The 44765-nt window shown below is 70.4% G+C and carries 41 protein-coding genes; 20 read left to right on the top strand and 21 right to left on the bottom strand.

Translation table 11 applies throughout. The features are described from left to right. Positions 1-14 precede the first annotated feature (14 nt). From ABFC67_RS02900 to ABFC67_RS02885, 4 genes are all read left to right on the top strand, one after another. Entirely contained in the window at positions 15-167 is a 153-nt protein-coding gene (locus ABFC67_RS02900) for an IS3 family transposase (RefSeq protein WP_346736540.1), read from the top strand. A gap of 849 nt (positions 168-1016) precedes the next feature. Next, positions 1017-1445: a hypothetical protein gene (locus ABFC67_RS02895; protein ID WP_346736538.1), complete on the top strand. Its 429-nt coding sequence runs from the start codon at positions 1017-1019 to the stop codon at positions 1443-1445. A gap of 232 nt (positions 1446-1677) precedes the next feature. Further along, positions 1678-3087, top strand: coding sequence for a type I glutamate--ammonia ligase (glnA, locus tag ABFC67_RS02890; RefSeq protein ID WP_346736537.1), 1410 nt, complete (start codon positions 1678-1680; stop codon positions 3085-3087). 446 nt (positions 3088-3533) lie between these two features. After that, complete coding sequence (locus ABFC67_RS02885; RefSeq protein WP_346736536.1) at positions 3534-4451, top strand: aspartyl/asparaginyl beta-hydroxylase domain-containing protein; 918 nt, start codon at positions 3534-3536, stop codon at positions 4449-4451. A 10-nt stretch (positions 4452-4461) separates the two neighbouring features. Here ABFC67_RS02885 and ABFC67_RS02880 read toward each other — a convergent pair whose 3' ends face one another. The 3 genes from ABFC67_RS02880 to ABFC67_RS02870 all read right to left on the bottom strand — a co-directional run bounded on the left by ABFC67_RS02880 (position 4462) and on the right by ABFC67_RS02870 (position 7012). After that, positions 4462-5184 carry a 2OG-Fe dioxygenase family protein gene (locus tag ABFC67_RS02880; protein WP_346736535.1) on the bottom strand — a complete coding sequence of 241 codons (723 nt, stop codon included), beginning with the start codon at positions 5182-5184 and terminating at the stop codon, positions 4462-4464. Between the two features lie 162 nt (positions 5185-5346). Beyond that, positions 5347-5781, bottom strand: coding sequence for a hypothetical protein (locus ABFC67_RS02875; RefSeq protein WP_346736534.1), 435 nt, complete (start codon positions 5779-5781; stop codon positions 5347-5349). Between the two features lie 271 nt (positions 5782-6052). Then, positions 6053-7012, bottom strand: coding sequence for a hypothetical protein (locus ABFC67_RS02870; RefSeq protein WP_346736533.1), 960 nt, complete (start codon positions 7010-7012; stop codon positions 6053-6055). Positions 7013-7600: 588 nt separating this feature from the next. Between ABFC67_RS02870 and ABFC67_RS02865 the strand changes: the two genes are divergently transcribed. The 3 genes from ABFC67_RS02865 to ABFC67_RS02855 are packed head-to-tail and all read left to right on the top strand — an operon-like array spanning position 7601 to position 10493. Further along, positions 7601-8623 (top strand): ATP-binding protein, encoded by a 1023-nt coding sequence (locus ABFC67_RS02865; RefSeq protein WP_346736532.1) that lies wholly within the window; start codon positions 7601-7603, stop codon positions 8621-8623. Next, entirely contained in the window at positions 8620-10026 is a 1407-nt protein-coding gene (gene ntrC / locus ABFC67_RS02860) for a nitrogen regulation protein NR(I) (protein WP_346736531.1), read from the top strand. The genes ABFC67_RS02865 and ntrC overlap by 4 nt, the downstream gene beginning before the upstream one ends. 8 nt (positions 10027-10034) lie before the next feature. Continuing rightward, complete coding sequence (locus ABFC67_RS02855; protein WP_346736530.1) at positions 10035-10493, top strand: GNAT family N-acetyltransferase; 459 nt, start codon at positions 10035-10037, stop codon at positions 10491-10493. 127 nt (positions 10494-10620) lie between these two features. Here ABFC67_RS02855 and ABFC67_RS02850 read toward each other — a convergent pair whose 3' ends face one another. Then, entirely contained in the window at positions 10621-11760 is a 1140-nt protein-coding gene (locus tag ABFC67_RS02850; protein WP_346736529.1) for a hypothetical protein, read from the bottom strand. Positions 11761-11987: 227 nt separating this feature from the next. Between ABFC67_RS02850 and ABFC67_RS02845 the strand changes: the two genes are divergently transcribed. Beyond that, entirely contained in the window at positions 11988-13274 is a 1287-nt protein-coding gene (locus tag ABFC67_RS02845) for an acetyl-CoA C-acetyltransferase (RefSeq protein WP_346736528.1), read from the top strand. Between the two features lie 122 nt (positions 13275-13396). Beyond that, on the top strand, positions 13397-13915 hold the full coding sequence (locus ABFC67_RS02840; RefSeq protein WP_346736527.1) for an energy transducer TonB: 519 nt from the start codon (positions 13397-13399) through the stop codon (positions 13913-13915). 200 nt (positions 13916-14115) lie between these two features. Here ABFC67_RS02840 and ABFC67_RS02835 read toward each other — a convergent pair whose 3' ends face one another. From ABFC67_RS02835 to ABFC67_RS02815, 5 genes are all read right to left on the bottom strand, one after another. Next, positions 14116-14688: a YkvA family protein gene (locus ABFC67_RS02835; protein WP_346736525.1), complete on the bottom strand. Its 573-nt coding sequence runs from the start codon at positions 14686-14688 to the stop codon at positions 14116-14118. A gap of 238 nt (positions 14689-14926) precedes the next feature. After that, complete coding sequence (locus ABFC67_RS02830; protein WP_346736524.1) at positions 14927-16759, bottom strand: phospholipase D family protein; 1833 nt, start codon at positions 16757-16759, stop codon at positions 14927-14929. Positions 16760-16781: 22 nt separating this feature from the next. Continuing rightward, complete coding sequence (locus ABFC67_RS02825) at positions 16782-17426, bottom strand: YceI family protein (protein ID WP_346736523.1); 645 nt, start codon at positions 17424-17426, stop codon at positions 16782-16784. Further along, positions 17423-17893, bottom strand: coding sequence for a histidine phosphatase family protein (locus ABFC67_RS02820; RefSeq protein WP_346736522.1), 471 nt, complete (start codon positions 17891-17893; stop codon positions 17423-17425). Before ABFC67_RS02820 ends, ABFC67_RS02825 begins: the two co-directional genes overlap by 4 nt. A gap of 106 nt (positions 17894-17999) precedes the next feature. Then, the gene (locus ABFC67_RS02815) at positions 18000-19094 is read right to left on the bottom strand and encodes a PA0069 family radical SAM protein (RefSeq protein ID WP_346736521.1); all 1095 of its coding nucleotides are present in this window, start codon (positions 19092-19094) and stop codon (positions 18000-18002) included. A 161-nt stretch (positions 19095-19255) separates the two neighbouring features. Here ABFC67_RS02815 and ABFC67_RS02810 point away from each other — a divergent pair, with 161 nt between their 5' ends. After that, positions 19256-19507: a hypothetical protein gene (locus tag ABFC67_RS02810; protein WP_346736520.1), complete on the top strand. Its 252-nt coding sequence runs from the start codon at positions 19256-19258 to the stop codon at positions 19505-19507. A 70-nt stretch (positions 19508-19577) separates the two neighbouring features. Further along, entirely contained in the window at positions 19578-19826 is a 249-nt protein-coding gene (locus tag ABFC67_RS02805; protein ID WP_346736519.1) for a GlsB/YeaQ/YmgE family stress response membrane protein, read from the top strand. Between the two features lie 58 nt (positions 19827-19884). Here ABFC67_RS02805 and ABFC67_RS02800 read toward each other — a convergent pair whose 3' ends face one another. After that, complete coding sequence (locus ABFC67_RS02800; protein WP_346736518.1) at positions 19885-21543, bottom strand: MFS transporter; 1659 nt, start codon at positions 21541-21543, stop codon at positions 19885-19887. Between the two features lie 100 nt (positions 21544-21643). Continuing rightward, positions 21644-23071 carry a hypothetical protein gene (locus ABFC67_RS02795; protein WP_346736517.1) on the bottom strand — a complete coding sequence of 476 codons (1428 nt, stop codon included), beginning with the start codon at positions 23069-23071 and terminating at the stop codon, positions 21644-21646. A gap of 177 nt (positions 23072-23248) precedes the next feature. Here ABFC67_RS02795 and acs point away from each other — a divergent pair, with 177 nt between their 5' ends. Then, positions 23249-25189 (top strand): acetate--CoA ligase, encoded by a 1941-nt coding sequence (gene acs, locus ABFC67_RS02790; RefSeq protein ID WP_346736516.1) that lies wholly within the window; start codon positions 23249-23251, stop codon positions 25187-25189. A gap of 87 nt (positions 25190-25276) precedes the next feature. Beyond that, positions 25277-25948 carry a response regulator transcription factor gene (locus ABFC67_RS02785; RefSeq protein WP_346736539.1) on the top strand — a complete coding sequence of 224 codons (672 nt, stop codon included), beginning with the start codon at positions 25277-25279 and terminating at the stop codon, positions 25946-25948. 10 nt (positions 25949-25958) lie between these two features. On the opposite strand, the gene ABFC67_RS02780 is transcribed toward ABFC67_RS02785, so the two are convergent. Beyond that, the gene (locus ABFC67_RS02780) at positions 25959-29477 is read right to left on the bottom strand and encodes a PAS domain-containing hybrid sensor histidine kinase/response regulator (protein WP_346736515.1); all 3519 of its coding nucleotides are present in this window, start codon (positions 29475-29477) and stop codon (positions 25959-25961) included. Between the two features lie 116 nt (positions 29478-29593). On the opposite strand from ABFC67_RS02780, the gene ABFC67_RS02775 reads away from it, so the two are divergent. From ABFC67_RS02775 to ABFC67_RS02755, 5 genes are all read left to right on the top strand, one after another. Next, positions 29594-30247 (top strand): 4'-phosphopantetheinyl transferase superfamily protein, encoded by a 654-nt coding sequence (locus ABFC67_RS02775; RefSeq protein ID WP_346736514.1) that lies wholly within the window; start codon positions 29594-29596, stop codon positions 30245-30247. A gap of 87 nt (positions 30248-30334) precedes the next feature. Beyond that, a complete protein-coding gene (locus ABFC67_RS02770) occupies positions 30335-30871 on the top strand; it encodes an RNA polymerase sigma factor (RefSeq protein WP_346736513.1) in 537 nt (178 codons plus the stop codon). 8 nt (positions 30872-30879) lie between these two features. Next, positions 30880-31308, top strand: a complete 429-nt coding sequence (locus ABFC67_RS02765; RefSeq protein WP_346736512.1) for a hypothetical protein — start codon at positions 30880-30882, stop codon at positions 31306-31308. 33 nt (positions 31309-31341) lie between these two features. After that, entirely contained in the window at positions 31342-32268 is a 927-nt protein-coding gene (locus ABFC67_RS02760; protein WP_346736511.1) for a hypothetical protein, read from the top strand. 217 nt (positions 32269-32485) lie between these two features. Beyond that, entirely contained in the window at positions 32486-33229 is a 744-nt protein-coding gene (locus ABFC67_RS02755; RefSeq protein ID WP_346736510.1) for a pyridoxine 5'-phosphate synthase, read from the top strand. A gap of 111 nt (positions 33230-33340) precedes the next feature. Here ABFC67_RS02755 and ABFC67_RS02750 read toward each other — a convergent pair whose 3' ends face one another. The 9 genes from ABFC67_RS02750 to dnaA all read right to left on the bottom strand — a co-directional run bounded on the left by ABFC67_RS02750 (position 33341) and on the right by dnaA (position 43871). After that, on the bottom strand, positions 33341-33763 hold the full coding sequence (locus tag ABFC67_RS02750; protein WP_346736509.1) for a biopolymer transporter ExbD: 423 nt from the start codon (positions 33761-33763) through the stop codon (positions 33341-33343). A gap of 11 nt (positions 33764-33774) precedes the next feature. Then, positions 33775-34179, bottom strand: coding sequence for a biopolymer transporter ExbD (locus ABFC67_RS02745; RefSeq protein WP_346736508.1), 405 nt, complete (start codon positions 34177-34179; stop codon positions 33775-33777). Between the two features lie 11 nt (positions 34180-34190). After that, positions 34191-34973 carry a MotA/TolQ/ExbB proton channel family protein gene (locus tag ABFC67_RS02740; RefSeq protein WP_346736507.1) on the bottom strand — a complete coding sequence of 261 codons (783 nt, stop codon included), beginning with the start codon at positions 34971-34973 and terminating at the stop codon, positions 34191-34193. 127 nt (positions 34974-35100) lie between these two features. Continuing rightward, a complete protein-coding gene (locus ABFC67_RS02735; protein WP_346736506.1) occupies positions 35101-35754 on the bottom strand; it encodes an energy transducer TonB in 654 nt (217 codons plus the stop codon). A gap of 180 nt (positions 35755-35934) precedes the next feature. After that, positions 35935-37227 carry a tetratricopeptide repeat protein gene (locus ABFC67_RS02730; protein ID WP_346736505.1) on the bottom strand — a complete coding sequence of 431 codons (1293 nt, stop codon included), beginning with the start codon at positions 37225-37227 and terminating at the stop codon, positions 35935-35937. Between the two features lie 316 nt (positions 37228-37543). After that, positions 37544-39955 carry a DNA topoisomerase (ATP-hydrolyzing) subunit B gene (gene gyrB / locus ABFC67_RS02725; protein WP_346736504.1) on the bottom strand — a complete coding sequence of 804 codons (2412 nt, stop codon included), beginning with the start codon at positions 39953-39955 and terminating at the stop codon, positions 37544-37546. Positions 39956-40085: 130 nt separating this feature from the next. Next, on the bottom strand, positions 40086-41162 hold the full coding sequence (recF, locus tag ABFC67_RS02720) for a DNA replication/repair protein RecF (RefSeq protein ID WP_346736503.1): 1077 nt from the start codon (positions 41160-41162) through the stop codon (positions 40086-40088). Between the two features lie 79 nt (positions 41163-41241). Beyond that, positions 41242-42342, bottom strand: coding sequence for a DNA polymerase III subunit beta (dnaN, locus tag ABFC67_RS02715; protein WP_346736502.1), 1101 nt, complete (start codon positions 42340-42342; stop codon positions 41242-41244). Positions 42343-42545: 203 nt separating this feature from the next. Continuing rightward, positions 42546-43871, bottom strand: a complete 1326-nt coding sequence (gene dnaA / locus ABFC67_RS02710) for a chromosomal replication initiator protein DnaA (RefSeq protein ID WP_346736501.1) — start codon at positions 43869-43871, stop codon at positions 42546-42548. A 177-nt stretch (positions 43872-44048) separates the two neighbouring features. On the opposite strand from dnaA, the gene rpmH reads away from it, so the two are divergent. Continuing rightward, positions 44049-44183: a 50S ribosomal protein L34 gene (rpmH, locus tag ABFC67_RS02705; protein ID WP_346736500.1), complete on the top strand. Its 135-nt coding sequence runs from the start codon at positions 44049-44051 to the stop codon at positions 44181-44183. 7 nt (positions 44184-44190) lie between these two features. Beyond that, entirely contained in the window at positions 44191-44571 is a 381-nt protein-coding gene (gene rnpA, locus ABFC67_RS02700) for a ribonuclease P protein component (RefSeq protein WP_346736499.1), read from the top strand. The last annotated feature ends 194 nt before the right edge of the window (positions 44572-44765 follow it).

The following is a 44765-nucleotide window of genomic DNA, read 5'->3' as shown; positions in this document are numbered from 1 at the left end:
CGTGGCACAAGTCGATGAAGTCGGACATGTATCACCGCCAGCACTTCATCGACGACCGGACGCTACGCTCGGCGCTTCGCAGCTACGTCGATTTCTACAACCAGCACCGCTTACACTCGGCCCTGGGATATCGTTCGCCGATCGAGTTCGAGGCCCAAGGTGTCTGACCACCGGCGTCCACTTTTTCGTAGGAACTCTCCCCCTGCAAGTGACCGTGTGATGCGCGGGCGGCGGAGCGGATCGGTTGCAGTCGTGTATGCGGCCTTGGAGTGAGCCATGCAGGCTCGCGGCTTGCGCCGCTCGAAAGCCCTGCTCACCCACCGGGGCGAAACCGCACGTTCAATCGGCGAGGATGGGCCAGAAGCGTAATCGGCTTGCTCGCTCCGGCGACCGACACGTTTGCCATCGACGTTCGCGCGGTGCAACGCGGAAAAGGTCTCGGGGCGTCGGCGCAAGCGCGACGTTCGACCCCTGAAGCACGGAGGACGGCACGATGAGCGACGCACAGGCGGCACCCGAAACGAAAGGCGTGGCGGTGAAGTTGCGTGCAACGGTCGACCTTGGCCCTGAGATCGAGGGCATGGCAGGGCGCCAGCTTCGAATGCGTATGGTGACCATCGAGCCAGGAGGCGTCTTCGGGCCGATCCACGACCACAAGGGCAGGCCGGGCATCGTCTACATACTGCAAGGTGCGATCACCGACCATCGGAATGGAGTCGCTACGGACTACGGGCCGGGGTGGGCTGGCCCGAGGACAGGAACACCACGCACTGGCTTGAGAACAGGGGCGCGACTCCGGCGGTGGAGATCTCGGTCGATATCGTCAGGAACGAGTAGAGAGACAGGGCCAGGTTCAGGTCTGCGCCAACCGCCACGACAGCCTGCCGTTTCACCGCAGAGTGGCGAAATCGAACCCGGCAACGCCCGTCCCGGCGCAGGCATGCCCGGGCATGCGGACTTGGCCGCACGCCGCGCCGGGTCGTAGTCTGGGCGCTCGGGGCACGCGAGGCGCCTGCATGCTGATCACTGGCCGCTGCCACTGCGGCAACATCGCGTTCACGCTCGACTGGACGCCGGAGCCGGCGGAGATTGCCTCGCGCGCCTGCACCTGCTCGTTCTGCACGCGGCACGGCGGGGTGTGGACGTCGTGCCCGGCCGGTTCGCTCGAGGTGCGCGTGCGCGATGCCGCGCACGTGTCGAAGTACGCGTTCGGCACGCGGACCGCCGAGTTCCATGTGTGCGCCGTTTGCGGGGTGGTGCCGGTGGCCACCAGCCGCATCGACGGCCGCCTGTACGCGGTGGTCAACGTGAACACCTTCGAGGGCGTGGCGCCCGCGCTGCTTTCCCGTTCGCCGGTCAGCCACGAGGGCGAGGCGTCGGACGACCGCCTGGCCCGGCGCAAGCGCAACTGGATCGCCCGCGTCGCCTATACCGGAGGCGGCTGACGCCATCGACGGCGGTCGGCGCATGGCGAACCCTGTCGTGGCGGTTGTGTTCATGGCTCCGCAATGACGCACCATTTTGGTGCTTCATGCGCCCCGAACCTGCGTCATCATGGTGCGCTCGCACGGACGCCCCTGCCACACTGCCGTGCAACCGATTGATCGGCAACGCAACCCATGGCTGGCGCGCCCCTTGCTATGGAAGGCGCATCCATCCACCGCACCGAGGTAGCCCATGTCCGCCGATTCCGTGCTCAAGCTGATCAAGGACGAGGGGGTCGAGTTCGTCGACCTGCGCTTCGCCGACATGCAGGGCAAGCAGCATCACGTCACCTTCCCCGCGCACGCCATCGACGCCGACACCTTCGAGGACGGCAAGATGTTCGACGGCTCCTCGATCGCCGGCTGGAAGGGCATCAACGAGTCGGACATGGTGCTGATGCCGGACCCGGCGACGGCGACCATGGATCCGTTCTCCGCGCACAAGCAGTTGATCCTTTCCTGCGACGTGCTGGAGCCGTCGACCATGCAGGCGTACGCGCGCGATCCGCGCTCGATCGCCAAGCGCGCCGAGGCCTACCTCAAGTCCACCGGCATCGCCGACACCGCGTTCTTCGGCCCGGAGCCGGAGTTCTTCATCTTCGACGCGGTGCGCTACCGCAACGAGATGGGCCACGTGTCCTACGAGATCGAGTCGGCGGAAGCGGCGTGGGCGACCGGCCGCCGCCACGAGGACGGCAACCACGGCCACGTGCCGGGCGTGAAGGGCGGCTACTTCCCGGTCAGCCCGGTCGACTCGCTGGGCGACCTGCGCGCCGACATGTGCAAGCTGCTGGAAGCGGCCGGCATCCCGGTCGAGGTACACCACCATGAGGTCGGCAACGCCGGCCAGTGCGAGATCGGCACGCGCTTCAACACGCTGGTGAAGAAGGCCGACGAGCTGCTGACCACCAAGTACATCATCAAGAACACCGCCCACCAGAACGGCAAGACGGTGACGTTCATGCCGAAGCCGATCGTCGGCGACAACGGCTCGGGCATGCACGTGCACCAGTCGCTGGCCAAGGGCGGCGTGAACCTGTTCGCCGGCGAGCTGTACGGCGGCCTCAGCCAGCTCGCGCTGTGGTACATCGGCGGCATCTTCAAGCACGCGCGCGCGATCAACGCGTTCGCCAACTCCACCACCAACAGCTACAAGCGCCTGGTGCCGGGCTTCGAGGCGCCGGTGATGCTGGCCTATTCCGCGCGCAACCGCTCGGCGAGCTGCCGCATCCCGTTCGTGTCCAGCCCGAAGGGCCGCCGCATCGAGATCCGCTTCCCGGATCCGGTCAACTCCGGCTACCTCACCTTCACCGCGCTGCTGATGGCCGGCCTGGACGGCATCCTCAACAAGATCGACCCGGGCGCGCCCTCCGACAAGGACCTGTACGACCTGCCGCCGGAGGAAGAGAAGAACATCCCGACCGTGTGCTCCAGCCTCGACCAGGCGCTGGAAGCGCTGGACAAGGACCGCGGCTTCCTCAAGGCCGGCGGCGTGTTCTCCGACGACTTCATCGACGGCTACATCGCGCTGAAGATGCAGGAAGTCACCCGGTTCCGCGCCTCCACGCACCCGCTCGAGTACCAGATGTACTACTCGATCTGACGGCGCGCGCCGCCGCAAGGCGCCTGCTTCGTGGCGACGCTCGGGTCGCCCGCACACAGGCTCCTGCATGGGCGTCGCGGACGGTGATGCCACGGCGCTCGTCTCCCTCTCCCGCCGCCGGCGGGAGAGGGTCGGGGTGAGGGTGGCGGCGCCGCAAGGCGCCTGCTTCGTGGCGACGCTCGGGTCACCCGCACGCAGGCTCCTGCATGGGCGTCGCGGACGGTGATGCCATGGCGCTTGTCTCCCTCTCCCGCCGCCGGCGGGAGAGGGTCGGGGTGAGGGTGGCGGCGCCGCAAGGCGCCTGCCTCGCCGCGACGCCCGGGTCGCCTGCACGCAGGCTCCCACGAAAGCGCCCCCGCTCCGGCGCGGGGTGAACGGCGGGGGGCTTGGCCGCATAATGCGCGTTACGCCGCGCCGTCGCGCGCGCTGCTCGCACCCCGTCTGCCATGCACATCGACCTGCTCGGACCGAAGTTCCTGGTCCTGTACGCCTTCCTCGCCGCCGTGCTGGTCGTGCACCTGCGCGGCAAGGTGCGCCTGCCGTTCCTGCGCCAACTGGTGAACCACTCGGCGTTCCTCGCGCCGTACAACGTGTTCGCCTTCCTGTTCTCGAAAATGCCGGCGCGGCCGTACCTGGACCGCGGCGCCTTTCCCGAGCTGGACGTGCTGAAGGCGAACTGGCAGGCCATCCGCGACGAGGCGTTGCGCCTTTCCGACGAGGGTTACATCCGCGCCGCGGCGAAGAACAACGACGCCAGCTTCAACTCGTTCTTCAAGGAAGGCTGGAAGCGTTTCTACCTCAAGTGGTACGACGAGCCGCTGCCGTCGGCGCGCGCGCTGTGCCCGAAGACGGTCGAGCTGGTGCGCGGCATTCCCTCGGTGAAGGCGGCGATGTTCACCCTGCTGCCGCCGGGCGCCAAGCTCAATGCGCACCGCGATCCGTTCGCCGGCGCGGTGCGCTATCACCTCGGCCTGGTCACGCCCAACTCCGACGCCTGCCGCATCATCGTCGACGGCGAGCCGTATGCCTGGCGCGACGGCGAGGACGTGCTGTTCGACGAAACCTACGTGCACTGGGCCGAGAACCGTACCGGGCAAACGCGCGTGATCCTGTTCTGCGACGTCGAGCGCCCGCTGCGCACCGCGCCGATGCGCGCGCTGAACCGCTGGATCGGCGGCCTGCTCGGCCGCGCCACCGCGACGCAGAACCTCGACAGCGACCGCGTCGGCGTGGTCAACCGCGTGTACGGCTTCGCCCACACGGCCGGCGAATACCGCAAGCGCCTGAAGCGCGCCAACCGCCCGCTCTACCACGCGCTGCGCGTGGCGCTGGTGGTCGGCGTCGTCTGGTTCTTCGTGCGCTGACGCGCGCCGCTCAGGCGCGGCGGAACGTCACCACCAGCACGTCGCGGCAGGCCGGTTGCGCGGCATCCAGCGGCTGCACCGCGGTGACGCCGTGGAACACGCGGCGGTCGTCCACCAGCGCGGCGTCGAACGGATCGGCCAGGGTGAAGCTGCCCAGCGCCGCGCCGCCCGGCGCGTGGATCGTCGTGGTGCCGCTGGCGATGTTGCGGCGGCGCACCAGCAGCACCAGCACGTAGTCGACGCCGTCGCGGTGCACGCCTTCCGGCGTCGGCAAACCGGGTTCGCCGGCGCGCGCCTCGATGCGGAACTGGTGCACTTCGATATGCCAGCGCCGCACCTCGGGCGCGAGCCCGCCGAACAGGGCGCGGCAGTACGCAAGCACCGCGCGCAGCGTCGCGCCCGCGCCGATCGCGTCCTCGATTGGCGCGAACCAGCGCTCGACGCCGCCGTTCAGCGGGTTGTACTCGCGGCTCTGGTAGTGCGGCTGGTGCGGCTGCCGCGCAATCGCGCCGCCCGCGTCCGCCGCGAACACCGCGTGGCGGCGGCGCCGGTAGCGGCCGTGGTCGGCCATGTAGGTGTCGGGCTCCAGCGCGTCCCAGCTCGCCGCGAACGCGTCGCCGTCGGCGAGAGCGCCGTGCGCCTCCAGCCGCGCGCGCATGCGCGCGGCGGGAACGAAGGCGAAACCGTCGGCGAGAAGCGTTGCATGCAATCCGTCGTGCCGCGTCGTGTCCATGGAGCCACCCCTCGAGCGATGCGTCCGCAGATGAGGGCGGCTGTGCGTTTTCGCAATCGCGGCCCGGGCAGCGGCTAGCTGCCGCGCCTGGAGTCGACCGGCGGCACGGTCGGCGCCGCCGGTCGAGGTGGATGCATTACGATTCGAAGTCGCGGCCGCAGCTCAGGGCCGGCACTCTTCCGCGGACCGCACGCAGCGGTTGCCGTACACGCACCACGTACGGCCGCCGGCGCACTGGTCGGAATTGGCCGCGCTGGTCCGGCACAGACCGCTGACCGGTTCGCAGGTGTAGCCCGCCGCCGCGCAGTCGTTGCGCGCGCCGGCGCTGTTGGCGCTCACCGTCGGCGTCTCGCAATAGGCGTGCACCTGGCTGCCGCCCTTGCGCGTCCACGCCTCCAGCTGCGCATGCAGGCTGGCGTTCTCCTCGCGCAACTGCTGGTTCTTCGCCCGCTCCTGCTCCCACTGCGCCCGGTAGTCGATCTGCACGGTATCGGCGACCTTGGGCACCACCATCGGCCTCACGGTACCGACGTTCTGCGCCGACAGCGGCGCGGCAAGCAACAGCGACAGCAGGAAACCGCCGGCTACGTACCTCATCGCAACGCTCTCCCCAAAGACCGCCCCGTGGCGGTTTCAGTGCCGAGCATAACGGCAGAGGTGTCGGTCAGTCCTCGAGCAGAGAAGTCACTGAAGCCAATCCCGCGATACTCGCAGCCTGAGCACCGACAACGAAGCCCGGGCATCAGGTAGTTACTCAACTTTTACAGCAGTTATCCAACGATGGCCGAGCGAGGCAACGCGGCGACCGCAATTCAAACGCGCAATTCAAACGCGTGTAAGTGAACCTGATACCGTTTTCCAACAAGGGTCATGATCCTTCACTATCAATAACACTCGCATAAGCCAGTAGCGCTGTCATCAATATCCAAAAAACTGAAACGAGCCACCACGAAAAATATGCGACTGGAGCCAATCCCGCCAGCGCACCGCAGAAGCTCCAGTAAAGTCTTTCACTTTTAGTCGTGGGCTGGCCTGCGGCGCGTTCGACGCGCGCATTGCTTGCACCACTTACGGTGTCTGCTCCTTCGGGAACACTCGCCGACGAAGAAGATGTTCCGCCATTCAGGAACCGCTGAACATAGATGTTTAGGTCGAATGCATGAGCCGAGACAATCTCGGAGGCAGGAACAATGATGTCGAAGTCTTCCCGCCTAAAGTTCTGTTGGGAACCGCCGGCATGTAACCAACTGTAGTCAGTCGTGTCTACGAACTCCTGATCATTATCTCTATAACCGGAAAGCAGTGGCTCGATCCTGACCCAGTCCTTCTTACCCCGCGAAGCATTAGCCTCAAGCGAAAATCCTACATAAACCTTTCTTGATGCCAACGTTAGCATGACAGGCAAATTTCGAGCGCTTGTGATCAGGAGAAACTCTTCGAGTTCACCGAGGCAACTCAACCTCAAGTAAAGTTGAACGCGAAGAAACGACGAGAATCGGATAGGGACATTCAGCAGAGTGAAACTAATAGCCGCGATCGGAACGGACCAGACAGCCGTCACTCCAAGAACGCTCAGTTTGTTTTCTGTAGCGAATGCGGATAGCACTCCGGAAATCTTCGCATTAAATTGCACCCCAAGCGCTCCGGACCTCTCGACAATTTCTCGGAGGATGTCGGCCTCGACCGCGAGAACGATAGAGGCCACAACCACACTGAAGTAGAGTGCGTGGCCATCCCAGCTTAGCGCGTGAGGCCTGGTGATCGACCAACGGCGCAGGAGCAAATATCCGCTCGAAAGAAAAATCAGCGCAAAGACTGCTGGGCCCATCCCTGTTGCTCCCCCTGGAGACAAAATTGGGCCCGATGGGGCCCAATCGCTGCGTTACTTTACTTTTTCCTTCCGATGTTCCTTGAGCACTGTCAATGCCTGGACTTGGCGCTTATAGCCGTCAGAATCATGGAGCTTACTGCGTTCAACGACCATCGCCCCGTTGCTCGCCATCTTGAAACCCGAAAACATGGCGCGCCCACTGGCAGCTGTGGTTTTGACCGTCCCCTTTGTAGCCATCGGTTGTTCCTCATGTCCGCCCGTGGATGAAATCCTACACTCCTAATGGGCCGTTCGTGTAAGGGGGGGGGGGTCGCTAGTGGCGATTTCGACCGCTACGCCGCGCTGCAGTTTTGGGGACGTCGCCAATTAATCCTCTCCACCCTGTGGCTCCGCCCCGCCGTGCTCCGCGCCACAGTGTGCGCTGTCGGTTCCCGCCAAATGCACGCCGCGATCTTGCAGGGCGTGTACACCCGGGCCGCAAACCCTGCCCAGGCGAGCACACGATTGCCACAGCGAACTTGAGCACGATCACGGCGAAACACATGCCGGAGCGGTCAGCCGCCATGAATGCACTATCATGGTGCAATGCACCCCCATGGCCCCATCGACGCCGCGCCCCTGCTCGACCAGCTCGCCACCGGCGTCGCCTGGCTGGATGAGGGGCTGGTCCTGCGGCGGGTGAATCCGGGGCTGGGCGAGCTGGTGGGAGTGGGCGCGGCGCGGCTGGTGGGGAAGCCGCTCGGCGTGCTGGCGCCGGCGGAGCCGGTACTGGTCGAACTGGCGCGGCGGGCGCTGGACGAGCGCCGCCTGCTGCGCGTGCGCGGCCTGGCGGTGTGCGCGGCGCCGGGCGCGGAGGTGCGCCTCGACCTCTGCTTCAACCCGCTGCCGCAGGGCCTGCTGCTGGAAGCGCAGCCGGCCGCGCCGGCGCAGGCCGAGGCGCCGCGGCTGTCGGAGTCGCTGCGCGGCTTCGCGCATGAGGTGCGCAATCCGCTGGCCGGCGTATCGGGCGCGGCGCAACTGCTGCTGCGCAAGCTGGACGAGCCGGCGCAGCGCGCGCTGGCCGAGCTGATCCTCACCGAAGCCGGCCGCCTCGCCGCGCTGACCGAACGCCTGCTGGGCGCGCGCGGCACGCTGGTGCCGGCCAGCGTCAACCTGCACGGCCTGCTCGACCGCCTCGCCGCGCTGCTCGGCGCCGAGCGCGCCGATCTCGCGGTGGTGCGCGACTACGATCCCAGCCTGCCGGCGGTGCGCGGCGACGCCGACCGCCTGCTGCAACTGCTGCTGAACCTCGGCCGCAACGCAGTCGAGGCCGGCGCGTCGCGCATCGTGCTGCGCACGCGCGCCGAGGCCGGCGTGCGCGGCGGCGGCGCACGGCGCTGGCTGCGCGTCGAAGTCGAGGACGACGGCCGCGGCGTGCCGGCGGCGCTGGAGGCGACGCTGTTCCTGCCGCTGGTGTCGGGCCGCGCCGAAGGCAGCGGGCTCGGGCTGGCGCTGGCGCGCGAGATCGCGCGCGAGCACGGCGGCGAGCTGGAACACCTGCGCCGCAACGGGCTGACCTGCTTCGTGCTGCGCCTGCCGAGCGAAACCGCCGACGAGACGCCGCGATGAACGCGCCGCACGCTCCCGAAATCTTCCTGCTCGACGACGACCGCGGCGTGCGCTTCGTGCTGGCCACCGCGCTGCGCGAGGCCGGCTACGCGGTGCGCGAATTCACCGCGGTCGATGACGTCGCGCGCGCGCTGGCGCGCGGGACGCCGGCGTTGCTGCTGACCGACGTGCGCCTGCCCGACGGCGACGGCCTCGCCCTGCTGGCGCGCGTCAAGCGCGAGCATCCGGCGCTGCCGGTGATCGTGATGAGCGCCTACACCGACGTCGGCAGTACCGCCGCGGCCTACCGCGCCGGCGCGTTCGACTACCTCGCCAAACCGTTCGACCTCGACCAGGCGCTGGCCGCGGTGCGCCGCGCGCTGGACAGCGCGCCGGCCGCGCCCGTCGCCGCGCGCAGCGCCGAGCCGCCGTCCGCGCTGCTCGGCGAAAGCGCGCCGATGCGCGAGGTGTTCCGCCTGATCGGCCGCGTCGCCGCCAGCGATCTCTCCGTGCTGGTCGTCGGCGAGACCGGCACCGGCAAGGAGCTGGCCGCGCGCGCGCTGCACCGCGAGAGCGCGCGCCGCGAGCGACCGTTCGTGGCGCTGAACACCGCGGCGATTCCGGCCGAGCTGCTCGAATCCGAGCTGTTCGGCCACGAGGCCGGCGCCTTCACCGGCGCCGCGCGCCGCCACCACGGCCGCTTCGAGCAGGCCGAGGGCGGCACGCTGTTCCTCGACGAGATCGGCGACATGCCGCAGGCGCTGCAGACGCGCCTGCTGCGCGTGCTCGCCGGCGGCGAGTTCTACCGCGTCGGCGGCCGCGAACTGCTGCATGCCGACGTGCGCGTGATCGCGGCGACGCACCAGGACCTCGACGCCAAGGTGGCGCGCGGCGAATTCCGCGCCGACCTGCTGCACCGCCTCGACGTGGTGCGCATCCGCCTGCCGGCGCTGCGCGAACGCTGCGAGGACATTCCGCTGCTGGCGAAGCATTTCCTCGCCGCCGCCGCGCGCGAGCTGAAGCTGCCGGAGAAGCACTTCGCGCCGGCCGCGCTGAAGGCGCTGGCCGCGCTGGAGCTGCCCGGCAACGTGCGCCAGCTGGAGAACCTGTGCCGGCGCATGGCGGTGATCGCGCCCGGCAGCACCGTGCTGGCCGAGGACATCCTGCACGACGGCGCGCAGGCCGCGGCGCCGGGCGCGGAATGGAGCGACGCGCTGCGCGCCTGGGCCGACGCCGAACTCGCGCACGGCGCGCGCGACCTGCATGCGCGCGCGCGCGAGGTCTTCGACCGCGTGCTGCTGGACGCCGCGCTGGCTGCGCACGGCGGCCACCGCCAGCACGCCGCGGCCGCGCTCGGGCTCGGCCGCAACACGCTCACCCGCAAGCTCGGCGCCTCGCGGCGCCGCGCGCCGCGCAAACCATGAGGACGACGATGAGCGAGATCCTGATCCGCGACGCCAGCCGCGCCGACATTCCCCGCCTGGTCGAGTGGAACGCCGCGATGGCGCTGGAGACCGAGGCGAAGACGCTGGACCGCGCGGTGCTGACGCGCGGCGTGACGCGCGTGTTCGACGAACCGGCGCGCGGCTTCTACCTGATCGCCGAGCGCGGCGGCGAAGCGGCCGGCTGCCTGCTGGTCACGCACGAATGGAGCGACTGGCGCGACGGCGATTTCTGGTGGATCCAGAGCGTGTACGTCGCCGCGCACGCGCGCCGCGGCGGCGCGTTCCGCGCGCTGTACGCCGAGGTCGAGCGCCGCGCGCGCGCGCGCGGCGACGTCTGCGGGCTGCGCCTGTACGTCGAAACCGAGAACGCGCGCGCGCAGGCGACGTACGCGGGCCTCGGCATGCAGCGTTGCCACTACTACATGTACGAGGCGCTGCTGCGCTGAACGCGCCGCGCGCGCACGTGACGTAGGCTGGGCGTAGGGTGGGCTTTAGCCCACCATCGGATTGTCGTCGCGATTACCCATGGTGGGCTAAAGCCCACCCTACGCCCACCACCCGCGCGCGGTGGCGCTAGTGCGTGGCGGCGGTCGCCGGCACGGCCAGCGCGCGCGCGTCAGCGTCGAGCACGATGCGCCCCAGCCGCTGCAGGTGCGGCGCGGCGCGGTAGCGCAGCGCCAGCGTTTCGCACAGCGCGCCCAACGCGGCGCGCGTCAGCGGATAGCCATGCGCGAGCAGGTGCGCGCCGTCGGGCGCGGCCTGCGCCACGCTGACCGCGACCACGCCGAGGCCGGGCGCCTCGTGCGCGTGCAGCGTCGGCGTGCCCAGCTCCGGACGCGCGGCGGCGAGCGGTTCGATCGCGTAGCCGTCGCGCGGCACCTCGCCGCCGATCCGCAGCGGCAGGCGATGCGCGGCCAGCAGCGCGGCCGACTGGCGCAGCTCGAACAGGGTGCCGGCCCAGGCGTGCGCGCGTTCGTCCGCATCCACGCCCTGCCCGGCCGCGGCGTACCAGCGTTCGAAGCTCGGCAGCTCCGCCGCGATCGCGCCGTCGGCATAGGCGTAGGTGATGCCGCGCGCGGACATCGCCGCGTGCCGCTGCGACGGGCTGAGCAGGGCGATCTCGATCAGCTCCCACAGCGCCGCCAGCGAGGCGTGCTCGTACTGCACGCAGGTCACCGCGAGCAGGTCGTGGCGGGTCAGGTAGCGCGCGTGCTCGAGGCGCACGCCGAGCAGGCGCATCACCAGATCGGAGGTGCGCTCGCCGGCCTGGCCCTGGCCGATCAGCTCGGTTTCCATCGCCTCGCCGAGCCGTTGCGCCAGCTCGGGCGACGCCTGCAGCGACCACGGCAGGTAGCGCATCGGCGCTTCCGCATAGGCGGGATCGGGCGTCAGCGCGGCGGTCGGCATGCGGCCGTCGTGCGCGCCGAAGGTGAGCACGTGCGCCTCGTCGGCGCGCGGCGCGCGCGCGGCCAGCGCGTCGAGCGAGGCCCACACCGGGAAGCCGGGGCGCAGCAGCTCGACCGCGTCGAACATCGCGCCGCCCAGCACCAGCCGCGCCTGCGCGATCTCGGGCAGCACCGCGCGCAGGTCCTCGGCGATGTGCGCGGCCAGCGCGTCGGCCTGGTCGCGGTCGAAGGTCAGGCGCGGCGGCGCCTCGCCGGGCATGAACTCGAGGGCGAGCACGGCGGGACAGGCGACGGTTTCGGTGGACATGCGCGACTCCGGCAGACGCGGGATTCTGGATGCTTCATCGAAGCGGGCGCGCGGCGTCGGCCGCGAATCGCCCGTACCTGTGGGAGGGCCTCAGCCCCGAATCGCTGTCCCGAAACCGCAGCCGAAACCGCTCCCGGAAGCAGGAAATTTTAGCAGACCGCGCATGCACGGACTTCCGCGCCGCCGCCGCGCGCGCTAGCCTTGCCTCATTTGCGAGGACCGCGACCATGCAGCAGACCCTGAAGCGCGTCGGTGTGGTGGGCGGCGTGCGCATCCCGTTCTGCCGCAACAACACCGCCTACGCCGACGTCGGCAACTTCGGCATGTCGGTGAAGGTGCTCGGCACGCTGGTCGAGCGCTACGGCCTGCACCGCGTCGAGCTGGGCGAAGTGGCGTTCGGCGCGGTGATCAAGCACAGCTTCGATTGGAACCTGGCGCGCGAGGCGCTGCTGTCTTCCGGCCTGGCGCCGACCACGCCGGGCATCACCACCGCGCGCGCCTGCGGCACCTCGCTGGACAACGCGATCATCATCGCCAACAAGATCGCCACCGGGCAGATCGAGGCCGGCATCGCCGGCGGCAGCGACACCACCAGCGACGTGCCGATCGTCTACGGGCGCCGGCTGCAGCAGCGCGTGCTGGCGGTGAACCGCGCCAAGACCTGGCAGGACAAGCTGAAGGCCGCGCTGTCGGGCTTCTCGTTCGGCGAGCTGAAGCCGAGCTTCCCCGGCGTGGCCGAGCCGCGCACGCACAAGTCGATGGGCGACCACTGCGAGCTGATGGCGCGCGAGTGGAACATCGCGCGCGAGGCGCAGGACGCATTCGCGCTGGGCAGCCACCAGAAGCTCGCGGCGGCCTACGCGGCCGGCTTCTTCGACGGCCTGCTGGTGCCGTTCCGCGGACTGGAGCGCGACGGCTTCCTGCGCGCGGACACCTCGATGGAAAAGCTGGCCGCGCTGAAGCCGGCGTTCGACAAGACCTCCGGCCGCGGCACGCTGACCGCCGGCAACTCGACCGGCCTGTCCGACGGCGCCGCCGCGGTGCTGCTGGCCAGCGAGGACTGGGCGGCGGCGCGCGGGCTGAAGGTGCAGGCCTACCTGAGCCACGCCAAGGTCGCCGCGGTCGACTTCGTGCACGGCGAGGGCCTGCTGATGGCGCCGACCATCGCCGTCTCGCGCATGCTCGACGAGGCCGGGCTGGCCCTGCAGGACTTCGACTTCTACGAAATCCACGAGGCCTTCGCCGCGCAGGTGCTGTGCACGCTGCGCGCGTGGGAATCGGCCGACTACTGCCGCAACCGCCTCGGCAAGGACAAACCGCTGGGCGCGATCGATCCGGCCCGGCTCAACGTCAACGGCTCCTCGCTGGCGGTCGGCCATCCGTTCGCCGCCACCGGCGCGCGCCTGGTGGCGTCGCTGGCGAAGACGCTCGAGCAGAAAGGCTCCGGCCGCGGCCTGATCTCGATCTGCACCGCCGGCGGCATGGGCGTGACGGCGATCCTCGAGCGGCCGTAGGGCGCCGCCCCGCGGGGCGGTTCGCGCGCGCGATTCCGCCACGCGCCGCACACACTCGCCGGCCGTTCAGCGCGACCCTGGCATGCTGCGGGCGAACCCGTCGCCCACACTTCCGGCGCCCCGTGTCGCATACCCGCCTGATCTGGCTGCTGACCCTGCTGCTGCTCGCCGGCAGCACGCTCGGCGTGGCTTGGCTGAGCGGCGCGCCGTTCGCGTTCGGCGGGACGCCGGCTTTCACCCTGCCGCCACCGCCGCCGCACGCCGCACGCCCCGCGCCGGTGCGCCCGACGCATCGCGCCGCGCGCCCGCACGCACCGCACGTGGCGCCCGCGGCGCCCGCGGCGCCCGCGGCCAGTGCGGTCGAAGCGCCGGGCATCGTGACGACGAGCGCGCCGCACTATCCGATCGCGGCGCTGCGCGGACATCACGAGGGTGTGACCGTGGTGCATGTCCAGGTAGACGCGGACGGCCAGGTCGAGGCGGCCACGCTGGCGCAGTCGAGCGGCTGGCCCGAGCTGGACCAGGCCGCGGTGGAATCGGTGCGCCAGTGGCGCTTCCGCGCCGCGCGGCGTGACGGACAGGCGATCGACGGTGCGCTCGACGTGCCGGTACGCTTCCGCATCGACGCCGGCGGCGGTTGACGGACGCACGAATTGCTCTGGTGGCAGCCTGCGTGCAGGCGACCCCCCGACGCCCCCGGAACACGCGTGGCGGAAGCGCCGCTGCGCGGCGATTCCGCCCTACGGATGCCGGCAGGCGACCCGCGGGGCGCTCGCCGGGCACGTGGAAGGCGCGCCCGCGTGTCCGGGGCGGGACTCTTTCGGACTTTGCCCGACAAACCTCAGGACACGCGGAACAGCACCGGCTGCCAGGCGCCGCCGGCATAGGCGTCGCGGCGACGGCGGCGCATGCGCTCGATCGACTCGATGCGGCGCGCCTCGGCCCAGTCGACGCGCTTCAGCATCAGCCTGGCCGGCTCCTCGCCGTGGCGCGCTGCCTCGCCGGCGCGCCAGTCGCGGAAGTCCTCGTAGGCTTCCAGCTCGTGGCGCAGCTCGCGCACGCACAGCTCGATCATGATCGCGTCGTCGAGGAAACCGAGCACCGGCACGGCGTCGGGGATGACGTCGTTCGGGTTGGCGAAGTAGGTCAGCGCGGCGAGCACGTGCGCGCGGTCCTCGTCGGGCAGGCCGAAGCCGACGTCCTCGACCATCGCGATCATGGTCTCGAGACGGCCGAGGCGCGAGGCGACGAAGTCCGGCACGGCGACGCCGCCCGTCTGCGCGAGCAGTCCGCGCGCGGACTCGATCACCTGCGCGTCGGTCAGATTGCGGGCGCGATCCCGCGCCTGGCGCATGCCGGTGACGAAATGCGCCAGGTCGGCGTCGCTCAGGGTGATGCTGATATCCATGCTCATGGCAGGGCTCCGGCGAAAGGCGATGAGCCTAGGCCAGGGCCGGAGAAGCGTCAACGGCGGATCGTCACCTGCGGCGCGGGTCGGCAGACGGGCGCCCGCAGCGCGTTTCCGCGCACGCCGAAGGGTCGAGTCCCCGCGCAGCGGGGCGGGGATTGCCGCCGCCTGCAGTGCCCGCCCGATGCGCACCCTGCGGCGCCCGCCTTGCGCCCCGGCTTCCATCGGGCGATCCGGGCCTTCCTCAGAGGATGCCCGTGAGTCCGGCGCCGAACGCGGTGAAGATGCGCGTGTAGATGCTCTTCAGCGGCAGGTCGACCTCGGGGAAGTCGCCGACCGGCACATAGCACTGCTGGAACTTCGGGTCGAACGGCGACAGCGGCTGGCAGCCGGGCCTCAGCTCGTAGCTGGTGGCGTAGCGGAACGGCCACAGGTCGAACAGCGGCAGCGCCGCGGACAGGTCGCCGATCGCGTTGCTGATCCTGGACAGCACCGGGATGTGCGGCCGCTTCGCCACCACCCAGGCGTTCTGCGGCGCGGTGTCGCGCAGGATCGAGTCGCGCAGCGCGTCGGCGAACGCGGCGTCGTAGACGATCACGCCGGACTCGGTGTTGTAGCGGTCCGAGCGCGGGTCGAAGTTGTGCGAGCCGACCAGCGCCAGCTTGCCGTCGACCACGATCGACTTGGCGTGCAGGCCGAGGCGCAGGCCGCCGGTCTTCAACGGCACGCGGCCGGTGCGGCTGCCGCGGCTGCCGGTGCCGGTGCCCTGCTCGGCGCCCTCGCCGGTCAGCTCCTCGTAGTGCGCGACCAGCAGCGGTGCCTCGGCGGGATGCGGCTTGAACTCGTGGATCTCGAAGCCGTAATGCTTGAGGTAGCGCTTCTTGTGCTTGTGGTAGAGCGCGTACACCGGGAACGCGTCGGTGGCGGCCAGCGAGTTGGTGGAGACGATCACGCGCAAGCCGGCGCGGTCGCGGCGCAGCTCGCGGAACAGCCGGCGCGCACGGCCGCTGATCACCAGGTACGGCGTCTGCATCACCACCTCGCGCTCGGCCGCGGCGACCAGCTTGACGATGTGCCGGGTCAGCTCGCGCTCGTCGGCCGCGTCCGGATCGAGCGGCTTGTCCGGCAGGTCGGAGAAGTAGTCGACACGGCCGATTTTGAACACGTGCGCCAGCAGGTGCTGCTGCAGGTACTGCGGATCGTCCGCGGCGGCGGCGAGGCGCGCCACGCGCGCGGCGTTGGCGTAGCCCGGCGGGCTCCACGCCGCCGCGCCCGGGCCGTCGGCGAGGATGCGCGCGTTGACGTCGCGCAGGTGGGTCAGCGGCACCGCGCGCGGGTGGTTCCAGAACGTCTCGAAGCTGGTGCCCATCGCGCGCGCGGCCGGGCCCATCACCAGCACGTCGCGGTCGCGGTAGTCGTAGCGCTCGTTCCAGTCGTAGTAGTCGTTCTGGTAGTTGCGCCCGCCGGTGATGCCGGCCGCGTCGTCGACCAGCAGCAGCTTGTTGTGCATGCGCTGGTTGAACGAGGAGAAGCAGCAGACGACGCCGGCGGCGAACTCGACCGGGCCGGTGCCGGCCTCGTCGAAGGTCGGGTTGTACAGGCGGATCTCCAGGTTGGCGTGGGTACGCGCCAGCCGCGCCAGCCAGGCCGGGTCGGAGAACGAGAACAACTGGTCGGCGAGGATGCGCACGCGCACGCCACGCCGCGCCGCGCGCACCAGCTCCTCCAGCACCAGCCGGCCGGCGTCGTCGTCGACCCAGATGTAGGTCTGGATGTCGATCGAGCGGCGCGCCGCGCGGATCAGGTTGATGCGCGCGGCCAGCGCGTCCTCGCCGACGTCCAGCATCGCCACGTAGTGCTCGGGATGCTGCGGCGTCGACTGCGCCAGCGCCTGCGCGGCGAGGTCGAGCAATGGCGAAGGCTCGGCGCAGGCGTCGGCGCGCGTGCAGGTCACCGTGCGGTCCGCCGCCAGCGCCAGCACGGCGTCGGCGCGGCGGATCTGCCCGCGCGACAGCGTGCAGCCGGTCAGGGCCAGCAGGGCCAGCGCGAGCAGCGGCAGGAAATGGCGGCGAGGCATGCGCCGATGATAGCCGGCGCGCTCAGCCGGACGACGTGGCCTCGGCGGGCTGGGCCGCGGTTCCGGCCGCGGCAGGCGCGGCGCCGGCGGCGGGCGCGGCACCGTCCACAGGACGGATCACGATGGCGAGGTCGAGCCTGACCGTATCGGACAGCGTCGCGCGATGGGCGCGCATGCCGAAATCGGAGCGGCTGACCGCGCCGTGGATCTGCAGGGGGCAGTCCGCGTCGGCCAGCGGCACGCAGTCCCGCGGCGCCAACTGCAGGCTGACCGGGCCGCTGAAGCCGTGCAGGGTCAGCCGCCCGGTCACGGCGCCGCCCCGCTGCAGCGCGTCCAGCGGAAACGGCTCGGAACGGAAGTGGATGCGCGGATAGCGCTCCACGTCGAAGAATTCCGCCGAGCGCGCCCAGGCGTCGTAGCGCGGGTTGTGCATGTGCAGGCTGGCCGCGTCGATCCAGGCCTCGACCTGCGCGGTGCCGGTGGCCGGATCGGTTTCGAGCGTGCCGGACACGCCGTCGAACCATCCGTCCACGCCGAACACCAGCAGTGCGCGCAGGGAGAAGGCGGCGCGCGAGTGCGCGGCGTCGACCACGTAATCGGCCGCGACGGAGACGGGCGCGGCGGCCGCCAGCAGCAGGAGCAGCAGCAGGCGCGCGCGCGCGCTCACGGCGACCAGAACGCGTGCAGCCGGCCCGCGCCCGGCTCGAGCGCGCCGTCCAGCCGGATCCAGGCGATCGCCGCCGGCGGCATGCCGCGATAGTCCACCGAGCGGCCGCTGACCAGCAGCGCGACCAGCCGCTCGAGGCCCGGGTTGTGCCCGACCAGCATGGCCTGGGCGGCATCCGGCAGGGCGTCGAGCAGCACCAGCAGCTCGCCGGGGGTGGCGTCGTAGATCGCCGGCTCGTAGTGCGGGCGCAGCGGGCCGAGCGTGGCCAGCACGCGCTCGACGGTCATCTGCGCGCGCCGCGCCGGCGAGCACAGCACGTGTGCCGGGTGCGCGCCGCGGGCGAGCAGCCAGCGGCCGGCGGCGGTCGCCTCGCTCTCGCCGCGCACGCTGAGCGGCCGCTCGCGGTCGCTGCCGTCGGCGGCGGCCTGCATCGCTTCGGCGTGTCGCACCAGGATCACTTCGCGCATCGTCCACCTCCGGCGCGCCATGATGCCGGATCGCGGCCGCGGCGACAGCGGCGGCCGTCACCCCGCGGGCTCCTGCGTGGAGGACGGCGCAGCGCGCGCGGGCGTTTCAGTCGAACAGGGCGAGCTGGGGATCGGGCGCCTGGCCGGGCGGGCGGAAGCGCGAGGCGTCCAGCGCCAGGTCGCGCGTGCGCGCGTAGCCGAGGCGCCGGCAGGCCACCTCGAAGCGGCGGCGGATCAGCGCGGCCAGCGGTCCCTGCCCGCGCATGCGCGCGGCGAAATCGGGGTCGTAGTCGCGCCCGCCGTGCAGTTGCCGCACCAGGCTCATCACGTGCTCGGCGCGCTGCGGCACGTTGAGTTCCAGCCATTCGCGGAACAGCCCTTTCAGCTCGTGCGGCAGGCGCAGCACGGTGTAGCCGGCGACCTTGGCGCCGGCCGCGGCGGCGTCTTCCAGCACGTGCTCGAGGTCGCGGTCGTTCAGCGCCGGGATGATCGGCGCGACCAGCACGCCGCAGGGCACGCCCGTGTCGGCCAGCGCGCGGATCGCTTCGATGCGCCGATGCGGCGCGCTGGCGCGCGGCTCGAGGCGGCTGGCGAGGCGGTTGTCGAGGCTGCCGACCGAGACGAACACCTGCACCAGGCGCTCGCGCGCCATCGGCGCCAGCAGGTCGAGGTCGCGCTCGACCAGCGCGTTCTTGGTCACGATCGTGCACGGATGCCGGCACTCGGCCAGCACCTCCAGCACCTGGCGGGTGAGCCGCCAGCGCTTCTCGATCGGCTGGTAGGGATCGGTGTTGGCGCCGAGGTTGATCGGCGTGCAGCGATAGCCGGGGCGCGCCAGCTCGCGGCGCAACTGCGCGGCGGCGTTGCCCTTGGCGAACAGGCGCGTCTCGAAGTCCAGCCCCGGCGACAGGTTGAGGTAGCTGTGCGAGGGCCGCGCGAAGCAGTAGGCGCAGCCGTGCTCGCAGCCGCGATACGGATTGATCGACTGCTCGAACGGCACGTCCGGCGAGTCGTTGCGGCTGATGATGCTGCGCGCGCGCTCCTCGCGCACCGTGGTCGGCGGGCGCGGGGCGGGCCCGGATTCGGCGCCCCAGCCGTCGTCCTCGGCCCGGTACGCGACGGACTCGTAGCGGCCCTCGCGGTTGGACGCGGCGCCGCGGCCCTTGATGCGTTGCGGTTCGGACGGAGAGCGTGGATCCATGCGGCACCTCGCCGCGCGAGCGTGGGGACCGGCCGTCTCGGCGGCTGCGACACGGCGACCCGATCCGCGCCCCGTCCCCCGCATCGAGGGATGCCAACGATAGCGCGTCGACGGCGCGGACGCTGCGCTATGATGCCGCCGCCGCACCGTGGAGCGCACCGATGCGCTGGATCCTCGCCGCCACCGCCCTGCTGGGCCTGCTGATCGCCCTGGCCACGCGCTCGCCCGGCTGGATGGGCCTGGGCCTGATGCTGGCGCTGCTCGGCGCGATCGCCGCCGTGTTCGCCTTCGCGCAGGCGCGCATCGACGCCAGTTCCCGCCCCGAACAGCTCAGCGACGGCGAGATCGCCGCGCTCAAGGCCACGCTGAAACCCCCGTCCGCGCGGGACCCGCAGCCGCCCGCCGCCGCCTGATCCGCCGCGCGCCGCCACCGGGGGCGGACGTCGCGCGTTCGCTTGCCGCCCTCGCTGCGAGGAGAGCGCCATGGAATCGCTGCTCGTGTTCCTGATCGTCGGCGGCATCGCCGGCTGGCTGGCCGGGCTGGTCGTGCGCGGCTACGGCTTCGGCCTGTTCGGCAACATCGCGGTCGGCATCGTCGGCGCGTTCCTCGCCGGTTGGCTGCTGCCGCGGATCGGCCTGGTCATCGGCGGCAGCATCGTCGCCGCGATCGTCCACGCGCTGATCGGCGCGATCATCCTGCTGCTGGTCATCGGCCTGATCCGGCGCCGCTGAGCGCGCCGGGGAAAAAACGGACGCCGGCACCCGGCCGGCGTCCGTCGCGGTGCGTGGATCACTTGGCGATGTCGACGTCCTTGGTCTCGCGCAGGAACAGCAGGCCGATCACGAACGTCATCAGCGACACCACGATCGGGTACCACAGGCCGGAGTAGATGTTGCCGGTCCAGGCCACGATGGCGAAGGCGGTGGTCGGCAGGAAGCCGCCGAACCAGCCGTTGCCGATGTGGTACGGCAGGCTCATCGAGGTGTAGCGGATGCGGGTCGGGAACATCTCGACCAGCCACGCCGCGATCGGGCCGTACACCATGGTCACGTAGATCACCAGCAGCGTCAGCAGCACGATCAGCATCGGCTTGTTGACCTGCGCGGGATCGGCCTTCTCCGGGTAGCCGGCGTCGGCCAGCGCGGCGCCGACGCTCTTGCCGAACGCCTCGCTGCGCGCCTTGAAATCCGGCTTGGCCAGGCCGCCGCCCTCGAAGGCGTCGATCGCGGTGCTGCCCACCTTCACCTGCGCCAGCGTGCCGGTGGGCGCGGCGACGTTGTCGTAGGGAATGCCCTTCTTGGCCAGGTAGCTCTTCGCCACGTCGCAGGAGTTGGTGAAGGTCTTCTTGCCGATCAGATCGACCTGGAAGCTGCAGGTGGCGGGATCGGCGATCACCGTCACCGGCGCCGTCGCGCTGGCCGCCTCGATCGCCGGGTTGCCGTAGTGGGTCAGGCCCTTGAAGACCGGGAAGTAGGTGACCGCGGCCAGCAGGCAGCCGGCCAGCACCACGGTCTTGCGGCCGATGCGGTCGGACAGCCAGCCGAAGAACACGAAGAACGGCGTGCCGATCAGCAGCGACGCGGCGATCAGCAGCTGCGTGGTGGTGCTGTCGATCTTCAGCGTCTGGCCGAGGAAGTACAGCGCGTAGAACTGGCCGCAGTACCACACCACGGCCTGGCCGGCGGTTGCGCCGAGCAGCGCCAGGATCACCACCTTCAGGTTGCCCCAGCGCGCGAACGACTCGGTCAGCGGCGCCGTCGAGCCTTTGCCCTCGGCCTTCATCTGCTGGAACATCGGCGACTCGGCCAACTGCAGGCGGATGTACACCGACACCGCCAGCAGCACCGCCGAGATCAGGAACGGCACGCGCCAGCCCCAGGTGGCGAAGGCGTCGCCGAACCAGGCCTTGCAGCCGAGGATCACCAGCAGCGACAGGAACAGGCCGAACGTCGCGGTGATCTGGATGAAGCTGGTGTAGAAGCCGCGCTTGCCCTGCGGCGCATGCTCGGCGACGTAGGTCGCCGCGCCGCCGTACTCGCCGCCCAGCGCCAGGCCCTGCAGCAGGCGCAGGCTGATCAGCATCACCGGCGCGGCCACGCCGATCGCGTCGTAGTTGGGGATCACGCCGACCAGGAACGTGGACAAGCCCATGATCACGATGGTGATCAGGAACGTGTACTTGCGCCCGACCAGGTCGCCGACGCGACCGAACACCAGCGCGCCGAACGGACGTACCGCGAAGCCGGCGGCGAACGCGAGCAGGGCGAAAACGAACGCGCTGGTCTCGTTCAGGCCGGCGAAGAACTGCTTGCCGATGATCGCGGCGAGCGAGCCGTACAGGTAGAAGTCGTACCACTCGAACACGGTGCCCAGGCTGGAGGCCAGGATCACCCGCTTGTGGCCGGTGGTGAGCGGGCCGCTGCCGGCGGCGCCTGCGATGGTAGCCATGCCTTCCCCTCCCAAGATGATGAACAACCCTTTCCCGGCCGCGGTGCGCGCGCGTCGGGCGCCGCGGCGGCACGGACGGCCCGCCGCGGCGTGGCTTCGGTCAGAAGCGGTACATCGCGCTCACGCTGAGCTGATTGCCGCTGGTCTTCTTCGTGGTGATGCCGTCGCTGGTGGAGTCGAGCGTGTCGTGCAGCCACTCGAGGCCCAGATCGTAGGCGCCCGCGGTGTACTGCAGGCTCAGCGCCGCCTGGCGGTTCTTCAGCCGCCCCACCGAGCCGTTGCCGAGCCAGTCGACGACGTCGTTGCGGCTGGGCTTGCTGAGGCCGTAGAACGCGTAGGCGCTCCAGTTCGGCGTGAAGCTGTAGCCGGCCTGCAGGAAGCCGCCGGTTTCCTGGATGTCGCCAAACTGCGCCAATGCGCCGAAGATCTGGCCGAGGCCCTTGCCGCTGTACACCAGGCCCTTGAACAGCCAGTCGCCCGGCTTCCAGCTGCCGCCGACCTCGTAGCCCACGCTGTCGATGCTGCTCTTGATCGGCGTCGGTGCGGTGCCGCCCACGCCACTCAGCTCGACCTTGCTGTAGTGGCCGGCGACATAGGCGACCCAGTCCGAACCCTGCGCACGCAGGCGCGCCTCGAGCTGCGGGCGGAAGCCGGCGTTGCCGGCGGTCAGGTAGTTGATGTTGTCGCCGGGGCCGCTCCAGTTGCCGTCGAACGCGCCCATGTCGAACCGCCACTTGGTGCCCTGGCTGCCGTGGTTGAGATCCTGCATCCACACCACGCCGGGGAAGCGCCAGCCGACGAAGCCGGCGCCGAAGCCGAGCGGGAAGGCGATGTGTGCGAGCGAGGCCGGCGTGTTGTCGAGCGGGAACATCAGGTCCCACTGCTGGCCGACGCGCACGGTGCTGCCGGTCTGCTTGTTGGCGATGTCCATGTACGCCTGGCGCAGGCGTGGCGTCGGCTGCTGGCGGCTGTAGGCGCCGGTGCCGTTGAAGCCGCCGAAGAAGTCCGCCTCGATGCGTCCGCCGCCGGTCCAGTCGCCGGCGAACTTGGCGCCGGCGAAGTCGAACCAGAAGCGCGTGTTGCGGATGTCGATGCCGCTGAGCGAGCCGTTGGCACCGGCCACCGGGAATTCGGCGTTCTGGCCGTTGCCGAAGACGAAGCTCTTGTTCTGGCTGAAGGCCGTGACGTTGACGAAACCGTGCATGGACACGGAAACGCCGGGCGCGGAGCTGAACACCGGAGCCGCGGACGCGGCCTGCTGTTTCGAAGCGGCCGCCTGCGCTTCCGCCTGCGCGCGCTGTTGCGCCTCGGCCTGCGCGTGCTGCTGCGTCTGCAGGTCGGCTTGCGCCTGCGCCTGCTGCTGCACCATCGCCTTCAGATCGGCGAGCTCTTTCTCGAGCTGGGCGATGCGCGCCTGCATTTGCGTTTCGGACTTGGTGGCCGCGCCGGCGACCAGCGGCGCACCGAGCGCACCGGCGATGGCGAGCGCGAGCGCCGCGCGACGCAAGATCGTACGTGTCTGCTGCATGAGGGACCCCTCCCGTGGCGATGCGCAGCGAGCATGGGCGCGGGCGTGGGGCGCGGCTATTCGCCGATGGTCGAGTTTCGACTAAAGTCCACTTGGTCGCGTCGCGCAGACGGCTAACGTGCGGTGGATAGGGCGACGCTGCGGCATGCGGCGCCGCCGCCAGCCAAGGAGAACCCCATGTCCAAGATCTACCCGGTGCCGGCTGCCTTCGCCGCCACCGCGAGCCTGCGCAAGGACGACTACGCGAAGCTGTACGCGGAGTCGATCCGCGATCCCGAGGGCTTCTGGGCCCGCATCGGCCGGCGCCTCGACTGGATCAAGGCGCCGACCCGCATCAAGGACGTGTCGTTCGACGCGCGCGACCTGCACATCCGCTGGTACGAGGACGGCGTGCTGAACGTCGCCGCCAACTGCCTCGACCGCCACCTCGCCACGCGCGGCGACAAGACCGCGATCATCTTCGAGGGCGACGACCCGAACGACTCGCGCCGCATCAGCTACCGCGAGCTGCACGCGGAAGTGTGCAAGTTCGCCAACGTGCTGAAGCATCTCGGCGTGCGCCGCGGCGACCGCGTCGCGATCTACATGCCGATGATCCCGGAGGCCGCGGTGGCGATGCTGGCCTGCGCGCGCATCGGCGCGATCCACTCGGTGGTGTTCGGCGGCTTCTCGCCGGACTCGCTGGCCGGGCGCATCGCCGACTCGCAGTGCAAGCTGGTGGTCACCGCCGACGAGGGCCTGCGCGGCGGCAAGACGATCCCGCTGAAGGCGAACGTCGACGAGGCACTGACGCGACCTGGCACCACCAGCGTCGAGACCGTGATCGTGGTGCGCCGCACCGGCGGCGGCATCGCCATGCAGGCGCCGCGCGACCGCTGGTGGCACGTGCTGGTGGACGGCCAGAGCGCGGACTGCCCGGCGGAGCCGATGGGCGCCGAGGATCCGCTGTTCGTGCTGTACACGTCGGGCTCCACCGGCAAGCCGAAGGGCGTGCTGCACACCACCGGCGGCTACCTGGTGTTCATCGCCTACACGCACGAGTGCGTGTTCGACCTGCGCGAGGACGACGTCTACTGGTGCACCGCCGACGTCGGCTGGGTCACCGGCCACAGCTACGTGCTGTACGGCCCGTTGGCCAACGGCGCGACCACGGTGATGTTCGAGGGCGTGCCGAACTACCCGGATCCCTCGCGCTTCTGGCAGGTGGTCGACAAGCACAAGGTGACGCTGTTCTACACCGCGCCGACGGCGATCCGCGCGCTGATGCGCGAGGGCGAGGCGCCGGTGAAGAAAACCTCGCGCGCGTCGATCCGCGTGCTCGGCACGGTCGGCGAGCCGATCAACCCGGAAGCCTGGGAGTGGTACCACCGCGTGGTCGGCGACGGCCGCTGCCCGGTGGTCGACACCTGGTGGCAGACCGAGACCGGCGGCATCCTGATCAGCGCGCTGCCCGGCGCGATCGACCAGAAGCCCGGTTCCGCCACGCTGCCGTTCTTCGGCGTCAAGCCGGCGATCGTCGACGCCGACGGCCACGTCAAGGACGGCCCCTGCGAAGGCAACCTGGTGCTGACCGACTCCTGGCCGGGACAGATGCGCACCGTCTACGGCGACCACCAGCGCTTCATCGACACCTACTTCAAGACCTACCCCGGCATGTACTTCACCGGCGACGGCGCGCGCCGCGACGAGGACGGCTACTACTGGATCACCGGCCGCGTCGACGACGTGATCAACGTCTCCGGCCACCGCCTCGGCACCGCCGAGGTGGAGAGCGCGCTGGTCGCGCATCCGAAGGTGGCCGAGGCCGCGGTGGTCGGCTGCCCGCACGACATCAAGGGCCAGGGCATCTACGCCTACGTCACCCTGAAGGTCGGCGAGCAGCCCAGCGACGCGCTGCGCAAGGAGCTGGTCGCCTGGGTGCGCAAGGAGATCGGCGCGATCGCCACGCCCGACTACCTGCAGTGGGCACCCAGCCTGCCGAAGACACGCTCGGGCAAGATCATGCGCCGCATCCTGCGCAAGATCGCCGAGAACCAGCCGGATCAGCTCGGCGACATCTCCACCCTGGCCGACCCGTCGGTGGTGCACAGCCTGGTCGGCGAGCGCCTGGTGAGGTGAGAGGCGGCCCGCGTCGGGCCCGTCCCGGCGCCCCCTTCCGGTCGCCGCGGCTTGCGGCGATGATGGGGCATGAGCCGCACACGCCGCATGCGCGATGTCCTGGTCGCCGACGACCACCCGCTGTTCCGCGATGCCCTGACGCGCGCGGTGCACGCCGCCCTGCCCGACGCCGCGGTGCACGGCGCCGACAGCGTGCCGGCGCTGCTCGCCCTGCTGGAGAGCAAGCCGGAAGCCGACCTGCTGCTGCTCGACCTGCACATGCCGGGCGCGCGCGGCTTCTCCGCGCTGGCGCACATCCGCGGCCAGTATCCCGGGCTGCCGGTGATCGTGGTCTCCGCGCACGAGGAGGTGGCGGTGGTGCGCCGCGCGCTCGGCCACGGCGCCGCCGGCTACATCCCGAAGTCGGCCGCGGTGGGCTCGATCGTCGACGCCATCAACGCCGTGCTGGACGGCGACATCTGGCTGCCGCCGCAGCTCGGCATCGGCGCGCACGGCGAGCTGAAGTCGGACGAGGCCGAGATCGCCGCGCGCATCGCCGAGCTGACGCCGCAGCAATTCCGCGTGCTGTCGATGATCGCCGAGGGCAAGCTCAACAAGCAGATCGCGTTCGAGCTGAACGTGTCGGAGGCGACCGTGAAGGCGCACATGACCGCGATCATGCGCAAGCTCGGCGTGTCCAACCGCACCCAGGTCGCCCTGGTCGCCAGCCACCTGGCGCTGGAACAGACGCCGGTGCCGGCGCTGCCGGACGAAAGCTAGCCAGCCGGCCTCAGACAGACGCCGCGCGCCCCGCGGCTGCGGGGCCGCGTTCGACGCCGCGCGCCAGCGCGGTCAGCAGCGCGCGCAACGCGGCGGGCTTGACCGGCTTGTGCAGCACCGGATAGCCGAGCGCGCGGGCGCGCTGCTTCAGCTCGGCGCTGCCGTCGGCGGTGATCAGCGCGGCCGGCGGCAGGTCCGGCCAGCGCGCACGCAATCGCGCCAGCGCGGCCAGGCCGTCGAGGTCGGCGCCGAGATGGTAGTCGGCGAGGATCAGGTCGACGCGCCGCGCGGCGAGGATCGCCTCGGCCGCATCGACGCTCGCCGCGAGGTGCGCGCTGACGCCCCAGCGCGACAGCAGCGCGGCCATGCCGTCGAGGATCGCGCGATCGTTGTCCAGGCACAGCACGTCCAGCGGCAAGTCCTGCCCGGCCGGCGTCGGTCGTACCACCGCGCGCACGCCCAGCGGCCGCGACGCGGCGGCGCGCGGCGCGCTGACCGCGAAGCAGCTGCCGCGACCGGGCCAGGAACGCAGGTCCAGGCGGTGGCCCAGCATGGTGGCCATGCGCTCGCAGATGGCGAGGCCGAGGCCCAGTCCCTTCTCGCCCCACGGCGAGGGATGCTCGAGGCGCTGGAACTCGCCGAAGATCCGCTGCTGCTGCTCGGGCGCGATGCCCGGGCCGGTGTCCCAGACCTCGATGCGCACCTCGGCGCCGTGCCGGCGTGCGCCCAGCAGCACGGTGCCGCGGCGCGTGTAGCGCAGCGCGTTGGACAGGAAGTTCTGCAGGATGCGCCGCAGCAGTTGCGCGTCGCTGCGCACCGCGAGGTGGGTATCGACCGCGTGCAGGCTCAGGCCGCGCTGCTCGGCCAGCACCGCGAACTGCGTGCGCAGCGACTCGAACAGCTCGCCCAGCGCCACCGGCCCGACCTCCGGCGCGAACTTGCCGGCTTCCAGCCGCGAGGCGTCCAGCAGCGCCTCGAGCAGATCCTCGGCGGCCTTGAACGAGGCGTCGATGCGCTCGGCGAGCTGCGCGGCCTCGGCGTCGAGATCGCTGTGGCGCAGCGCCGAGGTGAACAGGCGCGCGGCGTTCAGCGGCTGCAGCAGGTCGTGGCTGGCGGCGGCGAGGAAGCGCGTCTTCGACTGGTTGGCCTGCTCGGCCTCGCGCTTGGCGCGCTCCTGCGCGGTCAGCGCCTCGGTCAGCTCGGCGGTGCGCTGGGCGACGCGCTGCTCCAGCGTCTCGTTGGCGTCGATCAGCGCCTGCTCGGCACGCTTGTAGGCGGTGACGTCGGTGTAGGTGGTCACGTAGCCGCCGCCGGGCAGCGAACGCCCGCGCATCTCGATCACGCTGCCGTCGGCGCGCTCGCGGCGGAACACGTGCGGCGCGCCGGCGCGCAGGTGGTTGATGCGCTTGTCCACGTGCGCGGCGGCGTCGCCGGGGCCGCATTCGCCACGCTCGGCGTTCCAGCGGATCAGGTCGGCGACCGGCCGGCCGACGTAGACCATGCCGTCGGGATAGCCGAGCAGTTCGAGGTAGCGGCGGTTCCAGGCGACCAGGCGCAGGTCGCGGTCGACCACGCTGATGCCCTGTGCGATGTTCTCCATCGTGGTCGACAGCAGCTCGCGGTTGAAGCGCAGCTCCTGCGAGGCCTCGTCCAGCAGCGCGACCGTCTCGGCGATGTCGAGGCCGCTGCCGGACAGCGCGCTGGTCAGCATGCGCCGCGCGCTGGGCGCGCCGACCGCGCCGGCGAGCAGGCGCTCGGTGGCCTGGATCAGCGCGCGGTCGGCGTTTTCCGCAGGCGGCAGCGGGCGGCCGCGCGCCTGCGCGTACTCGTCGAACGCGCGCGCCGCAGCGCGCTCGCCGACGATGCGGCCGGCGATCGCGCGCAGCTCGTCGACGCGCACGCGGCCGCGGAACTCGCCGCCACCGGACCGGCGCGCGGCGTACGGGTCGAGGAACGCCAGCGCGCGCAGGCGCTCGTCCACGCTGGGCCGGTAGCGCAGCGACAGGAACACCATGCAGCCGACGTTGGCCAGCAGCGACCAGAACGTGCCGTGCGTCACCGCATCCCAGCCGGACAGGTGGAACAGCGCCTGCGGCTTCAGCCAGTCCAGCCCGAACGGACCGCGCTCGACCCAGCCGTCCGGCAGCCAGCCGGCGGTGGCCACGCTCGGCAACAGCAGGGTGTAGGTCCATACCGCGAAGCCGGCCGCCAGGCCGGCGATCACGCCGATGCGGCTGGCGCCGCGCCAATACAGCGCGGAGACGATCGCCGGAGCGAACTGCGCGACCGCGACGAACGCCAGCAGGCCCAGCGTGGCGAGGTACTCGGCGTGGGTGCTGGCGCGGTAGTAGCCGTAGGCGAGCAGCGCCAGCAGCACGATGGCGATGCGGCGTACCGCCAGCACCACCGCCGACAGGTCGCGGCGCTGCTCCAGCTTCAGCGCGCGGATGCGCAGCAGCGCCGGCATCACCAGGTCGTTGCTGATCATCGTCGCCAGCGCGACCGACTCGACGATCACCATGCCCGTGGCCGCCGAGAATCCGCCGATATAGGCCATCAGGGCCAGCGCCGTCTGGCCGTTGGCCAGCGGCAGCCACAGCAACCGGGCGTCGGGGCTGAGTCCGGCCGTGGAGGCGAACGCCGCGCCAGCGGAAACGATCGGCGGCACCAGCACGCAGATCAGCAGCAGGTACAGCGGGAACACCCAGCGCGCGCGGCGCACGTCGCGCGCGTCCTCGCACTCGACCACGCCGACCTGGAATTGGCGCGGCAGGCAGAACATCGCGCAGAACGCCAGCAGGGTCTTGGCGAAGAAGCCGGACGGCAGCTCGGCGTCCACCGACGCGCGCAGCGACTGGCCCAGCTCGGCGACGCTGTGCGGGTTCACGCGCAGCGCGTACACGCCGATCGCGACGAACGCGACCAGCTTGACCACCGACTCGACCGCGATCGCCAGCATCATGCCGTGGTGGTGCTCGGTGGCGTCGATCTGGCGGGTGCCGAACAGGATCGCGAACGCCGCCAGCAGCAGCGCGCACCAGAACGCGCTGTCGCCGATCGGCAGCGCGGCGGCGCTCGCGCTGCCGTGGCTGAGCACGCCGATCGACATCGCCACCGCCTTGAACTGCAGCGCGATGTAGGGGATCGCCGCGACCACCGCGATCAGCGTCACCAGCGCGCCCAGCCCCTGCGACTTGCCGAAGCGCGCGGCGATGTAGTCGGCGATCGAGGTGATGCCGCGTTCCTTGGCGATCAGGTTCAGCCGCTCGAGCAGGCCGATGCCGAACACGAACAGCAGGATCGGGCCGAGGTAGATCGGCAGGTAGGACAGGCCTGAGCGCGCCGCGCTGCCGACCGCGCCGTAGAACGTCCACGACGAGCAGTACACCGCCAGCGCCAGGCTGTAGACGATCGGGCGCAGGAACGGCCGGCTCGGGTACAGCGGCCGGCGGTCGCCGTAGTAGGCGACGCCGAACAGCAGGCCGACGTAGGCCAACGAAACCAGCAGCAGCAGCCAGCCGGCAATCACGGGTGCGCGCGCTCCGCTCGATGCGGTAGCCATTCTATGGCCGCGGCGCGGCGGAATTGGAAGTGCCGGCGCGCGCGCGGCTTGCCGGCGCGGCGGCGCGCCGCCACCATGCAGGCATGTCGCACTTCCTGCCTGCGGATCCGCTCGCGGTCGCGGCGTCCGGCCTGGACGCCGCGGACGTGCACGTGTGGCGCCTGCCCCACCGGCGCGGCGCCGGGCGCGGCGCGCTGGCCGCGCTGCTGGGCGCCTACCTCGGCGTGCCCGCCTCCGCGCTGGCGTTCGTCGCCGGCGCACACGGCAAGCCGTCGCTGGCGCCGCCGCACGCGCGCCTCGCGTTCAGTTGGTCGCACAGCGGCGATTACGCGTTGGCGGCGCTGGGCCGCGACGCGGCGCTGGGCGTCGACGTCGAGCACGTGCAGACGCGCCCGCGCCTGCTCGAGCTGGCCGAGCGCTACTTCGCCGCCGAGGAAGCGGCCGCGCTGCGCGGGCTCGCCGGCGCGGCGCGCACCGAGGCGTTCTTCACCCTGTGGACCGCGAAGGAGGCGGTGCTGAAGGCGCTCGGGCGCGGGCTCGCGTTCGGCCCGGCGCGCGTGGCGTTCGCGCTGCAGGCCGCGGGCGCGCGGCCGCTCGCCTTCGCCGACGATGCCGCGCCCGCATCGGACTGGCAGCTGCACGCGCTGGCGCCGGCGCCGGGCTATGCCGGCGCGGTGGCCTGGCGCGGCGGCGCGCGACGCGTGCGCACGTTCGCCGCCGCCGCGCCACCCGGCTGAGCCCTCGCCCGCTGCGACGCTCGCGCCGCCGGCCCCGTCCCTATTCCCGTGGAACCGACCGCCCCCCGCAGCGTCTTCGCACAGGAGGTGCCGCCCGATCTGCTGGCGCAGGCGCGGCGCGGCGACATGCAGGCGCATGCCGAGCTGTACCGCCGCTTCGCCGCGCCGGTGTTCAACCTCGCGCTGCGCGTGCTGGGCGAGCGCGCGGCGGCCGAGGACGTGGTGCAGGAAGTGTTCGTCCGCGTGCTGGGGCAGGTGCGGCGCTACCGCGGCGAGGCCCCGTTCGGGCTGTGGCTGCGCCGGCTGGCGGTCAACGCGACGATCGACCAGCTGCGCGCGCGCCGCTTCCTGGTCGCCACGGACGCCGACGCGTTGCTGGCCCGGCTGGGCGCGCCCGGCCCGCTGCCGGAGCAGCAGGCCGAGGCGCTGGCGCTGCTGCTGCGGCTGCCGCCGCGCGCGCGCGCGGTGGTGGTGCTGCACGAGCTGGAGGGCTACACCCACGCGGAGCTGGCACGCATGTTCGAGCAGACCGAGAGCTATTCGAAATCGATCCTGTCGCGCGCCCTGGTGCGGCTGCGCCGCCGCCTCGGCCGCGACGGGATCGGCCTGGAGTCGCTGCCATGAATGAAACCATGCCCCCGCTTTCCCACGCGCAACTGCGCGCGCTGCCGCAGTTCGCGCCCGACCCCGCGCTGTGGCCGCGCATCGTCGCGCGCGCGCGACGGCGACAGGCGCAGCGCGTGGCGGCCGGCGCCTGCTGCGTGCTGCTGCTGGCCGGCGCGACGGCGGCGCTGCTGCCGGCGACGCGCGCACCGGCGCCGACGCACGACTGGCAGGCGCGCGCCGGCGCGCTCGAGCGCGAGCTGGCGTCCGCGGCGCCGCGTGGGCCCGCGCCCGGACCGCTCGCCGACGCGCTCGGCGGCGTCGATCGCGCGCTGCACGCCGCTTACGCGCGCGGCGCGCCGCCGGCCGAGCGCGAAACGCTATGGCGCGCCCGCAGCGAGCTGCTGGAAAGCCTGGTCGCCGCGCAGCGCGACGGCCTGCGCACGACGCGTATCTGATCGCGGCGCCCGACGCCGCACGAGGAGTCGATCATGTCCATGCCCCGCCTTCCCTCTTGCCTGCTGGTTCTCGCCGCCACGTTCGCCACCGCGCCGGCGGCGCTCGCCGACGGCGACGTCGCCGCCCAGCTCCGCGATGAACTCGGCACGCTGCGCCTGCAGCTCGCCGAGCGCGGCCTGTTCGCGGACCTGGGCGCGACCGACGCGCCGCTGACAGTCGAGCTGCCGGCAGATCGCGGCGTCGATCTCGGCCTGGTCGTCGACAGCACCGATGCCGCGCATGCGCGCGACGGCCTGCACGTGCTCGCGGTCGCGCCGGGCAGCCTCGGCGCGCGCATGGGCGTGCAGGCGGGCGACGTGCTGGCCCGCGTCAACACCGCGCCGCTGGCCGGCCTCGGCACCGACGCGGACGGCCGCGCGGCCGCCGCCGCGCGGCTGCGCCAGGCGCTGGATGCGCTGCCCGACGGCGCGCCGCTCGCGCTGGACGTGCGCCGCGGCGCGCGCACGCTGGCGCTGTCCGCACCGCTGCAGCGCGTCGACCTGCCGGCAATGCGCGTGGAGCTGTCCGCTGGCGCGGGCCCGGCGGCCGGCGGCAGCTGCGCGCGCATCACCACCTTCGACGTGGCGCCGCGCAACCGGCACATCTATTCCGCCGCGCTGCTGCTGATCGACGGACGCAACGCCGGCGTGAGCGGCCAGGAAAGCTATCGCGTCGATCCGGGCCGGCACGTGCTGACCGTCGGCGAGCGTATCGACCGCAGGCAACTGCCGAGCACGCTGATCGCGCGCGCCGGCCGCGACAGCCGCGTCTCGACCAAGACCCTGGAGGTCGACATCCGCCCCGGCACGCTCTACTACCTGGGCGCCCAGTTGCATATCGAGCGCCTGTCCAATCCGGGCCCGGACGAGGCCTGGTGGCAACCGGTGATCTGGCTGACGGCGCCGGCGCGCTGTCCGTAACCGGTCCGCGCAGGGCGGATCGCCGCCGGGAACCCGGCGCGTGCGCCGCGGTCTCTGTTCCTGGAGTCCGATCTCCAGCCGTGGATACCCTTGCGCCCGCACGGATGCGACGGCGGCGCCCGACGCGCGCAGGACTGCGCGCGTCTTTCTTTGGCATCATGGTCTACCGCGGCGCGATGCGGCGCGGCGATTCCGTCCATGCATGCGGGGTAGCGGCATGACCGTGCTCAGCGTCAATCTCAACAAGGTGGCCGTGCTGCGCAACTCGCGCGGCGGGGACCAGCCGGACGTGTGCGCCGCCGCACGCGTGTGCATCGACGCCGGCTGCGGCGGCATCACCGTGCATCCGCGGCCCGACCAGCGCCACATCCGCCCGGACGACGTGCGCGCGCTGGCCGCGCTGACCCGCGGCCGGGTCGAGCTGAACGTCGAGGGCAATCCCTGGGCCGGCGCGCGCGGCGACTATCCCGGCTTTCTCGCCCTGGTGCGCGAAACGCGGCCGCAGCAGGTCACGCTGGTGCCGGACGCCGACGCGCAGATCACCTCCGACCACGGCTTCGACCTCGCGGGCGACGCCGCGCGGCTGGCGCCGGTGATCGCGGAGCTGCGTGCGCTCGGCTGTCGCGTCTCGCTGTTCGTCGACGCCGGCGCGGCGGCGCTGGATGCGGCGGCGCGACTCGGCGCGCAGCGCATCGAGATCTACACCGGCCCCTACGCGCACGCGTTCGCCCACGGCGACTGCACGCGCGAGCTTGCGCTTTGCGCCGACACCGCGCGACGCGCGCAGCAGGCGGGCCTCGCGGTCAACGCCGGACACGATCTCAACCAGCGCAATCTCGGCGCGTTGAAGCAGGCCATCCCGGGGCTGGCCGAAGTCTCGATCGGCCACGCCCTGATCGACGAAGCGCTGTACGACGGCCTCGCCCGCACCGTGCGCAACTATCTCGCGATCCTGGCCTGAACGTCCGCGCATCGGCGGGCAGCGCGGTTCCCGGCTGCGGTCCGCCGGCCCCGCAAACGAAGACGCCGCGCAATGCGCGGCGTCTTCCGAGGCAACGTCGAGCGGACGGCCTTATTTGCCTTCGCCCGACTTGCCGGTGGTGATGAAGCCGACGTGCACCATGCCGGCGCTCTTCGCGTCGGAGAGCACGCCCCAGATGGTCTTGTACTCGATGCTCTTGTCGGCGCGGATCTGCAGTTCCGGCTGCGGTGTCCTCACCGCCGCCACCGCGAACTGCGCCTTCAGCTCGGCCTCGTTGACCGGGTTGTCGTTGAGGAACATCGAACCATCTTCCTTGATGGCCAGGTCCATCGGCACGACCTTCTCGTCCACCTTGAGGCCGGGATCGGCCTTGGGCAGGTCGACGCGGATGCGGTGCGACATCAGCGGCGCCGTGATCATGAAGATGATCAGCAGCACCAGCATCACGTCCACGAGGGGCGTGACGTTGATGTCCGACATCGGGCCGCCACCGCTGTTGGTGCTGAACGCCATGGCGTCTTACCTCACTTCTCGAAGCCGATCTTCTTGACGTTTTTGCTCTTGGCCTCGGCCATGACCGTCGCCAGGATTTCGTACCGCGTGGTGTCGGTCGCCTTGATGCGCAGCTCCGGCTGCGCATCCTCGGGCTTGGCCCCCACCACCGCCAGCTGCGCCGCCAGCTCGAGATCCGAGATCGGGCTGTCGTTCCAGTACATCGAGCCGTCTTCCTTCAGCACCAGGCTGATCGGCTCCATGGGGTTTTCGTTCTGGACGTTCTGGTTCGGCTGCGGCAGGTCGATGCGGATGTTGTGCGACAGCATCGGCGCCGTGATCATGAAGATGATCAGCAGCACCAACATCACGTCCACGAGGGGCGTGACGTTGATGTCCGCCATCGGGCCACCGCCGCTGTTGGTGGTGAAGGCCATGACCGCCTACCTCACTTCTTGGCAGCAGGTGCCGCCGCCGCCGTCGAGCGCGGGCCGGCCACCGCAGCCGCCGGAACGGCTTCGACGCGCGCGCCGGTGGTGAAGAAGTCGTGCAGGTCGTGCGCGAATTCGTCGAAGCGGGCGTAGGTGGTGCGGTTGGTGCGCACGAAGAAGTTGTACGCCATCACCGCCGGGATCGCGACCGCCAGACCGATCGCCGTCATGATCAGCGCCTCGCCGACCGGGCCGGCGACCGCATCGATCGACGCCTGGCCGGACGCACCGATGCCGATCAGGGCGTGGTAGATGCCCCACACGGTGCCGAGCAGACCGACGAACGGGGCGGCCGAGCCGACGGTTGCCAGCAGGGTCAGGCCGGCCTCGAGGCGCATGCTCTCGCGGGCCACCGCCTGGCGCAGCGCGCGGTCGATGAACTCCGAACGGTTCAGCGCTTCGGCCAGGCGGCTGCCTTCGTGGCGCTGATGGTGGGTCGCGGCGAACGCGCAGTCGAGCACGATCTTCGAGAACGGCTCGGACTTCGGCTGCATCTCCATGGCGCGAATCGCTTCCTGCGCCGTGCTGGTGTCCCAGAACTTCGACATCACGCCTTCCATGCGCTGGCGGATCATCGTGTTGGTCAGGAAGTTGCGCACGATGTAGTACCAGGACATCACCGACATGACGACCAGCACCACGAACACGATGAAGCCCACCCAGTTCTCGCCGTGGATGAAGCTCCGGAACAGATGGTCGAAGCCCATCTGCTGCAGTGCCTGGGCGCTGCCGCCGCCCATGCCCGGAATCGGGGCTGCCGCCGCGTCGGTCGGCGGAATGGTGCCAGCGTCAGGCTGGGTCGAACTCGCTTCTTGAAGCATAAACGCTACCCTTCGTTAAGCGTGGACATGGACTCTAGCGCAGCCGTTATTGGCCGAGCGTAAAGTTGACCGGAATTCGTGCGTAGCCTTCGACCGGCTGGCCGTTGTGCTTGCCCGGATTGAATCGCCAGTTGCGTGCCGCTTCCATGGCGGCACGGTCCAGCTCGCGATAACCGCTGGAACGTTCCACTTTGACTTCCTTGGGCGAGCCGTCCACGCCCACCAGAACGAGCAAGACCACCGTTCCCTGGTGCTGCTGGCGCATCGCCTCCGGCGGATACCGGGGCGGATTGCGCTGACGATAGCTCACGTCCTCGCTGGGCGCGATATCCGACGGCGGCGCGGGCGGCGCCGGGGGTGCCGGCGGCGGCGCAGGCGTCGACATGGCCGTCTGCTCCTCCACCGGTGGCGGCTGCGGCGGCGGCGGGGTCGGCGGCGGCTTGATCAATTCCTTGATCTGCGGCGGCGGCTTCCTCGGCGGTTCCGGCGGCGGCGGCGGCGGGGGCGGCGGCGGCGGCGGCGGCTCGATGAACTCCACCTGGACGATATTGTCCTTCTTCACTTCCTTGGCTTGCGGCGGAGCGGCCGGTGCGGCGATGAGCAGGAACGCAAAGGAATGCACCGCGAAGGCCACGGCCAACGCCCATGTGCGCTTCCAGTTGAACGGCTCGGAGCCGGGGGAGTGCTTGCTTGTGGCCATCAGTACGAATCAACCACTCTCAATGGGTACACCCGATTTCCCTCCACGCGTAGACGGCGCAGCGTGAAGCAGCGTCGCGCCCGGAACGCGTGGGGGAAAGACGTTGACACTACACCAGCGACCGACGTTTGTATATAGGCTGAACGACGACCGCGGCGGCGGGATGGTGCGGGACGAAAGCTACTTGGCAGCGCCGAGTTTCTTCAGCATGTCGCGCGCCATCGACGCGGTTTCTGAGTCCTCCGCCGCGCGCTTGTAGGCGGCGATCGCCGCCGCGTTGTTCTTCATCTTGAGCTCGGCGTTGCCCAGCAGAAGGTAGGCAGCGCCCTGGCGCTTGACGCCCTTTTTCAACGCCTGCTGCAGGGCGGCCTTGCCCTCGGCGTACTTCAGTTGGTCCTGGATCAGCACCTGCGCGCGCAGCAGGTCGAGCTCGCCGTCCGGCGCGTCCGGCGCCGCCTTGGCGTAGGCCTCCATCGCCTTGGCCGTGTTGCCGGCGATGCGGTAGGTGTCGCCGATCAGCTTGTACGGCTTGTAGCCGGGCTTGACCACGCCCTTGGCGATGCCGTCCAGCACGGCCTGGGTCCCCTTGGCGGCGTAGCTCTCGGCCTGGGCCTGGCTGTCGGCGTTCTGCGCCATCACCTGGAAGACCTGCCCCATCAGGATGTAGTTGTCCTCGGTTGTGAGGGCGCCCTTGGCCGCAGCCTTTTCCATCAGCGCGCCCATGCGCGCGTACTCGGCATTGTTCTGGTAGACCACCAACGCATTGTTGAGTTTGGTCGTCTTGGTCGGATCCTTGGCCAGCGCCTCGTCGACCATCTTGTCCATCTGGTCGTACTGCTTGGTTTCGCCGTAGCAAACAAGAAGCAGGTTGTCCCAGGAATCCTTGCTCGCACCGCCGTTGAGGGCAATCGCCTTATTCACCGCCGCGATCGCCTCGGGAAATTTCTGCAGGTGGTAGTCGATGGTGCCCTCGACATAGTAGGAATCTGGGCTTTCGCTCCTACCCTGTTCGCGCCAGACCTTCATCTGCTCGTCGGCTTGTTGATACTGCTCGTCTGCTGCGTAAGCCGTGACCATGTTCAGCATCGAACCGAAATAGCTGTCGTTCGGCAGCGAGTTCAGGTCCAGCAACTGCTTGTACAGCGCGACCGCGCCCTTGTAGTCGCCGGCGTTGTACTTGAGGTTGGCGAGCAACTGCAGGGCGATGCCCTTCGCGTACTTGCTCTTGCTGGAATCGAGGATCTTCTGCGCGTTCTCCTGCACCTTGGCGTCGTCGCCGGCGTTGTTCGCGTCGATAGCGGCCTGCAGCGTCTTATGGTCGCGCTCGCTGGTAAGGTCGTTCTTCGGCTCGCTGCGCGTCGCATTCGGGTAATCCGACGGTTGCTTGCTTTCCTTGGCGACGGCGATGCCGCCGGTCAGCAAGAGCGCCAGCGCCGCGACGGCGAGCAGGCGGGAGAAACGTCCGAACTTCATGGCGCACCTCGGTTGACGGCGCGCCTTCGGCGCGCGGGGAGTCGGCGAGAGTAACGCCAGGCGCGCGCGCGGCTCAAGCCGCGCTGCATCATCCGCGCCGCTCTGCGTGCCCGGGAATGTGAACTTTTGCGTGGGGGCCTTTCGCGAGGCTGCGGACATCACGCGTGCCGCCCTGGCCGCGCCGCCGCCGAGACGCGGCCTGCGGCGACCGTCCGCGGCGCAACGAGCCGTATGCAACGAGTACGCGGTGCGCGCGGGCCCCCGCCGGATCGGCGCAGGGGGCGCGCGCATGCGGAACGCGCGCGCCCGACCGCGCTCAGACGTCCAGATTGCTGACCCTGAGCGCGTTCGACTCGATGAACTCGCGACGCGGCTCGACCACGTCGCCCATCAGCGTCGCGAAGACCTGGTCGGCAGCGACGGCGTCCTCGATGCGCACCTGCAGCAGGCGTCGCGTCTCCGGATTGACCGTGGTTTCCCACAGCTGCTCGGGGTTCATTTCGCCGAGGCCCTTGAAGCGCTGGATGGTGCGGCCCTTCTTCGCCTCGTCGAGCAGCCAGCCTCGCGCCTGCGCGAAGCTGGTCGCCGCCTGCACGGCATTGCCGCGGCGGATCTGCGCATCCGGTTGCAGCAGGCCGTGCAGGGCGCGCGCGGTCTCGAGGATCGGACGGAACTCCGGGCCGGCGAAGAACGGCTGCGGCAGCACGTGCGTCTGCGCCAGGCCGTGCTGCACGCGCTCGATCAGCAGCGCCGGCGGCTGCTCGCCCTGCCCCGGGCGCGCGCTCAGCGTATAGCGCGCGCGACCGAGGCCGGTGGCGTTGAGCCGTCCGGCCAGCCCGTCCAGCCAGCCTTGCAGCGCCGGCGGATCCTGCCACAGCGCGGCGTCCAGCGGCGCGTATTCCAGCATCGCCTGCAGCGCGCCGGGGTCGCAGCGATGGCCGAGGCGCTCGATCTGGTCGAGCGCGGCCTGGTAGTCGCGCAGCAGCTTCTCCAGGCCCTCCCCTCGCACCGCCGGAGCATCCGCAACGTAGGCGAGTTCCGCTCCTTCGACCGCGTTGGCGATCAGGTAGGCGTTCAGCGCCGCGTCGTCCTTGAGGTACATCTCCTGCTTGCCCTGCTTGAGCTTGTACAGCGGCGGCAGGCCGATGTAGACGTGGCCGCGCTCGATCAGCTCCGGCATCTGCCGGTAGAAGAAGGTCAGCAGCAGCGTGCGGATGTGCGAGCCGTCCACGTCCGCGTCGGTCATGATGATGATGCGGTGGTAGCGCAGCTTGTCCGGGTTGTACTCGTCCTTGCCGATGCCGGTGCCCAGCGCGGTGATGAGCGTGCCCACCTCGGCTGAAGCTAACATCTTGTCAAATCTTGCTTTTTCGACATTCAGGATCTTGCCCTTCAGGGGCAGGATGGCCTGATACTTGCGGTTGCGGCCCTGCTTGGCCGAGCCGCCGGCGGAGTCGCCCTCGACGATGAACAGCTCGGACAGGGCGGGATCCTTCTCCTGGCAGTCGGCCAGCTTGCCCGGCAGGCCGGCGATATCGAGCGCGCCCTTGCGGCGGGTCAGCTCGCGCGCCTTGCGCGCAGCCTCGCGGGCGCGGGCGGCGTCGACCACCTTTTCGGCGATCGCGCGCGCCTCGGCCGGATTTTCCAGCAGGAACTCCTCGAGCTTGGCGTTGACCACCTGCTCGACGATGCCCTTGACCTCGCTGGACACCAGCTTGTCCTTGGTCTGCGAGGAAAATTTGGGGTCGGGCACCTTGACCGACAGCACCGCGATCAGGCCTTCGCGCATGTCGTCGCCGGACAGCGCGACCTTGGCATTCTTGGCCAGCCCCGATTGCTCGATGTAGTTCGCCAGGGTACGGGTCAGCGCGGCGCGGAAGCCGGTCAGGTGCGAGCCGCCGTCGCGCTGCGGGATGTTGTTGGTGAAGCAGAACATCGTTTCCTGGTAGCCGTCGGTCCACTGCAGGGCGACATCGACGGTCACCGCCTCCGCCATGGCGCTGAAGTAGACCACGGTGGGATGCAGCGCCGTCTTCACCTGCGCCAGGTGCTGCACGAACGAACGGATGCCGCCGGCGTACTGGAACACGTCGCGCTTGTCGACGCGGGCATCGATCAGTTCGATCTTCACCCCGGAGTTGAGGAAGGCCAGCTCGCGCAGGCGCTTGGCAAGGATGTCGTGATGGAACTCGACGTTGGAGAAGATCGTCGGGCTGGGCAGGAAGCGCACCGTGGTGCCGCGCAGCGTCGACGGGCCGACCTTCTTCAGCGGGTACAGCGGCTCGCCGAGCCGGTATTCCTGCAGATACTCGCTGCCGTCGCGGTAGATGCTCAGCCAGAGGTGGTCCGACAGCGCGTTGACCACCGACACGCCGACGCCGTGCAGGCCGCCCGACACCTTGTAGGAGTTGTCGTCGAACTTGCCGCCGGCGTGCAGCACGGTCATCACCACCTCGGCGGTGGAACGCCCCTCCTCCGGATGGATGCCGACCGGGATGCCGCGCCCGTTGTCCTCGACGCTGACCGAGCCGTCGTCGTGGATGGTCACCGTGACGTGATCGCAGTAGCCGGCCAGCGCCTCGTCGATCGAGTTGTCGACGACCTCGAACACCATGTGGTGCAGGCCGGTGCCGTCATCGGTATCGCCGATGTACATGCCCGGACGCTTGCGGACGGCTTCGAGACCCTTGAGGACCTTGATGCTGCTCGAATCGTAGTGTGCGTTCATGCGGATCCGGCTGGGACAGGCGGGGGCGGCGCGGGCACCCCGTGAGGGGCCGCCAGGTGCAGACCGCGCGAGAAATCGCTGAATTATACCAGCACTTGTGGCGAAGCCGGTTCCACGTGGAACACCGGCATCAGCGCCGCCTGTCGATGCGCCCCTGTTCCACGTGGAACAACGCGGCCTCGACCTCGCGCAGCACCGGCGGCAGCTCGGTTCCCGTAATCAGCACCTGCGCGGCACCGGCCAGCAGCCGCTCGACGACGCGCCGCTGGTGCGCCTGGTCCAGCTCGGAGGCGAGATCGTCCAGGCCGATCACGGGCCATTCGCCGCGCCGCTCGGCGTGCAGCTCGGCCTGCGCCAACACGCAGGCCAGCGCGCACAGCTTTTCCTGTCCGCGCGACAGGTGCTCGCGCGCCGGCGCCTCGGCAAACCGCAGCGACCAGTCCGCGCGATGCGGCCCGGCGGTCGTATGTCCCCGCGCAAGGTCTTTGCCCCGCCGCTCGGCCAACAGCGCGGCCAGCGCGGTCTCGTCCGGCCAGCCGCGGCGGTAGCTCAGCTCCACCGGCCCAAGCTCGGGCAGGAACGCGCCCGCGACGCGGCCGATCCAGCTCCCCAGCGCCCCGGCATAAGCCCGGCGGGCATCGTCGATGGGATCCGCGGCCGCGGCCATCTCGGCCTCCCAGGGCGCGAGCCAGTCGGGGCGCGCCTGCTCGCGCAAAAGTGCGTTGCGCTGCTTCAGCGCGCGCTGATAGCGGCGCCACTGCGGCAGGAATTCCGGTTCCACGTGGAACACGCCCCAGTCCAGAAACCGTCGGCGTTCTTCGGAGCCCCCCGCAATCAGCGCATGCGAACCCGGCTCGAAGCACACCACGGCACAGCGTTCGAGCAGGTCGCCGACGTTGCCGAGCGTTGCGCCGTCGAGGCGCGCCGCCCAGCGGCCGGCCTCGCGCGACAGCCCCAGCCGGTGCCGCGATCCCGCCGCCACGGTCAGTTCGGCATACACGGTGAACGCCGTTTCCCCCCGGCGCAGCAGGGCTTCGCGCCCGCCCGCGCGGAACGAGCGCCCGTGCGACAGCAGGTAGGCCGCTTCCAGCAGGCTGGTCTTGCCGGCCCCGTTGGGGCCGAGCAGCAGGTTGATGCCCGGCGCAGGGGTCAACTCGGCGCGGTCGAAGCAGCGCAGGTTCTGCAGCCGCAGTGTTTCGAGCCTCACGGGCAGGCACCCCGGAAACAATGACGCCGGGCCGGTCCCAGACCGCACCCGGCGTCGTGGCGGCGCTGCCGCATCGCGGTCAGAGCCGCAGCGGCATCACCACGTGGCGCGCATTCTCGCCCTGCTCGCCTTCCAGCAGGCAGCTCGACTGCGCATCGCGCAGGCACAGGCGCACGCGTTCGCCGCGCAAGGCGCCCAGCGCGTCCAGCAGGTAGCCCACGTTGAAACCGACGGCCAACTCACTGACGCCGCTCTCGGCCTCCACTTCCTCGACCGCTTCTTCCTGCTCGGGGTTGTGCGCGACCAGGCGCAGCTTGCCGGGGCTGACCTCGATCTTGACGCCGCGGTACTTCTCGTTCGACAGGATCGCCGCGCGCTGCAGGGCCGCGCGCAGCAGGTCGCGATTGACCATCACGACCTTGTCGGCACCGATCGGCAGCACCGCCTCGTAATCCGGGAAACGCCCGTCGATCAGCTTCGACGTGAAGGTGACGTCGCCGCGACGCACGCGCAGATGGTTGCGGCCGAATTCCAGCTCCACCTCGCCCTCGCCTGATTCGAAGAGCCCGGCCAGTTCCATCACGCCCTTGCGCGGGATGATGATCTGGCGGCGCGCGGTGCCGCCGGCGTCGAGGTTCGTCTCGGCCAGCGCCAGGCGGTGCCCGTCGGTGGCCACGCAGCGCAACGCCTGCTCGCGCAGGTCCAGCAGCATGCCGTTGAGGTAGTAGCGGACGTCCTGGTTCGCCATGGCGAACGCGGTGCGCTCGATCAAATCCTTCAGGACCGCCTCCGGCAGGCGCACGCGCTCGACCAGCTCGATCTCGTCGACCGTCGGAAACTCGCCGTGCGGCAAGGTCGCCAGCGTGAACCGGCTGCGACCCGCGTTCAGCGCAATCCGGTCGCCGCTCAGTTTCAGCTCGATCGCCGCACCGTCCGGCAGCGCGCGCACGATGTCGAACAGCTTTCGCGCCGGGATCGTGGTCTCGCCGTCCTCGGCGTGTTCGACCGGGGCGGTCGCGATCATCTCGACTTCGAGATCGGTACCGGTGAGCGCAACGCGCCCGCCGCTGACCTGCACCAGAAGGTTTGCCAGTACCGGCAACGTCTGCCGGCGCTCCACCACGCCGATGACCTGCTGCAGTGGTTTGAGCAGAACTTCGCGTTGGATGCTGAATCGCATGACCCCGTTCCTGATCCGATCCTGCTTGTTTATAACTTTATGTCCGTAGCGGTTGTAGGCGCTGTGGACACGCGGAATAAGTCTAAAAACATTTCTAAAACATGGAGTTGTACACGTCTTAATAGACGCTAACCCGGCCCGCCGGCTGTGGGTGCCCTGTGGATAACTTTTGGCCCCCGCGGCTCCCCCGGATTATCCACAGCTTACTGACCGGTAAGTATACGGATCAGCTTTTCCCAGTCCTGGCGCATCCGCGCGTCGCTGTCGCCCAACCCGCGGATGGTGCGGCAGGCGTGCAGCACGGTGGTGTGGTCGCGTCCGCCGAACGCCTCGCCGATCTCGGGCAGGCTGTGCTCGGTCAGCTCCTTGGCCAGCGCCATTGCCAGCTGCCGCGGCCGCGCCACCGAACGCACGCGGCGCTTGGACAGCAGGTCCGACAGGCGCACCTGGTAGTAGTCTGCCACCGCCTTCTGGATGTTCGGGATGGTCACCGCCTGGGCGTGCACGCTGAGCAGGTCGCGCAACGTCTCCTGGGCGAACTCCAGGCTGATCGCGCGGCCGAAGAAGTTGGCGCGCGCGGCCAGCGTATTCAGCGCGCCCTCGAGATCGCGCACGTTGGAACGGATGCGGCGCGCCATCAGCATCGCCACGTCCTCGGGCACGGCGACGCCCTTGTGCTGAGCCTTGGCCAGCAGGATCGCCGCGCGCGTCTCGAAGTCCGGCGGCTCGATCGCCACCGACAGGCCCCAGCCGAGGCGCGATTTCAGCCGCGGCTCCAGGTTCTCCACCTCCTTCGGGTAGCGGTCGCAGGTCAGGATGATCTGCTGCTTGCCCTCGAACAGCGCGTTGAAGGTGTGGAAGAACTCCTCCTGCGTGGTGTTCTTGCCGGCGAAGAACTGGATGTCGTCGATCAGCAGCGCGTCGACCGAGCGGAAGCGCCGCTTGAACTCGTCCATGTTCTTGGTGCGCAGCGCCTCGATCATCGTGCCGACGAACTGCTCGGAGCGCAGGTACAGCACCTTGGTGCCGGCACTGCGCTCGCGGATCAGATTGCCGGCGGCGTGCATCAGGTGGGTCTTGCCCAGGCCGGTGCCGCCGTACAGCAGCAGCGGGTTGTAGGCGCGGCCGGGATTCATCGCCACCTGCATCGCCGCGGCTTTGCCGAGCTGGTTCGACTTGCCCTCGACGAAGCTGTCGAAGGTGTAGTTCGGATCGAGGTTGTGCTCGAACCCGGGCTCGGCGACGGCCGCGGCCGTCGGCCGCGCGGCCGCACGCGGCTTGCGCGCGCTGTCGGCCGCGCCGACCTCGACCTGCACGCCGACCGCGCGGCCGGCAAGGTGTGCCAGCACCGTCTCGATGCGGGCGAGGTATTCGCTGCGAACCACGTCCAGCGTGTAGGCATTGGGCGCGAACAGGCGGACGCCGTCGCCGTCGGCGCGCGCCTGCAGCGGCAGCAGCCAGGTGTGCATGTCCTCGGCGCTGAGTTCGCCTTCCAGGCGTTCAAGGCAGCGCCGCCACAGATCGTTCATGGTTCCTCGGGGGGTGCGGGTGCGCGCCGAGGCGCGTCGAGCGGCTCCGAAGCATAGCAGGGTGGGTGCGGCGGGCGCCGCGCAACGCGTGTCGCGCCTCATGCGCCTTGACCTGCGTGGAGGCGCCACGTATCCTCCCGAATCTTTTTACCAGGCCAGAATTCCTGGAGGCCCACCATGAAGCGCACCTACCAGCCCAGCAAGCTCAAGCGCGCCCGCACCCACGGATTCCGTGCCCGCATGAAGACCGCGGACGGCCGCAAGGTGTTGAGCGCCCGTCGTGCCAAGGGCCGCAAGCGTCTGATCCCGTAACACGCGCATGTCGCAGGCCGGCCTGCCGCGCGGCGCGCGGCTTCGCCGCGCCGCCGATTTCGCCGCGCTGCGCTCCGCAGCCGGCCGCCTCAGCAGCCGCTATTTCCAGATCCGCTACGGTGTCGGCGGCGCCGCATGCGCGCGCCTCGGCCTTGCCGTGTCCAGGCGCGTGTCCAAGCGCGCCGTCGAGCGCAACCGCATCAAGCGGCTGGTGCGCGAGGCATTCCGCCAGGCGCGCGCCGAACTGCCGCCGCTTGATCTGCTGGTGATCGCGCGTGCCGAGGCAGTGACCCAGCCCGGGCCGGTGCTGCTGGACGACCTGGCCCGGCTGTGGACGCGGCTCAAGCCGTTGAAGCCGTCCGAGCCGACCGGCACAATCGCGGACTGATCGTCCGCGCCGCCCCTGTCGCGGGTCTCCCGCGCCGCTACCCGAGCCCATCCCGCGATGAACCAAACGCGTTCGCTCCTCGCCTTTGCGCTGCTCTTCGTCGCCTACCTGATCTGGAACCAGTGGCAGGCCGACTACCGCACGCCGCCGCCCGCGGCGCCCGCGCCGGCGGCCACGACGGCGACGGAGACGGC

It is taken from the genome of Mizugakiibacter sp. (assembly GCF_039680435.1).
Classification (GTDB): domain Bacteria; phylum Pseudomonadota; class Gammaproteobacteria; order Xanthomonadales; family Rhodanobacteraceae; genus Mizugakiibacter.
Note: the sequence above shows the minus strand (reverse complement) of the source record. Positions and strands in the feature narration are given on the sequence as shown.

Excerpts from the sequence above, each read along its gene's own strand:
- ABFC67_RS02900 (WP_346736540.1), top strand. The coding sequence starts at position 15 with ATGAAGTCGGACATGTATCACCGCCAGCACTTCATCGACGACCGGACG.
- ABFC67_RS02895 (WP_346736538.1), top strand. The coding sequence starts at position 1,017 with ATGCTGATCACTGGCCGCTGCCACTGCGGCAACATCGCGTTCACGCTC.
- glnA (WP_346736537.1), top strand. The coding sequence starts at position 1,678 with ATGTCCGCCGATTCCGTGCTCAAGCTGATCAAGGACGAGGGGGTCGAG.
- ABFC67_RS02885 (WP_346736536.1), top strand. The coding sequence starts at position 3,534 with ATGCACATCGACCTGCTCGGACCGAAGTTCCTGGTCCTGTACGCCTTC.
- ABFC67_RS02880 (WP_346736535.1), bottom strand. The coding sequence starts at position 5,184 with ATGGACACGACGCGGCACGACGGATTGCATGCAACGCTTCTCGCCGAC.
- ABFC67_RS02875 (WP_346736534.1), bottom strand. The coding sequence starts at position 5,781 with ATGAGGTACGTAGCCGGCGGTTTCCTGCTGTCGCTGTTGCTTGCCGCG.
- ABFC67_RS02870 (WP_346736533.1), bottom strand. The coding sequence starts at position 7,012 with ATGGGCCCAGCAGTCTTTGCGCTGATTTTTCTTTCGAGCGGATATTTG.
- ABFC67_RS02865 (WP_346736532.1), top strand. The coding sequence starts at position 7,601 with ATGCACCCCCATGGCCCCATCGACGCCGCGCCCCTGCTCGACCAGCTC.
- ntrC (WP_346736531.1), top strand. The coding sequence starts at position 8,620 with ATGAACGCGCCGCACGCTCCCGAAATCTTCCTGCTCGACGACGACCGC.
- ABFC67_RS02855 (WP_346736530.1), top strand. The coding sequence starts at position 10,035 with ATGAGCGAGATCCTGATCCGCGACGCCAGCCGCGCCGACATTCCCCGC.
- ABFC67_RS02850 (WP_346736529.1), bottom strand. The coding sequence starts at position 11,760 with ATGTCCACCGAAACCGTCGCCTGTCCCGCCGTGCTCGCCCTCGAGTTC.
- ABFC67_RS02845 (WP_346736528.1), top strand. The coding sequence starts at position 11,988 with ATGCAGCAGACCCTGAAGCGCGTCGGTGTGGTGGGCGGCGTGCGCATC.
- ABFC67_RS02835 (WP_346736525.1), bottom strand. The coding sequence starts at position 14,688 with ATGAGCATGGATATCAGCATCACCCTGAGCGACGCCGACCTGGCGCAT.
- ABFC67_RS02830 (WP_346736524.1), bottom strand. The coding sequence starts at position 16,759 with ATGCCTCGCCGCCATTTCCTGCCGCTGCTCGCGCTGGCCCTGCTGGCC.
- ABFC67_RS02820 (WP_346736522.1), bottom strand. The coding sequence starts at position 17,893 with ATGCGCGAAGTGATCCTGGTGCGACACGCCGAAGCGATGCAGGCCGCC.
- ABFC67_RS02815 (WP_346736521.1), bottom strand. The coding sequence starts at position 19,094 with ATGGATCCACGCTCTCCGTCCGAACCGCAACGCATCAAGGGCCGCGGC.
- ABFC67_RS02810 (WP_346736520.1), top strand. The coding sequence starts at position 19,256 with ATGCGCTGGATCCTCGCCGCCACCGCCCTGCTGGGCCTGCTGATCGCC.
- ABFC67_RS02805 (WP_346736519.1), top strand. The coding sequence starts at position 19,578 with ATGGAATCGCTGCTCGTGTTCCTGATCGTCGGCGGCATCGCCGGCTGG.
- ABFC67_RS02800 (WP_346736518.1), bottom strand. The coding sequence starts at position 21,543 with ATGGCTACCATCGCAGGCGCCGCCGGCAGCGGCCCGCTCACCACCGGC.
- ABFC67_RS02795 (WP_346736517.1), bottom strand. The coding sequence starts at position 23,071 with ATGCAGCAGACACGTACGATCTTGCGTCGCGCGGCGCTCGCGCTCGCC.
- acs (WP_346736516.1), top strand. The coding sequence starts at position 23,249 with ATGTCCAAGATCTACCCGGTGCCGGCTGCCTTCGCCGCCACCGCGAGC.
- ABFC67_RS02785 (WP_346736539.1), top strand. The coding sequence starts at position 25,277 with ATGCGCGATGTCCTGGTCGCCGACGACCACCCGCTGTTCCGCGATGCC.
- ABFC67_RS02775 (WP_346736514.1), top strand. The coding sequence starts at position 29,594 with ATGTCGCACTTCCTGCCTGCGGATCCGCTCGCGGTCGCGGCGTCCGGC.
- ABFC67_RS02765 (WP_346736512.1), top strand. The coding sequence starts at position 30,880 with ATGCCCCCGCTTTCCCACGCGCAACTGCGCGCGCTGCCGCAGTTCGCG.
- ABFC67_RS02760 (WP_346736511.1), top strand. The coding sequence starts at position 31,342 with ATGTCCATGCCCCGCCTTCCCTCTTGCCTGCTGGTTCTCGCCGCCACG.
- ABFC67_RS02755 (WP_346736510.1), top strand. The coding sequence starts at position 32,486 with ATGACCGTGCTCAGCGTCAATCTCAACAAGGTGGCCGTGCTGCGCAAC.
- ABFC67_RS02750 (WP_346736509.1), bottom strand. The coding sequence starts at position 33,763 with ATGGCGTTCAGCACCAACAGCGGTGGCGGCCCGATGTCGGACATCAAC.
- ABFC67_RS02745 (WP_346736508.1), bottom strand. The coding sequence starts at position 34,179 with ATGGCCTTCACCACCAACAGCGGCGGTGGCCCGATGGCGGACATCAAC.
- ABFC67_RS02740 (WP_346736507.1), bottom strand. The coding sequence starts at position 34,973 with ATGGGCGGCGGCAGCGCCCAGGCACTGCAGCAGATGGGCTTCGACCAT.
- ABFC67_RS02735 (WP_346736506.1), bottom strand. The coding sequence starts at position 35,754 with ATGGCCACAAGCAAGCACTCCCCCGGCTCCGAGCCGTTCAACTGGAAG.
- ABFC67_RS02730 (WP_346736505.1), bottom strand. The coding sequence starts at position 37,227 with ATGAAGTTCGGACGTTTCTCCCGCCTGCTCGCCGTCGCGGCGCTGGCG.
- gyrB (WP_346736504.1), bottom strand. The coding sequence starts at position 39,955 with ATGAACGCACACTACGATTCGAGCAGCATCAAGGTCCTCAAGGGTCTC.
- dnaN (WP_346736502.1), bottom strand. The coding sequence starts at position 42,342 with ATGCGATTCAGCATCCAACGCGAAGTTCTGCTCAAACCACTGCAGCAG.
- dnaA (WP_346736501.1), bottom strand. The coding sequence starts at position 43,871 with ATGAACGATCTGTGGCGGCGCTGCCTTGAACGCCTGGAAGGCGAACTC.
- rpmH (WP_346736500.1), top strand. The coding sequence starts at position 44,049 with ATGAAGCGCACCTACCAGCCCAGCAAGCTCAAGCGCGCCCGCACCCAC.
- rnpA (WP_346736499.1), top strand. The coding sequence starts at position 44,191 with ATGTCGCAGGCCGGCCTGCCGCGCGGCGCGCGGCTTCGCCGCGCCGCC.